General features: G+C 54.8%; 47 protein-coding genes and 1 riboswitch (1 of these 48 only partly in view). Of the genes, 15 read left to right on the top strand and 32 right to left on the bottom strand.

Annotated elements, in window-relative coordinates; genetic code table 11:
- Together A8990_RS10900 and A8990_RS10905 are read left to right on the top strand one after the other, a co-directional pair.
- Nucleotides 1-439, top strand: partial view of a hypothetical protein gene (locus A8990_RS10900; protein ID WP_147306797.1) — the 3' end only. Its footprint begins 689 nt before the window's first position; 439 of the gene's 1,128 nt are visible here — the last part of the coding sequence; the start codon falls outside the window, past its left edge; its stop codon occupies nt 437-439.
- A gap of 97 nt (nt 440-536) precedes the next feature.
- Nucleotides 537-782 carry a hypothetical protein gene (locus A8990_RS10905; RefSeq protein ID WP_116189053.1) on the top strand — a complete coding sequence of 82 codons (246 nt, stop codon included), beginning with the start codon at nt 537-539 and terminating at the stop codon, nt 780-782.
- A gap of 81 nt (nt 783-863) precedes the next feature.
- On the opposite strand, the gene A8990_RS32715 is transcribed toward A8990_RS10905, so the two are convergent.
- Nucleotides 864-1,412 (bottom strand): hypothetical protein, encoded by a 549-nt coding sequence (locus A8990_RS32715; protein WP_116189054.1) that lies wholly within the window; start codon nt 1,410-1,412, stop codon nt 864-866.
- A gap of 196 nt (nt 1,413-1,608) precedes the next feature.
- Here A8990_RS32715 and A8990_RS10915 point away from each other — a divergent pair, with 196 nt between their 5' ends.
- Genes A8990_RS10915 through A8990_RS10925 form a run of 3 tightly spaced genes read left to right on the top strand, consistent with a single transcriptional unit; the run spans nt 1,609 to nt 5,400 of the window.
- Nucleotides 1,609-2,661 carry a LacI family DNA-binding transcriptional regulator gene (locus A8990_RS10915; RefSeq protein ID WP_116189055.1) on the top strand — a complete coding sequence of 351 codons (1,053 nt, stop codon included), beginning with the start codon at nt 1,609-1,611 and terminating at the stop codon, nt 2,659-2,661.
- Between the two features lie 19 nt (nt 2,662-2,680).
- Nucleotides 2,681-5,056 (top strand): alpha-L-rhamnosidase-related protein, encoded by a 2,376-nt coding sequence (locus tag A8990_RS10920; RefSeq protein WP_181909509.1) that lies wholly within the window; start codon nt 2,681-2,683, stop codon nt 5,054-5,056.
- Nucleotides 5,057-5,079: 23 nt separating this feature from the next.
- Nucleotides 5,080-5,400, top strand: coding sequence for an MmcQ/YjbR family DNA-binding protein (locus A8990_RS10925; RefSeq protein WP_116189057.1), 321 nt, complete (start codon nt 5,080-5,082; stop codon nt 5,398-5,400).
- 66 nt (nt 5,401-5,466) lie between these two features.
- On the opposite strand, the gene A8990_RS10930 is transcribed toward A8990_RS10925, so the two are convergent.
- The 8 genes from A8990_RS10930 to A8990_RS10965 all read right to left on the bottom strand — a co-directional run bounded on the left by A8990_RS10930 (nt 5,467) and on the right by A8990_RS10965 (nt 21,806).
- A complete protein-coding gene (locus A8990_RS10930; RefSeq protein WP_116189058.1) occupies nt 5,467-6,633 on the bottom strand; it encodes an SGNH/GDSL hydrolase family protein in 1,167 nt (388 codons plus the stop codon).
- A 95-nt stretch (nt 6,634-6,728) separates the two neighbouring features.
- The gene (locus A8990_RS10935; protein WP_245995950.1) at nt 6,729-11,231 is read right to left on the bottom strand and encodes a X2-like carbohydrate binding domain-containing protein; all 4,503 of its coding nucleotides are present in this window, start codon (nt 11,229-11,231) and stop codon (nt 6,729-6,731) included.
- Between the two features lie 170 nt (nt 11,232-11,401).
- On the bottom strand, nt 11,402-13,114 hold the full coding sequence (locus tag A8990_RS10940; RefSeq protein WP_425463899.1) for a type 2 periplasmic-binding domain-containing protein: 1,713 nt from the start codon (nt 13,112-13,114) through the stop codon (nt 11,402-11,404).
- 139 nt (nt 13,115-13,253) lie between these two features.
- On the bottom strand, nt 13,254-14,159 hold the full coding sequence (locus A8990_RS10945) for a carbohydrate ABC transporter permease (protein WP_116189061.1): 906 nt from the start codon (nt 14,157-14,159) through the stop codon (nt 13,254-13,256).
- Between the two features lie 16 nt (nt 14,160-14,175).
- Nucleotides 14,176-15,105 carry an ABC transporter permease gene (locus A8990_RS10950; RefSeq protein ID WP_116189121.1) on the bottom strand — a complete coding sequence of 310 codons (930 nt, stop codon included), beginning with the start codon at nt 15,103-15,105 and terminating at the stop codon, nt 14,176-14,178.
- A 257-nt stretch (nt 15,106-15,362) separates the two neighbouring features.
- Entirely contained in the window at nt 15,363-17,000 is a 1,638-nt protein-coding gene (locus A8990_RS10955; protein WP_342772815.1) for an extracellular solute-binding protein, read from the bottom strand.
- 19 nt (nt 17,001-17,019) lie between these two features.
- Nucleotides 17,020-19,329 (bottom strand): helix-turn-helix domain-containing protein, encoded by a 2,310-nt coding sequence (locus tag A8990_RS10960; protein WP_116189062.1) that lies wholly within the window; start codon nt 19,327-19,329, stop codon nt 17,020-17,022.
- A gap of 122 nt (nt 19,330-19,451) precedes the next feature.
- On the bottom strand, nt 19,452-21,806 hold the full coding sequence (locus A8990_RS10965; RefSeq protein WP_245995951.1) for a glycoside hydrolase family 95 protein: 2,355 nt from the start codon (nt 21,804-21,806) through the stop codon (nt 19,452-19,454).
- Nucleotides 21,807-22,015: 209 nt separating this feature from the next.
- Here A8990_RS10965 and A8990_RS10970 point away from each other — a divergent pair, with 209 nt between their 5' ends.
- Nucleotides 22,016-22,900 carry a helix-turn-helix domain-containing protein gene (locus A8990_RS10970; RefSeq protein ID WP_245995952.1) on the top strand — a complete coding sequence of 295 codons (885 nt, stop codon included), beginning with the start codon at nt 22,016-22,018 and terminating at the stop codon, nt 22,898-22,900.
- A gap of 413 nt (nt 22,901-23,313) precedes the next feature.
- Here the strand turns inward: A8990_RS10970 and A8990_RS10975 are convergent, their stop codons facing one another.
- The 3 genes from A8990_RS10975 to A8990_RS10985 all read right to left on the bottom strand — a co-directional run bounded on the left by A8990_RS10975 (nt 23,314) and on the right by A8990_RS10985 (nt 26,372).
- A complete protein-coding gene (locus A8990_RS10975; protein ID WP_116189064.1) occupies nt 23,314-24,195 on the bottom strand; it encodes an ROK family protein in 882 nt (293 codons plus the stop codon).
- Nucleotides 24,196-24,280: 85 nt separating this feature from the next.
- Complete coding sequence (locus tag A8990_RS10980; RefSeq protein ID WP_116189065.1) at nt 24,281-25,072, bottom strand: hypothetical protein; 792 nt, start codon at nt 25,070-25,072, stop codon at nt 24,281-24,283.
- On the bottom strand, nt 25,065-26,372 hold the full coding sequence (locus A8990_RS10985; RefSeq protein WP_116189066.1) for a M48 family metallopeptidase: 1,308 nt from the start codon (nt 26,370-26,372) through the stop codon (nt 25,065-25,067). The genes A8990_RS10980 and A8990_RS10985 overlap by 8 nt, the downstream gene beginning before the upstream one ends.
- An 89-nt stretch (nt 26,373-26,461) precedes the next feature.
- On the opposite strand from A8990_RS10985, the gene A8990_RS31520 reads away from it, so the two are divergent.
- The gene (locus A8990_RS31520) at nt 26,462-26,623 is read left to right on the top strand and encodes a hypothetical protein (RefSeq protein WP_181909510.1); all 162 of its coding nucleotides are present in this window, start codon (nt 26,462-26,464) and stop codon (nt 26,621-26,623) included.
- 427 nt (nt 26,624-27,050) lie between these two features.
- Here the strand turns inward: A8990_RS31520 and A8990_RS10990 are convergent, their stop codons facing one another.
- The 8 genes from A8990_RS10990 to A8990_RS11025 all read right to left on the bottom strand — a co-directional run bounded on the left by A8990_RS10990 (nt 27,051) and on the right by A8990_RS11025 (nt 36,182).
- Nucleotides 27,051-28,136: a glycoside hydrolase family 172 protein gene (locus A8990_RS10990; RefSeq protein ID WP_116189067.1), complete on the bottom strand. Its 1,086-nt coding sequence runs from the start codon at nt 28,134-28,136 to the stop codon at nt 27,051-27,053.
- A gap of 185 nt (nt 28,137-28,321) precedes the next feature.
- Nucleotides 28,322-29,695: an ABC transporter substrate-binding protein gene (locus A8990_RS10995; protein WP_116189068.1), complete on the bottom strand. Its 1,374-nt coding sequence runs from the start codon at nt 29,693-29,695 to the stop codon at nt 28,322-28,324.
- A 6-nt stretch (nt 29,696-29,701) separates the two neighbouring features.
- Entirely contained in the window at nt 29,702-31,990 is a 2,289-nt protein-coding gene (locus A8990_RS11000) for a bifunctional diguanylate cyclase/phosphodiesterase (RefSeq protein WP_181909511.1), read from the bottom strand.
- Between the two features lie 412 nt (nt 31,991-32,402).
- Complete coding sequence (locus tag A8990_RS11005; RefSeq protein ID WP_116189070.1) at nt 32,403-32,711, bottom strand: thioredoxin family protein; 309 nt, start codon at nt 32,709-32,711, stop codon at nt 32,403-32,405.
- 34 nt (nt 32,712-32,745) lie between these two features.
- Entirely contained in the window at nt 32,746-33,411 is a 666-nt protein-coding gene (gene rnhA / locus A8990_RS11010) for a ribonuclease H (protein ID WP_116189071.1), read from the bottom strand.
- 16 nt (nt 33,412-33,427) lie between these two features.
- On the bottom strand, nt 33,428-33,931 hold the full coding sequence (locus tag A8990_RS11015) for a diguanylate cyclase (protein ID WP_116189072.1): 504 nt from the start codon (nt 33,929-33,931) through the stop codon (nt 33,428-33,430).
- A 345-nt stretch (nt 33,932-34,276) separates the two neighbouring features.
- A complete protein-coding gene (locus A8990_RS11020; RefSeq protein ID WP_116189073.1) occupies nt 34,277-34,744 on the bottom strand; it encodes a chemotaxis protein CheD in 468 nt (155 codons plus the stop codon).
- A gap of 139 nt (nt 34,745-34,883) precedes the next feature.
- The gene (locus A8990_RS11025; RefSeq protein ID WP_116189074.1) at nt 34,884-36,182 is read right to left on the bottom strand and encodes an NCS2 family permease; all 1,299 of its coding nucleotides are present in this window, start codon (nt 36,180-36,182) and stop codon (nt 34,884-34,886) included.
- An 85-nt stretch (nt 36,183-36,267) separates the two neighbouring features.
- Nucleotides 36,268-36,367: riboswitch (purine riboswitch) on the bottom strand.
- A 213-nt stretch (nt 36,368-36,580) separates the two neighbouring features.
- Here A8990_RS11025 and A8990_RS11030 point away from each other — a divergent pair.
- Nucleotides 36,581-38,209: an SWIM zinc finger family protein gene (locus A8990_RS11030; RefSeq protein WP_116189075.1), complete on the top strand. Its 1,629-nt coding sequence runs from the start codon at nt 36,581-36,583 to the stop codon at nt 38,207-38,209.
- Nucleotides 38,210-38,246: 37 nt separating this feature from the next.
- Nucleotides 38,247-41,330: a DEAD/DEAH box helicase gene (locus A8990_RS11035; protein WP_116189076.1), complete on the top strand. Its 3,084-nt coding sequence runs from the start codon at nt 38,247-38,249 to the stop codon at nt 41,328-41,330.
- Between the two features lie 290 nt (nt 41,331-41,620).
- Here A8990_RS11035 and A8990_RS11040 read toward each other — a convergent pair whose 3' ends face one another.
- The 5 genes from A8990_RS11040 to A8990_RS11060 form a co-directional block, all read right to left on the bottom strand.
- Entirely contained in the window at nt 41,621-42,106 is a 486-nt protein-coding gene (locus tag A8990_RS11040; RefSeq protein WP_116189077.1) for a hypothetical protein, read from the bottom strand.
- Between the two features lie 118 nt (nt 42,107-42,224).
- Nucleotides 42,225-42,647 carry a hypothetical protein gene (locus A8990_RS11045; protein WP_116189078.1) on the bottom strand — a complete coding sequence of 141 codons (423 nt, stop codon included), beginning with the start codon at nt 42,645-42,647 and terminating at the stop codon, nt 42,225-42,227.
- Between the two features lie 100 nt (nt 42,648-42,747).
- A complete protein-coding gene (locus A8990_RS11050) occupies nt 42,748-43,611 on the bottom strand; it encodes a metallophosphoesterase family protein (RefSeq protein WP_116189079.1) in 864 nt (287 codons plus the stop codon).
- Between the two features lie 5 nt (nt 43,612-43,616).
- Nucleotides 43,617-43,943: a DMT family transporter gene (locus tag A8990_RS11055; protein WP_116189080.1), complete on the bottom strand. Its 327-nt coding sequence runs from the start codon at nt 43,941-43,943 to the stop codon at nt 43,617-43,619.
- 7 nt (nt 43,944-43,950) lie between these two features.
- Entirely contained in the window at nt 43,951-44,739 is a 789-nt protein-coding gene (locus tag A8990_RS11060; RefSeq protein ID WP_116189081.1) for an HAD family hydrolase, read from the bottom strand.
- Between the two features lie 154 nt (nt 44,740-44,893).
- On the opposite strand from A8990_RS11060, the gene A8990_RS11065 reads away from it, so the two are divergent.
- Entirely contained in the window at nt 44,894-45,454 is a 561-nt protein-coding gene (locus tag A8990_RS11065) for a GbsR/MarR family transcriptional regulator (protein ID WP_116189082.1), read from the top strand.
- A gap of 43 nt (nt 45,455-45,497) precedes the next feature.
- Here the strand turns inward: A8990_RS11065 and A8990_RS11070 are convergent, their stop codons facing one another.
- Entirely contained in the window at nt 45,498-46,286 is a 789-nt protein-coding gene (locus A8990_RS11070; protein WP_116189083.1) for a polysaccharide deacetylase family protein, read from the bottom strand.
- 141 nt (nt 46,287-46,427) lie between these two features.
- On the opposite strand from A8990_RS11070, the gene modA reads away from it, so the two are divergent.
- A complete protein-coding gene (modA, locus tag A8990_RS11075; RefSeq protein ID WP_245995954.1) occupies nt 46,428-47,201 on the top strand; it encodes a molybdate ABC transporter substrate-binding protein in 774 nt (257 codons plus the stop codon).
- A 45-nt stretch (nt 47,202-47,246) separates the two neighbouring features.
- Complete coding sequence (gene modB / locus A8990_RS11080; RefSeq protein ID WP_116189084.1) at nt 47,247-47,909, top strand: molybdate ABC transporter permease subunit; 663 nt, start codon at nt 47,247-47,249, stop codon at nt 47,907-47,909.
- An 85-nt stretch (nt 47,910-47,994) separates the two neighbouring features.
- Here modB and A8990_RS11085 read toward each other — a convergent pair whose 3' ends face one another.
- Nucleotides 47,995-48,981, bottom strand: a complete 987-nt coding sequence (locus A8990_RS11085) for a helix-turn-helix transcriptional regulator (protein ID WP_116189085.1) — start codon at nt 48,979-48,981, stop codon at nt 47,995-47,997.
- A 235-nt stretch (nt 48,982-49,216) separates the two neighbouring features.
- Between A8990_RS11085 and A8990_RS11090 the strand changes: the two genes are divergently transcribed.
- The gene (locus A8990_RS11090; RefSeq protein WP_116189086.1) at nt 49,217-50,500 is read left to right on the top strand and encodes an MDR family MFS transporter; all 1,284 of its coding nucleotides are present in this window, start codon (nt 49,217-49,219) and stop codon (nt 50,498-50,500) included.
- Nucleotides 50,501-50,606: 106 nt separating this feature from the next.
- On the opposite strand, the gene A8990_RS11095 is transcribed toward A8990_RS11090, so the two are convergent.
- From A8990_RS11095 to A8990_RS11115, 5 genes are read right to left on the bottom strand one after another with little or no spacing between them, the layout of a single operon-like run.
- Nucleotides 50,607-51,272 carry a hypothetical protein gene (locus A8990_RS11095; protein WP_116189087.1) on the bottom strand — a complete coding sequence of 222 codons (666 nt, stop codon included), beginning with the start codon at nt 51,270-51,272 and terminating at the stop codon, nt 50,607-50,609.
- On the bottom strand, nt 51,269-53,257 hold the full coding sequence (locus A8990_RS11100) for a DUF8034 domain-containing protein (protein WP_116189088.1): 1,989 nt from the start codon (nt 53,255-53,257) through the stop codon (nt 51,269-51,271). The genes A8990_RS11095 and A8990_RS11100 overlap by 4 nt, the downstream gene beginning before the upstream one ends.
- A complete protein-coding gene (locus tag A8990_RS11105) occupies nt 53,250-53,999 on the bottom strand; it encodes an RraA family protein (RefSeq protein WP_116189089.1) in 750 nt (249 codons plus the stop codon). The genes A8990_RS11100 and A8990_RS11105 overlap by 8 nt, the downstream gene beginning before the upstream one ends.
- Nucleotides 54,000-54,041: 42 nt before the next feature.
- Nucleotides 54,042-54,947: an aldo/keto reductase gene (locus A8990_RS11110; protein ID WP_116189090.1), complete on the bottom strand. Its 906-nt coding sequence runs from the start codon at nt 54,945-54,947 to the stop codon at nt 54,042-54,044.
- A gap of 20 nt (nt 54,948-54,967) precedes the next feature.
- Nucleotides 54,968-55,900: a fumarylacetoacetate hydrolase family protein gene (locus A8990_RS11115; protein ID WP_181909512.1), complete on the bottom strand. Its 933-nt coding sequence runs from the start codon at nt 55,898-55,900 to the stop codon at nt 54,968-54,970.
- A gap of 132 nt (nt 55,901-56,032) precedes the next feature.
- On the opposite strand from A8990_RS11115, the gene A8990_RS11120 reads away from it, so the two are divergent.
- Nucleotides 56,033-56,875 carry a helix-turn-helix transcriptional regulator gene (locus A8990_RS11120; RefSeq protein ID WP_116189091.1) on the top strand — a complete coding sequence of 281 codons (843 nt, stop codon included), beginning with the start codon at nt 56,033-56,035 and terminating at the stop codon, nt 56,873-56,875.
- Between the two features lie 161 nt (nt 56,876-57,036).
- Nucleotides 57,037-57,579: a DKNYY domain-containing protein gene (locus A8990_RS11125; protein ID WP_181909513.1), complete on the top strand. Its 543-nt coding sequence runs from the start codon at nt 57,037-57,039 to the stop codon at nt 57,577-57,579.
- The last annotated feature ends 92 nt before the right edge of the window (nt 57,580-57,671 follow it).

The raw sequence follows: 57,671 nt of genomic DNA on the forward strand, positions 1-57,671 counted from the left end.
CCGCACTGTTCGGCTCGGCATGGAGATGGCGGACGTGGACAAGCTGCTAGGAAGCTATGATAGCTATACCATATCGCTTCCCGTCCATGAATATGACAGCATGACCGTCTATTATCGCGGAACGAAAGCAGCCGGCATCAGCCTGAAGGAAGAACCTGCTCATCTGTTCCGAACACTGCGAGGCATAACCATACAGAGCTCGGCTGCTGTACTGGAACGGCTGTATGGCAAACCGACAGCTGCCGAGCAATCGTACTGGACGTACTATTTTACGAAGAAGGCATCGGGCTTGGAGCTTTTATCTGAACTTCCAGCAACACCAGACTCCGGACTCGCCTCATACGATTACGGACTTAGCGTCATTCTTAGTGGCGGACCGACACCCATCATCACGTACCTGCTGATCGGCGATAAGATGTTCCTTCGCGAAATGCGGTAAGCCTATTTTAATACTCGGTTCATACTTTCCAAATCTCCCGTTAATACTTGGCTGCTATACTGGGCTTAAGTTGAAGGAAAAAGGAGGGAATGACGAGATGAACCACACACCTGCCATTGTATACGCCAATCGCCTGTGCGACAGCGACACGACGACGAACAAGCTGATTTACCAAATCAAGCAGGACAGGCTGTCCTCCAAAGAGCTGGATAAGCTGCAAGCCAGATGCAGCGCCGAGCTGAGCGAGCTTCGCAATGAGCTGAACGAGCTGCTGAAAGAGCTTCGCGCTATCGCAGAAGGCAGCAACCGTCCGGCTGCAGAGCCCCGCAAGCACGCGGCATAACAAAACCGACTTCCCCCTAACCATGAAGCACATGGCGGGCGAGTCGGTTTTTTATTTCTGCTATTAAAAGCTTATTCTCGCTTATGTAGATGTGGATGGAGAGGCAACTTCCCAGCGATTCCGGTACTGTGCTAGCCGTTTGTGCATGGTGCTCGGCTCCATCGGCAGCAGCAGTCGCAGCTTCACGATCCACTCCTCGAAGGAGTCGAACGAAGCGAATTGATTCGCCGTTTCAGGCGACATGTATATAAAATATGGCGAAGGATACGCTTCGGTCAGATGGCGCAGCGCCGTATCGATCGGCGTATACTTCTTCCGCTTGCCCTCGAAGCCTTCAATGACAATCGACGTTCCTCTGCCCTCGTAATCCTGTTTCCACTCGTTCAGCTGATCGAGCCGCTTGTAATAGGCGCGGACAGGCTCCTTGCTCATCCGCCTAACCGTCTCCTCATGCAGCGGATATAACACGAACCTTGCGAATGCCCGCTCACTAGCCAGCTGTGCGGCAAAATCCAGCTCCGCCTCCGATGTATGCTCGAACGTATCGTAATAGATGAGTGTCCCTTTGCTCGTTTCCTTCGGCTGCTCGTAGCCGTACGGAACGTTATAGGCGAGCGATTTTTCTTTGATGGCGAACCCTCCTATGAATGGTCATGAATTCCCTTAGAGTTCGAGTATACCCTGACAAGGGCAAAACGATAAGAGGCAGTCTGTATGCCATAAAAAACGTTTTTATTAAATTTCGCGTACTTGCTCCAGGCTAATTGACGGAAAATGGAAGTCATGCTACGTTTACGATATAAAACGTTTTTAGAGGGTGCGTGCGATGAACAAATCAGACCGCAGCGTCACGATTAAAGATATTGCGCGGGAAGCCGGCGTATCGATCTCGACCGTTTCATTCGCCTTCAACGGGACGGCTCCCGTCGCGCAAGAAACGAAAGACCGCATCTTCGAGGTTATTAAGAGGCTGAACTATCAGCCGAACTCTGCCGCCCGCGGGCTTGTCACCCGCAAAACGAACAATATCTGCTTATTCACCCCCCATCCTGCTTCAGACTTCTTCTCCTTCGGCGGCAACAGCGTCTTCTCCCATCTTCTGCAAGGCATCGGCGAGGTGCTTGACCAGAAGGACTACAACCTGCTTATTTCCTGGGACAACATCGGCCATAAGGCCAAAACACCGAAGCTCATCAAGCTTATGCGCGAGCGTGCCATGGACGGCGTGCTGATCTGTTTGCCGAATCAAGATTCGTCGGTAATTGAAGAGCTGTCCGAGCATCATTTTCCCGTCGTCATCATTGGCAGCAATGGGCTGAAGAATCAGGTTAACTCTGTTGACGTCGACAATTATGACATCGCTTTCCGAAATGCGCAGCATATGCTTCAGCTTGGGCATACTCGTATTGCCTTCATTAGTCCGGGGCCGCTCGAGTTTCTCGTGTGCGAGGATCGGCTGGAGGGTTATCGCGATGCGCTCGAGGAAGCAGGCATTCGCTTCCGCGAAGAGTATGTGTTCATCGGCGACGAGAAGGAGCGAAGCGGCTATAATGCTGCAGCTGCATTCATGGCGTTGAAGGAGCCTCCGACAGCAATCGTTAGCGGGCGCGATGTTCAAGGCGTCGGCGTTATTGAATATGGCCGCGAGCATGGGGTGTCCATTCCGGGCGATGTCGCGCTCATCAGCTTCGAGAACTCCGAGCTGGCGGAGAAATACGGTATTACGTCGGTGACGACCGATCTGTACGAGATTGGCAAGGAAGGCGCGAAGCTGCTGCATAAGCTGCTCACCCGCAAGAAGGACCGCGGCGCGCAAAATATCGTCATCCCGTCAGAGCTGATCATTCGGGCAAGCTGCGGCACGAAGCCGACTACATAGTTTGATGGAGGGATATGAGTTGAAGTTTGCAAAAGCACTGCCGATCTGGCCCGCCCGCCTGGAAACGGCGATGAATATAACCGGCGGCTTCCGCGCGCAGCTTATGGATGCGGAAGGCAATCTGCCTGAGAGCTGCACCGTGCGAGTTACCGCCTCCGCGCGATACCGCTTATTCGTCAACGGCGTCTTCGTCGGATGTGGGCCAGCCGTTTCCCCTCATGGTTATTATCGCGTCGATGAGTGGAACGTTCTTAATGACGAGTATGCGACCGGACGCCCGAGCATCGTCGCGATTGAAGCTGCCGGCTACAACGTGAACAGCTTCTATACGCTGGATCAGCCTTCGTTCGTGCAGGCGGAGGTCCTGGCGGATGGCGCGGTTATCGCGGCGACTGGCGTTACAGGAGCCGGTGGCTTCGAAGCTTTCGTGCTGCCGGATCGCGTGCAGAAAGTGCCGCGCTACAGCTTCCAGCGCCCATTCATGGAGGCGTATCGGCTGAAGCCGGATATGCACCGCTGGCGCTGCGATGCAGAGACGAAGCCCGCGGAAGCGGCGGAAGTAACTGTCGCTGAAGGGAAACGGCTGCTGCCTCGCGGCGTGAACAAGCCGGCCTTTGATGCGGCGTCGCCTGCAGCCGTCGTTGCGCGCGGTTCGGTATCACAGCGCGACGAAGCTTTAGAGCCTTGGCGTGACCGGGCTTTAACGGATATTGGGCCGAAGCTGAAGGGCTTCACGATCGACGAGCTGGAGCTGCTGCCAACCGACGAGCTTGGCAAGCTGCGGACAAGCTGGCAGGAGCATTGCGAGCCGAAGCTGTCAGGCGAGCTGCACCTGGAGCAGCATGGCGCCGCGATACTCGCATTGGATTGCAACCGTACCGGATTTATCGGAATCGCTTTCCGGTGCGAAGTGCCTTCACGTATTGCGCTAACCTTTGACGAGATTCTGACAGACGGCGATGTTAATCATCTGCGCATGGATTGCTCGAATGTTATTTATCTGGAATGCGAGCCAGGCGCGTATGATTTCGAAACGATCGAGCCGTACACGCTGAAGTATCTCAAGCTCATTGCGCTCGAAGGCAGCTGCACGATGACGATATGCACGTTCCGGGAATACGCCAATCCGGATACGGACCGTGCCGGATTCAGCTGCTCCGACGAGTCGCTTGGCGCCATCTTCGAAGCGGCGCGTGAATCGTTCCGGCAGAACGCCGTTGACAACTTCACGGACTGCCCTTCCCGTGAACGCGCGGGCTGGCTGTGCGACAGCTTCTTCACCGCTCGCGTCGAGGCCGATCTGACCGGCGACAATGTGCTTGAGCATAACTTCTTCGAAAACTTCCTGCTGCCGGAACGGTTCGAGCATCTGCCCGAGGGAATGCTGCCGATGTGCTATCCTGCGGATCACTATGACGGCACGTTCATTCCGAACTGGGCGCTCTGGTTCATTCTTCAGCTGGAGGAGTTTAGAGATCGCGGCGGCGATGAGCAGCTGATTGCTTCGCTTCAGCCGAGAGTCGAAGCGCTGTTGAGTTACTTTGAAGGCTTCCGCAACGAGTTCGGGCTGCTCGAGAATCTCGAGAGCTGGGTGTTTATCGAGTGGTCGAAGGCGAATGATTTCGTGAAAGGGATCAATTTCCCGAGCAATATGCTCTATGCCGGTGCGCTTGAAGCTGCCGCACGGCTGTACGGCATCGAGTCGTACTACGATGATGCGGCGATGGTGAAGCAGATGATCCGGGAGCTGTCTTACGACGGTTCGTTCTACGTGGATCAGGCGATGGAGGATGCGGACGGCGTGCTGGAGGTGACGGACAACCGCACCGAGGTGTGCCAATATTATGCCGCCTTCTTCGGCATTGCGGATCCGGAAGAGCAGCGCGATTGGTACATGAGCCTCGTGCATGATTTTAGCCCGATCCGGCATGCGGACGAGCCTCTGCTGGCTGACATTAGCGGCATTCATCCGGCGAATGCGTTCATCGGCTATTATCTGCGGATGGAACTGTTGTCGCAGCTTGGTCTTGCGAAGCAGCTAATCGCGGAGATTAAGGCGTTCTTCAGCGTCATGGCGGAGCGTACAGGCACGCTGTGGGAGCATAATCGGACGACGGCTAGCTGCAATCACGGCTTCGCTTCGCATGTGGTGCGCAGCCTCTATCGGGATGGGCTCGGCATTGCGTCGGTAGACCGCAAGCAGCAATCGGTCGCTATAGCCTTCATGGATACGGGATTGGAATGGTGCAGCGGCAAGCTGCCGACGCCGGAGGGCCCAATTGAACTGGACTGGCGCGTCGAAGGCGACGAGCTTCACTACCGGCTTAGTGCACCGCAAGGTTATGCGGTCACGATTGACAATTACAGCGGCAAGCAGCTCGTTACCGAGTCGTAAACTTATATAGGAGGCAGTTGCAGATGTCACAGCAGCAGCTTGAGCAGCAGTATCAAGAAATCGGCGACCACCTCGTGCTCACCGATGGTGTCGTGAAGGGCAGCATGTTCGGCGACCAATGTTTGAAGATCAATAAGAAGGCCTTCGCCATGTTCTACAAAGGCGACATGGTATTCAAGCTGCCGGAGGGCAACAATGCGGCTGCACTTGAGGGCGCAGCGACGTTCGAGCCGTCGCCCGGCAAGCAGATGAATGGCTGGCTGCGCGTGCCGAATGACCATGCGGAGCAATGGGAAGAGCTGTCCGGAGCGGCGCTGCAGTACGTGCGGTCGCTGACGGAGTAGCTCGTCCGCCAATAAAAGAAGCCTCCTCTCAGGTCCACTGAAAGGAGGCTTCTTCTCTATTAGGAATTAGGAGCTCATTAGCTTCAGCACCCGGATTCCAGTGCCTTTGCTCCGCTCGTCCTTCCGACCTGTGCAGCGAATCGTAACCTGCTGTAAGGCGCGGTCTGGCTGGTATGGGAACAACACGAGAATCGGACGATATGCAAGCAGGCACCATTCGTCGAACAGAGCAACCGTCGTGAAGCTCTCGCCGTTATCCAGCGAATATTCCATGATGCCGCTGTCCGGTCCATGCAGCAGCACAATCCCCGCACGATGCCCCTCCACGGCAAAAGATAGCTGCTCTCCTTCGTCCCCCTTCGCAGCAAGATGCCTAATGTCATAACGCCAGTTCATGTGCGGTTGATCTTCGCCAAGCACTTGCGTCGTGAATCCACTGGCAGCAATCGCAGCATCGTCGCAATCGAGCATCATGGCATACTCATAATTCCGATCGTCCAGTCGGTCTGGGAGCAGCTGCTCCGTATCCGATTTAGGCTCAGATTCAGATTCATGCTCAGATTCAGATTCATGCTCAGCCGTATCCGCTGTATCCGCCGTAACAGCACGAACCGCTTGCTCCAGAAATGTCTCCACATAGGAAGCATATAATGCATACCCTTCGTCATTCGGATGGACGCGGTCAGGAGCCAGCGCTTCCCATGTCACAACGCCGGCATTAATCCGATCCTGAACGCCCCCGGCAAAATTAACAGAGGGGATATTGTAATGCGCGGCTACCTCTTCATGTACGGCGATATTAAATGGCAGCGTGTCCGACAAGTTTTTGTCCGCTGCCGTATATACGAAACACAGCTCCGTCCAAGGAGACAGACGGCGGCACTGCCTTACGATCCCCTCCATCCCTCGGATGGACTCCTCCCGATCCTCGCCATCGTTGACACTGAACTCCACGAACAGCAGAGCAACCTTGCCCTGACTCAGCACATGGGCTTGCAGCCGATGAGCGCCAAAGGTGGAATCCGTCCCTCCAACTCCTGCGTTGATGAACGTAAACCGCGAATCGGCGTAACGATTGACTAAATACTGGCCGCTAAGCGCTCGCCAGCTCGTCTCATCTTGCCTGGAAGCACCTGCTCCTTCCGTAATTGAACCCCCTAAATAAGCTACCGTGAGCTCTTCTCCGCTCAGCAGTTTGTCTGCAAAACGCGGTATTCCTGATCGCATCGCCATATGCCTGGCATCCAGCACAAGTTTCACGTCCCTTCGTAGAATGAGCCCTTCCGAATGAAATCGGAAGGGCCTTTGATCTAACAACGGTAAGACAACTATCTTATGGCGTTAACGACCCCAAGCTGTTCGCCGCCATCGGTTCTTGCGGTGTAGGCATGGTCAAGCGATGCTTCAGCAATATCTGCATAAGCCCAATACGTGCTCGGTACATCCTTCCACGGCAGATTCGCTTCACCATAGAGAGGACCGCGGCCGAGTACACGATTAATTATAGCAGCCGCCTCGGCGCGAGTCAGTGCGAGATTCGGACGGAATGTGCCGTCCTCGAAGCCTTTAATAACGCCCGCGCCCTGTACGTTCAATATCGCCTGCTCCGCCCAGCTGCCCGCGATATCCTTGAAGCCTGCGCCTTTTTTCACGTCACCGGTCAGCAGTGCGGACACGAGGCTTGCCATTTCGGCACGCGTAACCGGCTTCTCTGGCTTGAATGTGCCGTCTGTGAAGCCGCGCATGAGTCCAAGCTTCGTCACTTTGGCAATCGCTCCTGCTGCCCAGTGTCCCGACTTCACATCCTGGAAGCGAATTTCACCCTCTGTTCCCTCGCGCGTAACGACGCGTGATAGAATCGCGGCCATTTCGGCACGTGTAATTTGGCTGCCAGGCTTGAACAGACCGCCGGCGAAGCCTTTCATATAAGCCGAATGATTGCTAGTGACGACCTCATGTTTAACGATCGCAAATGTGCTGAATTTGTCAGTCGTAAACCGTAAGCCTTTGCCGCCGTTCCACTCCACAATTACGGCTTGCTTATATTCCGTCGTGCCATCGCTATGCTCGATATACACGCCAAGCTGCCCCGGCTCGAGCCCGGCAATAAGCGCTGCATCAACAGGCAGTATGACATCGACAGCTCGACCTTGGAAATTCGTCTCGATCGCGACAGGCTTTCCAATCAACGCTACCTCGCTGCCGCCCACCGCAGCTGTAACGACTGCTGCCTTGTTCGCTCGATCCTCGATTTGCCCTTGCGCAGCCGTGTCCTTCACGGGAACGAACTTGAACGCCGCATCACCGTCATAGCCTTGCAAGGAAGCATTCGGAATCTCGATGCCTGCGCTCGCCGTATCGATGCCCAAATCGAGCCCGTCATCAGCCATCACCTGCTTCGACGCCTGCGGAATCGTGACATTCGTCTCCGATACTTCGCCCTTCTCATCCGGAATGACAATGGTAGCCGTATGAACGCCTGCAGCCTTAAGCTTCTCCGCAGCGCTCTTCGCCGCATCCTCTCCGAATGTCACCGTATCCTGCTTCGTACCGTTAGCTTGCGTCGTCCGCGTAATCGCAACCTGAATGCCGTCGCCCGATGCGCCAGTGTTCACATTGCCATTAATTATCTCCGTGCTGCCCGATCCTACAGGCGGCGTTGATGTGCCTGAAGTTGGCGGTTGCGCCGCGGAAGCTGTCGATACCGTATAATTCAACCGGTCAATAAGCAGCAGATCGCCCGATTTCTTAACGATCTTAACCGTATGCTGACTTCCCGCAAGCCCATCAATGCCGTATAAATGCTGCAGTAAGAGTCGTTCCTCGCTGTATGCATTTACCGTCGTCTTCAAGACGCCATCGACATAGATATCCATCTCGCCTTGAGCCGGACCCGTTGGTCCCAGCAGCTCGATGCCCGTGCCGATAAACGTATACGTAACGTAGTCGCCATTAATCGCTGTCGCATGAACATCCTGCTGATAATCACCGTCAAAGCTGAAGCTCAGCTTCACACTGCCAGCCGGGAGTGATGCCAGGTAGCTTTTCTTAATCGTGACTACGGTACCGCTAACCGTATAGTCCGTTCCCTTCACAAGCACTGCGGATCCGTTCGAAATAATGCTGAAATGACTTGCACGCTCAAGCAGATTCACGGTAAGATCCGTCTGCTCGGACGGATTGCGGTCGAATGCCGCCGTGGTTGGGTCAATCAAATCCGCAATCCGAACCTTCAGCATATCGAGCAGCATGTAGTCGCCGGACTTTTTAACGGCCTTAATCGTATGCTGGCTGTCCGTCAACCCATTAATTTCATAAACGATCTGTTTCGCGAGCCGCCCGCTGCTGTGTGTATCCACCGTCTGCTTGAACACGCCGTCGATGTAAATATCCACCTCGCCCTGAGAGCTATCCATCTCCGTAATGTACTGTACGCCTGTGCCACGGAACGTGTACTGGAACGAATCGCCGTTGTGCTGGCTGTACTGAACATCGTCCATGTAATCGCCCAGTCCTCGGCCAGAGTTTCGGGTCCAAGAGCCATCATACTGAATAGCCGGATCATCGTTATTGATGCTCGCATACCTTCCTTCTGGGGTAGGGTTCGACACCGGCACGCCGGTCACCGTAACCGCGAAGGTTTGACTATCTCCGCCTGCAAAATCAAACGTAAAGTCCGTTTGACCTTCCGACAGTTGAGCCAAATAAGCTTGTTTGATCGTAACCATATTGCCGGATACCGTGTAGTCGCTTCCTGCCTCGAGTGTCGCATCGCCATTGCGAATACCCTTCAGTGAATCCGCGCCAAAAGAAAGCGTCGTCGTCACGTCCGATGGGTTGCTATTATCGAATGCCTCTTCAGTCGAACCAAGAAGCGAATCGCTCGTTACCTTCAGCGCATCAACGAGCATAAAATCGCCGGAGGAGTTCGAATGTTTAACGGCCTTAAGGGTATGCTGACCGCTTGGAAGATCCGCGACGCTGTAAACCGTTTGACCAGCCCCCCGCGTACCAGAGCCGGAGGTGTTGACCGTCTTATCGAAGACATCATCGATGTAGAAGTCGATGCTGCCCTGCGAGCTATCCGTTTCCGTAATAAAATCGATGCCTGTTCCGTTGAACGTATACGTCAGCTGCGCACCATCCGCTTGCGCATAATGCACATCGCCTTGATAATCGCCAAAGTTGCGGCCTGTACTGGACTGCCAGCCATCCGAATATACAATGTCAGCATTATTGTCGTTCATGACGGCATAGTGACTGGTTGGCGCATCGAGCGTTGTTACTTGCTGCTCTTGCTGCTCCTGCACTTGCTGCTCGTTCACCGTTTGATTCGAAACGGAGGAATCGCTAATCGCAACCTCAAGGTCCTGCGAGCTTGGCGCGACTTCATAGCCGCCGTTTCGCTGCCACTCCCCTACATACTTCATGCCGGTATCATCATCGTTCACGCTTGAGATGCCGCCGCCGCTCGCTTTCACTTTGAACAGTCTGGAAGCATGCGGCTGCAGTTCTTGCGCTGTGTAACCTGAAGCGAAATTCCCCAAGTCCTTATGACTCCACAAGTCGCGAACCGATGCGCCGCCATTTAAGCCAATGTCGCTCCAGTTCACGGAAACATTCGACTCCCTGGAGCCGAGATTGAATAGCGCAACCGTATACGTGCCGTCGCCGTTATTGGCGTACCACACTTGGCTCTTTGTCGCCGTGGACACCGGATGAGCCGGATGCCCTGCCTGATTGACCGCAATCACCTCGTCATTGGTCAGCAGCGACAAGCCATAGTCATCCAGCTTCGTCATATCATCGCCCGTATACAATTGCGCGGAGGACATCGCCCACAGCGTCATTGCGCTCTGCCGCTCGTCCTTCGTCAAGCCGTCCATCGAGCCATTGCCGATGTCGAGCGAGTCGAAGTCATTCCAGCCGCCTGGGCCGGCATGGCGCCACCAAAGCGCTGCATCCGGGAACAGCCGGGCAATATTCACCCATTGCGTCATGCCGACATTGCTGTCGTACGACTCCACATCCCAATCGACTCGCCAGCCGTTCGCATGGGCTTTCCAGAAGTCGGCATAGTTAGGGTCGAGCGCCCAAGAAAGCTCGAACCAAATTTTATGATCCTGCCTCGCCAGCGCCTTGGACCACGCTTCAACATCGCCGCGGGCATCGATCTTCGTATCATTGTGGCCAGAGCCCGGCGTGACGCTATCGAACTTCACGAAGTCAATGCCCCATGAAGCAATGAGGTCCGCGATCGAGTCGATATACGCCTGCGCGCATCCTTTGGAGCTGTCAGATTCGAAGTCGATTTTGTAGCCGATTTCCCAATAGTCCGCTTGACGCAGCGGCTGTGCGGCAATATCCTTCATACTGCAGCCAGGCGCACCGTAGATCGGCAAGTCAGCATCATAAGCGGCCGGGGATAGACCCGGGATCATATAAATGCCGATTTTCTGTCCATTATGATGAACGTAATCAATGACATTCTTGAACCCATCCGGATACAGCGTTGTACTCGGAATAGGCCTGCCATACTCGTCCATGCCTCCATTCCAGCCAGCGTCGATATTTATGTATTCGTAGCCGTGCGACTGCAGCTTCTCGTGCATGGCGTCAGACTGCTGCTTGATCTTGGCCGCCGACGTCCAGTTACCTCCCGGACCGTCATACACCTGCAAGCTGTAGCTGCTCCAGCCCATGTAAGGCTTCGTCGCCAAACCGTTATCTGCAGCCTTGGCGACATCCTTCGCCGGGATCAATCCGAACTGGGCAACGACAAGCGAAGCTAGCAGCAGCACGAACCCGCTCTTTTTCAGCTTCAATTTCACACCAACATCTCCTTCACAAGCACCTTGTAGAGCGCTTTCATTTTTAATGAGGTTCATTGGCTAATGCAAGTCAACGACAATTACACTGATGGTTTCTACTCTGACAATTGCACGACTAGCAAGAAAAAGACGCTCTGGCTAGCCAGAGCGTCCAGCACTTCCACGAGAACTTATTTTTTGGAAGAATCGTACGCTTTTTGCAGAATTTCAAGGTAACGGTCCAGCTTCAGGTCTTTCAAGCCTTGTACATACGCATCCCAGTCCTTGTTCAGATCCTTGTTGCCTGTAATGAACTGAAGCGCGCTCTGCTCGATGTAGTTCTTGATGTTCGTTTGCAGCATGCTTGCTTCGTCTGTCTCCGACGGATCGATCCATACCGACCAAGCCGGGAACAGCTCTTGTGGCTCATGGCCTTGGTACAGCAGCGTTGCGTTATACAGACGGCGCTCATAGCCTGAAGGATCATAAATATCAGTCGCCTGTACGAAGCTGTCGCGGTAAGCCTTCGGCATATAGAAGTGGGCAACGCCGCTCCAGCCGGCATTGTGCGGTGCATCGCCTTCCTTCGCAGGAATCGGTTTGAACTCCGCTTTCACGCCTTCGCCAAGCGCTACGTCATTCGGGCCAGCCTTCTCCCAGTCAATGCCCTCCATACCCGATGCGCCGTTCGTTTGGCCTTCCGGCGTGAACATATAGTCAACGAGCTTAATAAGAGCAATTTGCGCTTCTTTGCTTGCTTTGTTCGTAATAACAAACTTCGCGCCTGGTGCTACGCCGCCGCCGTCATGCGTTGCAAATTGCGCATGCGGCCCTTGAAGCGGAGGTACTGGATTGTAATCAGCGGAGTACTTATTGCCTTTGTCGATGTTAACGAAGATCGCCGGGTGCATGCCTGCGCCTGCGCCGAGAATTTGCGTATCCGCATTTTCGCCGATTTTCTTGAACGCTTCGGCATTTTGCGTGAATGCGCCTGGATCAATGAGCTTCTCGTCATAGAGCGACTTGATGTATTGCAGGCCTTCTTTCCATTCCGGCTTGATGGCAGCCGATTCTACCTTGCCGCCAGTCAGGTTCAAGTAATTGCGGTCGTCGTCATAGACGAAGCCGTTCATCAGGTACGGAATGACGCGAACGCCGAAGTCCTCCGTCGAACCGCTCAGCGGCACTTCATCCGCTTTGCCGTTGCCGTTCGGATCTTTGGTTTTGAACGCTTCCAGCACCTTCTTGAAATCTTCCGTCGTCTTCGGCATTTGCAAGCCGAGCTTATCGAGCCACTTCGTGTTCAGCCACATCTTGTTCGGGTAGGAACAATGGAAGCATTGCGCATAAGCGACAAGGCCGTAGATATTGCCGTCCGGCGCCGTATTAAACGCTTTCAAATCCGCGTTCGATTCCATCGCTGCCTTGATGTTCGGCGCGTATTGATCAATCAGATCGTTCAGCGGCAGCAGCACGCCTTGTTTGCCGTACTTCAGCACGTCCGCCTGAGAGAACTGGTCAATATAGGCCGGCAGCATGTAAGCGTCCGGGTAATCGCCGCTCGCAAGCGAGATTTGGCGTTTCTCTTTCGCGCCATCCGACGGATTAAGCTCCCAGTCTATTTTCATCTTGAATTTGTCTTCTACGAAAGCGGTAAATTTATTGGTCGGCAGGTCAATGCCGGACTCTTGAATTGTAAAGACCTTTACCGGCACCGGATCGCTTGAAGCTTCGGAATTGCCAGCATTATTGGATGCTGCCGTCGTATTCGTCGTGTTCGACGCTGCTCCATTATTGGCGCCGCTATTCGACGTGTTGTTCGCTGCGTTGTTGCCTCCGCATGCAGCCAATATCATACTGAAGGTGACGAGTGTTGCCGCGATGCTTCCCATTCTCTTTTTCAACTGTGATCGCTCCCTTTTTTAGTGTATTAACAAGTGCCGAACGAACCCCCTACATTACATACCTATCTCCCCTTTCAAGATGAATCGGTTTACCAGATTCCGCTGCTCTGCCGGACTGCTGGCTAGCACACTTGCGGCACTAGCCTTTTACAGAACCGACGAGCATGCCTTGCACGAAGAACCGCTGCACGAATGGATAAATAATGAGCACCGGAAGCGTGGCTACGACGATTAGCGCATATTTGAGCAATTCAGCAAGCTGCTGACGTTCCACCTGTTTCATCGCGTCCATGACGCCGGAGCTGTTGTTCTGGATAATAATGCTGCGCAGGATGAGCTGCAGCGGGAACAGCTTCGCCGACTTGAGATAGATCAGCGCATCGAAGTACGCATTCCATTGGCCGACCGCATACATGAGCACGAGCACCGCCAGGATCGGCTTAGACAGCGGGATCACGACGCTGCGCATGAAGCGCAAATCGCTGCAGCCGTCAATTTCGCTCGCTTCAATCAGCTCTTCGGGAATGGATGACATGAAGAACGATCTGGCGATAATGACCTGCCATACCCAGATGGCATTCGGGATGAGCAGCGCCCAGCGCGTGTCTATGAGATGCAAGCCTCGGACGACCATATACGTCGGGATCAACCCGCCGCTGAAGATCATCGTGAACGTAATAATCATCATGATCGCGCTGCGTCCGAAGAACGTTTTGCGAGACAGCGGATAGGCAATCATGACGGTGAGCGCGACGCTAATGAGCGTGCCGGCTGCCGTGTAGAACAGCGAGTTGCCGTACCCCGTCACGATTTGCGGGGTATGAAAGAGCGTCTCGAAGCCTTTGAATGAAATGTCCACGGGCCACAGCCATACCTTGCCGGAAGTGACCGCTGACGGGCTGCTGATCGAGCTGCTCAAGATGTAGATAAGCGGATAAATGACGGCAATCAGCACAAGCGTCAATATCGTATACACGACGGCCATGAACAGCCGATCGCCAGCCGACTCCTTGATCCTTGTTCTCGTAGTTATCATTGAAGACATACGTTTCTAGCTCCTTCTACCACAGACTGTTATTCGAAAACCGTTTGGCCAAGCCATTGACCAGCACGAGCAGCACCAAATTGATCACCGAGTTGAATAAGCCGACCGCCGTTGCGAAGCTATAGTTGGCGTTCAGCAAGCCGATGCTGTACACGTAAGTCGAGATGATTTCCGAATTCACGAGATTAAGCGGATTTTGCAGCAAATAAACTTTCTCAAAGCCGATCGCCATCACGTTGCCCACATTCAGAATGAGCACGATGATGATCGTAGGAAGAATGCCAGGCAAATCTACATGCCATATCTTCTGAAAGCGAGACGCGCCGTCTACCTTCGCCGCCTCGTACAAGGTAGGGTCAATGCCTGCAAGCGCTGCCAAATAAATGACTGCGGAATAGCCTGCCGTCTGCCAAATATCGGACCATACATAGATCGATCGGAACATGCTCGGCATGCCGAGGAAGTTGATCGAGTCCAGGCCGAGATGATTCATCAGCACATTGATAAACCCGAGCCGCGGCGCCAGAAACAGCATGATGATCGATACCATGACGACGGTCGAGATGAAGTACGGCGCGAACGTTACGAGCTGCACGAACCGCTTGAACCTATTGCTGCGCACCTCATTTAGCATCAGCGCAAGCGCAATCGGTATCGGAAACCCGGCGAGCAGCAGGTAACCGCTCAGATAAATCGTGTTCTTAATGAGATTCCAGAAGATCGGATTATCGAAGAACAGCTTGAAGTTCTTCATGCCGACCCACGGGCTGCCCCAAATGCCTTTAATAACGTTGTAGTCCTTGAAAGCCAGAACCGCGTTCAGCATCGGATAATACTTGAAAATAATAAAGTACAGCAGCGGCGGTATGACGACCAAGTAGAGCTGCCAATGCTTCGCAAAGCTTCTCGCCGCTGCGCTGGACAGGCGTCCTCGTCTTCTCTTTATGGATGCCCCTGTCTGTTGTTCAACTGCGATTTCCACGTTCAATCCAATCCCTCCCAGATGCCTCTAAGCGCTGCATGATAACGCTTTCCACATGACCGATCATAGTGTCCCCGGCCGCTTCCGGCATAGGTACATTTGCGGTTTTCGGCGTACATTTGCCCCGTTTTCAGGCGGACAATTGCCCGCAGAACGGCCATTTTCCGCTATACATGCAAAAAAAAGAACCCCGGCCGCATCCAGCGGTCCGGGATTCTCGTTTATTTGGTGTGGTTGTCCAAGTATTCATCATAACCTTGCTGCATGATGGCTAAATAATCGGACAGCCCCATCTCGTTCAAGCCTTTCACGTAGGCGCCCCAATCGGTGTCCAAGCTCTGCGCGCCGGTAATAAATTCAAGTGTATTCTGATCGATGTAGTTCTTCAAATTCGTCTCCAGCACGCTCGCCCGCTGGGCATCAGCCTCATTCACCCAAATCATCCATGCCGGGAACAGCTCCTTCGGCTCCTTGCCCGCGTACAGCTCCGTCGCTTGCTGCAGCCGGCGCTCATAGCCGTTCGGCGCATAAATGTCGGTGTCTTGTACCCAGGTGTCCCGATACGAGCTCGGCATGTAGAAATGAGCCGTACCGATCCAGCCGGAATTGTTCGGCTTGTCTGGGTTGGATGGAATGCCGGCCTTCCTCGGAGCAACGCCTTTGCCAAGCGCTGTTTCACCCGGCAGAGGCTTGCGCCAACCGACGCCCTCGTCACCGGATTCCGCGTGGAGCTGTCCCTCTGGCGTATACATATAGTCTACCATTCGGATAAGGGCGATTTGCTCTTTCATTGTAGCTTTGTTCGTAATGACAAACTTTGCCCCAGGCGGAATACCGCCATCATCATGAACCGCATAAGCCGCATAAGGGCCCTTCAGCGGCGGCACGGGAGCGTAAATGCGCGAACGATCGCTCCCCGTCGAGTCTGATGCGAAGATGTCCGGATGCATGGCTGCGCCCGCTCCAAGAATGACGTCTCCTTCGTTATCGCCAAGCCGCTTGTAGGCTTCCGAATTCTGCGTGAAGGCACCGGGATCAATAAGCCCTTCATCATAGAGCGACTTGATATAAGAGAGCCCTTGCTTCCATTCCTGCTTATTCGCCACCGTATCGACCTTGCCGCCGGACAAAGCCAAATAATTACGGTCATCGTCATAAATGAACCCGTTCATCAGGAATGGAACAAGATGCACGCCGAAGTTCTCCGTCGAGCCGCTGAGCGGAATTTCGTCCGCCGCGCCGTTGCCGTTCGGATCCTTTGTCTTGAATGCTTCAAGCACCTTTTTAAAATCATCCAGCGTCTGCGGCATGGCCAAATGCAGCTTGTCCAGCCACACTTTGTTCAGCCACATCTTGTTCGGATAGGAACAATGGAAGCATTCGCTGTAGCTGACAAGCCCATAGATGTTGCCATCCGGCGCGGTGTTCAGCTCCCTGAGCGCAGCATTCTGCTTGAACGCCGCTTTAATATGGGGCGCATACTTGTCGATCAGATCGTTCAGCGGCAGGAATATCCCCTGCTTCCCGTATCGCAGCACCTCCGCCTTGGAGAATTGATCGATGTAGGCGGTCAGAATATACGTATCGGCATAGCTGCCGCTCGCGAGCGAGATTTGCCGCTTCTCCTTCGCGCCTTCATAGGGAATCGCCTCCCAGTTGAAGTGCACGCCATACGTCTGTTCGAGATAAGTCGTGAAAGAGCTTGTCTGCAGGTTCTGTCCGCTGTCCTGCTGTGCGAAAATCGTAATGTTCGTGCTTCCTTGATGCGGTCTCTGCAGCTTCGGAGCTTCCGAGGAGCATGCGCTAAACAGCATGCTGCTCATGAGCATCCATATGATCAGGCGAAGCTTCATCAGCATGCTCGCTCCCTTCTTGCCACTAGTCAAATGATTGCCGGTAAGCGCTCGGCGCTACGCCCATAACGCGCTTGAAGGCGCGGCGGAACGAATGCGAGCTGTTGTACCCGACTTGCAGCGCGATTTCGTCCACCGTGTACGACTTGTCCTGCAGCAGCTCTGCGGCCCTGTCCATTCTCACCTTCTCCAGATGATCGGACAAATTCGTGCCCGTCACCTCTTTGAACAGCTGCGAAATATATTTCTCCGGCCGTTCCGCCTGCTCCGCGATGCGGTAGAGCGTCAGCTCCGAGTCCCCATACTGCGCTGCGATAAATTGCTTAATCTGCTCGACCGTCTTAATATGCAGATCGTTCTTCTTGCTCGTGATCATGCCGCACATCGCTTCGATAATGCGGTCTAGCTCGCTTCGAACCGCTTCAATGGTGCCTGTCAGTTGAATCTCCAGCACGCGGTTCTTCACTTCCTCGAACTGCTCGGACTCGGCGAACGCCTTCTGATCGAGAAGCTTCAGCAGCGTCCCCTTCAGCTCGACGATGAGCTGGTTCGCCATCTCCGGCGACAGCTCGCGATCCTCCGTATTCTGCTGCATGACCGACCCCACAATGCGCTTCGCCTCGGTCTCTTCCCCGGCGCGAACGGTACTTATGAGTCGCAGCTCCATGTCGAGCGGGTAGTAATAGGTCGCGCTCTCCTGGCGAATATTCGCGTACCACAGGAAGCCCTTGCGCTGCATGTAATCGGCGTAGCCCATCGTTTCCTTCGCCTGTTCGTACGAGCGGCTCACTTCCATCTCTGAGGTGAACGGATCACCGAACGAGCCTGTCACTGTAATCTTATATTCGCTGAACATCATGGCCGCGAACGGCTCGAGCAGCTGCTCGATATCCGCCATGCTCAGCTGCTCATCCGTTTTCTCATGGGTAGCTGGAAAAATCGCAACAACGCGATCCGAACCCAAGTCAGTCATCAGAATTCGGCTATCGACGTCGCGCAGACTTTGCTTGAGCAACAGCCTCGCCGCGCTCAGCTCATTCAAAATCTCTACCGAATCGAGTCCCGCATACCCATGGATGTGCAGGATGCCGACGTAGCCCTCGCGCAGCGACAAGCCCACGCCCGCTTGCGAAGCGGCCGCGCCAATCTCTTCCTGCGTCTGAAACTCGCCTGCGACCAGCCGCTTCAGGAATGCATCGCGGATAAGCGGCAGCTGCCGGTTCAGCTCTTGCTCCAGTGCCCGGTTGCTCGTAATAATGGTCGAGATGTTCCCTTGCAGAAAGTCGTACTCGTTGCCGCTGCGCCCAATAGGCTCATCCTTGCCAAACTGCTCCCGCATGACGCCGAGCAGCCGATTGATCGGAGCGCTGTTGCGTAGTGACAGAAACCAGCCTACAACTAGACCAACAAGGATCGCGATGCCGGTAACGGACCACGAGATATACTTAATATAATTCGCATTCTCCATAAGCGCCGAACGTGGAATGCCCGCCCGGTAGATCCACCCGGTAGACGCCGAGCGAATGGTAATGACAAGATCATCCTTGTAGAACTGGCTCTGCTTCTCCTTATTGAACGCACTGTCCGCATTCATCGCCATCGTATCTTTCTCGTCGATACCGAGCATGCTGATCGCATCGCCCTGCGCATTGCTGACGTAAGTCCAGCCGCCATAGCGCTCCTTCACCCCGGAGAGGAGACTTGCAATCGTCTTCTGGTCGATGAGGACAACGACCGTTGCCGGGGCTTGTTCGCCGAAGCTGTCCAGTGGAAGCGATTGCATATATGAAATGACAGAGGTCGAAATGTTGTTCAAGGAGAAGGGCATGAGCGGCATCACTTCACGGCTGTGCGTCTTGTCCATAATCATGCTTTTCCATTGCTGCATACTCAGCTTCGTATAATGCGCGCTATCGTAATAGTGCTCCGGTCTGAAATACGCGGACCCCGGCGTCAGCACAACGTTATAGTTGCGCAGATAGATGTAATAGTTTTTCAGAAAATCATTCGTCTGGCTGAACACCATAACTTCCTTCATGATTTTCCAAATGCCGTATACGTTGCCTTCGTCGCCGCCGCTGCGCTGCTTCTCGTTCATCAGTACGTACAGGTCCTGATTGAGCGCAAGCTGCCTCGTGAAGCCTTCCACCTCAGCCATCCGGCGCTCCAGCATTTGCTGGCTCTTCTGAAGCTGTGTCACGCTATTCTCAATGGAGATCGATTGCGTCACGGCGATAGAGGTCCGGTAGGACATGTACCCGGCCAAGCTCGGAATAATGAGGATTACGATATATGAGATCAAGAAATTGCGAAAAATTCTGGAATGCCTGTTCACACGTCGTCCCCCCCGCTTTTTCCGTATCTCACTCATTATATCCTCTGCTTCGGCCGAATGTAATCCTCCAAAAAGGGAAAGACAACCGCAAGCATCCTTCGCTGCAGTTGCCTCCTATGGATCTATCGAAGCTGCTCCTCAGCCGCGAACGCGCTGCGCTCAAGCCGGCAGCTCTCGCCCGCCGCAAGCGTAATCGGCACGATGCCTTCTCCGTACCGCACCACGGTCTCTAGCTGTGCATGCGAATGAATCGTCGCTGTGATCAGCTCGCCGCCCTGCCATTCGATATCAACTTCAGCGTTCCCCCTGGCGCGAAGTCCGGTGATGCGGCCTGTATGCCACTGGAACGGCAGCGCTGGAAGCAAGTGGATTTCACCCGCGTGACTTTGCAGCAGCATCTCCGTGACCGCCGCCGCTGCGCCGAAGTTGCCGTCCGCCACGAATATATTCGTCTCCGCCCCGGCGATGCCCGCCTTCGAGTACGTGAGCAAATTGTCAAAGCACAATTCCGCAATCAAATACGATAACTGATCGTACGCGCGGTCCCCATCATGCAGCCGAGCAAAACTCGCCGCGAACAACGCGAGCGTAAACTCGACATCTTCCAGTCCTTCGTCGCGCATCCGCATCGTAAGCGTGCGCCTTGCCGCTTCACTCAGCTCAGGCGTGCCATGCGGCGTAATCTGACCGCCCGGATACAGCGCGTACAGATGCGACAGATGGCGATGGTCAGGCTGCGCCTCGCCGTAATCCTCCAGCCATTCCTGCAGCTGCCCGCTCTTGCCGATCTGAAGCGGCGGCAGCAGTTCAATCGCCTGCCGCAGCCGCTCGCGAAGCGGTTCGTCGACGCCCAGCTGCTCGCTTGCTTCCAGGCAGAACGCGAACAGATCGCGCACGAGCGACTGATCCATCGTCGGTCCCATCGAAAGTGTGTAGGAACGATCCCGAGAGCCGCCGACGTAGAAGCTGTTCTCCGGCGAGTTGGACGGACCGGTCACGAGCCAGCCGTACTTCGGATGGATCGTCATATAGTCCAGGAAGAATAATGCCGACTCCTTCAACACCGGATACGCCGACTCGCGCAGGAAGGATTCGCTTCTTCCGTACTCATAATGTTCGCGCAGCTGATTCGCAATCCATAGCCCGCCGGTCACATTGAGTCCCCACGAATAATGCCAGCCCGGCTCCGTGAATCCCCATGCGTTCGAGAATACATGAGCTGTCCAGCCTTCGCAGCCGTAGTAGCTTCGTGCGGTTTCCCGCCCCGCTTCCGCCAGCCGCTCAATGTAGCGCATAAGTGGCAGATGGCACTCGGCCAGGTTCGCCGCTTCGGCCCCATAATAGTTCATCTCGCTGTTCACATCGAGATGATAATCGCAGCTCCATGCCATCCGATTCGCTTCGCCATCGTTCCAGATGCCTTGCAGATGCATCGGAAGCGGCGAATCGTGACGCGATCCGGCAATCATCAAGTAGCGTCCGTATTGGAAGAACAGCGTGAACAGCTGCGGATCATCACCGCCGCCGCGAAGCAGCCGCACCCGCTCATCGATTGGCAGTGCCGAAGCGCCGGAATCGCCGAAGTCAGCTTCAACTCTTCCGTAGAGCTGCTTGAAATCGGCAATATGCGCCTCTCGCACCTGAGAGTAGCCCTGCTCGGCAGCCTGCTTCACCCGGCTCGCAGCCTCCTGCTCCCAAGCTTCGTCCTCCCGGCGGTAATCCGTTTCCACCGCAAAATAAATCCAAGCCTCGTCGGCGCCATCCACAACAATAGCAGCGTCTTGCAGCGTTACTGACCCGCCGGCTGCGACGACATGGACCGCCCCTCTGCTCTTCACACCGCAGGTACCATCGCTATGCATCGTCTCGGTTGCTTGGCTTTCGAACACGAGCATATCGTCGCCAGAAGCGCGGGCATCGAACCGATCTGTCCGTCCCTCGAGCCGAAGCGTGAAGGCTACGCCGCCGACTGTTATCCCTTCACGCCGCACATGAGAGGCAATGACGTTGTTCGGATGCGAAGCAATCGTTTCGCGGATGAGGCTCGAATCGTCAACTGCCATGTTCTTACTTGTGCTCGTTCTCGTGCTCGTGCTCACTGCACGATAAACGGCCTCCTCCAAGTTCAGCTCGCGCGTCATGCTCTCGCCTTGGTCGCCGCCTGCAAACGACAGCCGCACATCGCAAAGCGACAGGTTCGTGCCGAAGTTTCGCTTCTCCGCCTGCAGCAGCCGGCTTGCCATTTCTTCGCCTTCCACGTAGTTGCCCGCATAGAACAGCTCCCGCATTGCATCAATGTCGCTCTTCCCCTGCGACGCCGTCACCGCTGGCTCCGACTTGCCCGACCAGTAGGTCAATTCCGTGATACACCACGTCTCACTTGCGCCGTCGCCATACACGACTGCTCCAAGCCGGCCATTTCCGAGCGGCAGGCCTTGCTTCCAGCCCGGTGCCGGTCCATCGTATCGAAGCTTCATCGAGTCGATCTCCTCCTATCGAACCGCATTCGCTGCAGTTGCTTATTAATCCGCCAGTTCAGTTTTAGTTACCCTTGCGGATGCTGGTACAGTTCTTTAATTTTCATAGGATTTATCGTATCATGGACTTGTATTTCCGTATTTGTTAACCCATCCATAAATTTGACGATTCATCCGGTAAATTCGCTATGACTACGGAGGATTACGATATGACTACAGAGGATTACGATATGAGGACTTTAGCGGAGCTGACGCCCTTCGTCGGCGATTCGATGCCTTACTTGTACGACGGCAGCTCGAATGAAGGACTGCGTGTATGCAGCGTCTATGCCTTCCACCTCTTCACGGATGGCCCCGGGGAAATGGAAATCGACGGGGTACGGTATCCAATCGAGCGGCGAACGCTGATCTTCCTGCGTCCCGGTCAGCCGCATGCTTTCCACATCTCGCCGAAGCACCCGCTCGCCTCGCATAACTTGTACTGCGATATGTGGGATAACCGCGATCCGGTATCCCTTCACCGTACCTTTATCTATGCGCCGAATCCGTTCCGGCTGCATGAGCAATCGACCTCGGAGCCATGCGACGAGCTCGATACGCTGCCGGGCGTGTTCTCGCTGCAGCCGTACCCGCATCTGTACGATGCTTTCCTTCATATCGTGAAGCTGTATAACGAGCTGCTTCACTATCGGAGTGAGGCAGTCAACAGCTTACTGTACGCATGGATGCTCAGCTGGCATCATGCCTGCAGCACACGCCAGCCGCACGATTATCGAATCGTACGGTTGTTGGAGCAGCTCGAGATGAACCCGGAGCGGCGCGAGACGGTCGAGCAGTGGTGGACATTGTGCGGCTTGAAGCGAACCTACTTTCACGAGCTATTCCTGCGCGAGACCGGCATGACCCCGAAAGCTTACCAGCACCGGCTATGGATGAAGCGCGCCATGCATCTGCTCCAGGAGAGCGATCTCAGCGTGACCGCCATCGCTGATAAGCTGGGCTATCCGTCCATTCACCCCTTCACGCGCCATTTCACGGCGTATTATGGCGTCAGCCCGAAGCAGTACCGGCAGAATCCGCGCAAAAACCTGTAATGATGCACAGCAAAAAGCCGACCCCCGTAGGGTCGGCCTTGAAGGATTAAGAAGCCACGCTGCCCGTTTAGTTACACCTCATGCAGCCTACTTGCGATTGCTATGATGGATTTATCCACTCATTCCATCCCGAATTGGCGATTCTTCGGAGCTATAATGGATTAATCCATTCATTTCCGGCTGAAAAGTCGATAATAGCTTCAAACAGGTGGAAATGGGTGGATTTTTCCAACATGGACGGCAATTCCTCTATATTTCGCAATTCTATAATGGATATATCCAATACAGAGATACTCGTGCAGAGCTCCTGCTACTGCTACTGCTACTGCTGTGACAACCGTTATGGTTTTCTCTACAGACAAAGGACTCATGCATCAACGCATGAGCCCTTCGCTTCCATTCCAATCTTACTGCTATTTCGCCTCTTGCAGCGCACGCAAGCCTAGCGCGAGCGAGCCGCACAAGCCCGCGTTGTCGCCAAGACCTGGCGGCACGATGTAGCTGTCGATGCCGTCCAGCACCGCTTCAGCGCTGACGTAGCCGTTCAAGTTCTTGCGCACTTCCGCGCGGATGAGCGGGAACAGCTGTTCTTGGTGCATAACGCCGCCGCCAAGAATGATCTTCTTCGGCGACATGAGCAGAATCGCGCTCGATACCGCTTGTCCGATATAGAAGGCTTCCATCTCCCAAGCCGGGTGATCTGCGCCGAGCTCGCTGCCTTTCATTTTCCATCTGCGCTCGAGCGCAGGCCCTGCTGCCATACCCTCCAAGCAATCGCCGTGATACGGGCAGAAGCCTTCGAACGTATCTTCCGGATGACGGCGTGTCAGCACGTGACCGCCTTCTGGGTGAACGAGGCCGTGCACCATTTTGCCTTCTGCATAAACACCGACGCCGATGCCCGTGCCGACCGTATAGTACAAGCAGCTATCAAGTCCAGCCGCCGCACCCCATGTCGCTTCGCCGAGCGCGGCCGCGTTCACATCCGTATCCCAGCCGAATGGCACGTCGAACACGTTGCGCAGCTCCGGCAGCACCGGATAGTTGCCCCAACCCGGCTTCGGCGTCGTCGTCACATAGCCGTATTGCGGGCTTGTCGGATCAATATTAATCGGTCCGAATGAGCCGATACCGATTGCTTCAACCTTTTTATCACGGAAATAGTTAATGACATTAGCAATTGTCTTCTCCGGCTGCTCCGTCGGGAAGCTCACCCGATCCTGGATGACGCCGTCCTCGCCGCCAATCCCGCAAACAAACTTCGTTCCACCTGCTTCTACCGCTCCAATCAACATGCTCCCCATATCCTCCTACTCGGCTTCCCGATGATGGCTTTAACTACTACTATGCAAAATAGCAAAATTACCAGCCAGCGGCAAGTTATATTTTGCCGCGCAGCCATTCCCACACGGCGTGCAGGGTGAGCCACTTATTCGTGAGCCCCATCCCATTCACATAAGGCGCCTGCTCGCGAAAATAATCCGGATGCCAGCCAATAATCGGCACCCCGCAAGCGCCATCCGGGCCGTACTTGTTATGGTTCCAGCCCGGAAGGAAGCTTCGTCCCGCTTTCATAACAGATTCCCCGCTCCTGCCGATACCTCCGCCCCAGCCGCCGAAAGTGCCCAGCTTGCAGATGGCGTCCGTGATCTTGCCGCCGGACGCCGGTGCTCCCGCGTTCGTCGCATACACATACAACACCGATGGCCGCAGCTGCTCCGGTATACGGCAGCGCGGCGAGCCGATCATGACGACGATCGGGCTCAGCCCGCTGTCGTCATGCTCCAGCAGATGCATTGCAGCATGCACTGCTGCGACGCCGCCTCCGCTATGGCCGATGAATATCGTCCGGCCGCCGCCCGACGCAGCGTCATGGCCGCGGCGCAGCCGGCTCTCTCCGATTGCCGCGAGCGTTCGCCTGCCGCCGATCGAGCGCGCCGACCTGCGCGGACCCCGCTGCATGTCCCGCCCGATTTCCCAAATCTGCGGCAGGACGTTGCGTGACCAAGTGCCGTACGGGAACAGCAGCTCCGATGCCGTTACATCGTACCCTTCCCGCGCGAGCTGGCCATGAAGCGCCACGCGGAAGCCTTCCATAAACAGCGGCGCGGTCGCGAGTCCTGCGAGCAGATAGAGCGACACCTCGCCTTTCGCTGCGCCGCCGCTACTCACCGGCAGCTGCCCCTTTGTCCGCTGCCGGCTTCGGATGCTTCTTCGCGAATTCCATCGCCGCGACGATCCGCTCCATGTCGCTCGGATGCGTGTCGCGGAACCAGCGAACGAGCAGCGGCGGGTTCAAGTCGCTCAGCGTAACGAGCGCGGTCTTCTGCTGCATGGAGATGGAGCCGTCGGCCGTGCCGAGCGTATCCATCGCGTACGCATCCGCCGCCGACTCCGCCTGGCGAGACACATAATTGCTCACCGGAAGCGACGCGAACGACAGCAGCGACACGATGAGCAGCAGCAGCGGCAGCGCCGACATATCCGAGCGGCTGCGAATGCCAAGCCGGTCCCCGAAGCGGCGGATCGACCACGTGTAGATCCAGCCGCCAATGACAATCATGACGAGCGACGAGCCCACTGCACCAAGTGCGCTCCATTCGAGATGGTGCATCACATAATGCCCCATCTCATGCGCCATGATGAGCAGAATCTCCTGCTCGTTCAGCTGCTTCAGCGTCGTATCCCACAGCACGATGCGCAAGGATGAGCCGATGCCGGTGACGTAGGCGTTTATCGCGTTTGTTTTGGCGGACATGTCCACTTCATAGACGCGGCTCGCGGGGATGTCGGATTTGGCAGCAAGCGCGAGAATTTTCTGTTCCAGCACCGGGTCAGAGAGCCGCGTAAAGTTGTTGTATAGCGGATCAATGATAACCGGCTGCACGTACATCATAAACACCGTGAATGGCACCGAGATGAGCCACAGCTTCAACCACCACCTGCCTCGGCGCGACAGAATCCAGAACGCAACCGCCGTAACCGCCAGCAAGGTGACATAGCCGACGCCGAGGGCGACGATCTTATCCCGAAGCCAGCCGAGCCAAGGCTGCGTCGAGATGCCGTAAGACTTCGACAATGCAAAGCTAAGCGCGCGCAGCGGCAAATACAGCACGAACGACGCAGTATCCACGAGCAGCACGAACAGCGGAAACCGCACAATAAGCGGCAGTCTCCTCCGCTCCAGCGCATCCCGCCAGTAGCGAGCTAGCCCGCCGAACAGCAGAAATACATAGATGAGCCATTCCCAAGGCGCGCTAATGAAGAAGATCCAGTTGCGCATCGCATTCAGCCGCGCGCTGTCCGCCAGCTGCTTGCTCGAGAAGAACGCAGCCGGATCGGCTGGTGTTCCTGCATACGAAGAAGGCACATTGTTCGGCGACGTGTACCACACATAAGCGGTCACCAGCGCCGCGTAGACGATGAATAGTACGAACCATATGAGCCCTTTAGAACGACGACGTCGAGGCATCGAAACAACTCCTGCTTTTCCAAAGTTTAGGGTAAACTAATCATAGCATGTTTCGTCTAAGGAACGTAATTTAGCAAAGGAGTGTGTATATGAAGGGCGTAAAAATCTATGCAGCTATCATGATTGCCTTGGGGTTATTTTGTATCGTCGTTGCGCTTGTTCCTCCATACGTAAGCACCACGCGTATAGTCCTCTACTCCGCCGTTGGCCTATGGTCAATCTATAACGGCGTTAGACGGCTGCGCCGGTAATGAAGAAGGCCGACTCCTTTAAGAGTCGGCCAGATTTTCGAGAAAGAGGAGCTATGTTGGATAAATCCAATAAGAAGAACGATTTAGGCGGTAATTGACAGGCTATAGTGGAAAAATCCATTCATTTTAACTGAAAAGAAGAGAAATGACCCCATTCCGTGAATATGAGTGGATAAATCCAACATAACTTCAATTATAACCTAATATCTGGATATTAGAGTGGATAAATCCAAAATAGCACCAGTGTGCTTACCGAGTCACAGAAGTGAACAAATCCGTCGCCACTCGGCGCACCTGGGAGTTCTCGAGCATTGAGCCGACTCCCTTAAGAGTCGGCCTTTTTCCTGTCTTGCTCTATTTTTCCTGTCTCGCTCTGTTTTTCCTGTTTTGCTCCGTCTTTCACGTCCGGCTATGCTTGTCCAATCTCCTAAATCACTTCACGCTCATCGTTGCCCGGAAGCTCCGGGAACGGTGCATGCGGCTCCGCCTGGTACCAGAACGTCGTCGATGCGATGTCGCTCTGCTGCGGCAGATAGCGTCCGCCGGAGCGCCAGCCAAGGTCCTGAATCGTCACGCGCAGCTCCGAATCGAAGCGGATCGGATCCTGCACATGCCAGCGATACATGCCGAAGCGCTGCTGGCTGCGGTACAAGCCGTCCGGCTTAATAACCTGATGCATGCCGAGAAACGGCGTCGAGTACACGCCATACTGCCCTTGCGGATGCTCCCAGTTCCACGCCCCGCCAAAATAATCCTCCGTCCCCGTGCCGCAAATCGTCGGGAACTCCGCGTCGCCGTCCATGAAGAACTTGATCTCGCCTTCGCCCCACCAGCCCGTGTTGTTCACCTGCCAAGCGAGGTACGTGCCGACGTAGTGGCCTTTGCCCTTCACGCCGTCAATCAGGGTATGCACATCTTTATAAGGAACCGGATTGCTTCTTCTCCACTGCGCGTGGAAGTAGGCCATATCCTCCGGCACATCTGTAAGCGTGTAGTCGATCTGGTAGTACAGCACCGCTTTGTCCGTCTTCGACGTATTCTCCATTGTAACTCGAGCCGTTCCGCGGAAAGGCATCTGCCAGTAGCTGTTCATTCCGCCAGCCGGATTAACGGCTACCGGGAAGGAGTTCACATTGCAGCGCTCCTGCCAGCCGTTGCAGAAGAAATCGCCGACAGGCACTTCGACCGAAGGCGTCTCCTCATTGTCCCAATAGAAGCGAATAATCATATTGCGCCACGAGCCTGGGAAGCAGGTCAGCCAAATATGCTGAATCGCACCGGGACCTTCAATTTCAGCCATCGTTAGCGTCGCGCCAGGTTCAATTTCCACCGAGGGCGATACTTTCCAGCCTATGCCCAGATCACGCGCACAGTTTTTGCCGGTACCCTCAGTCGCCATAGCGCCTTTGCCCGGTTCCCCTGTGAAGTTCTCCGGACTGATCGATCTCGTCTTCGCGTTCGATAAACGTGCGAGGTTGCCAATCCCCATATCAAGGCCGTTAAAGTTATACACGTCGCTGCTCTCTCCCTATCACATTGGTATGTAAACGGTTACTGCAATGAACATGGCACCAATGCTACCTTGATTTGCCATAAAGTGTCAATCCCCAATTCTAACAATCCCTGATGTTATGACAAAAAAAGCAGCCGTTCCTTCCGGATCGGACTGCCCCTCTGCCCTGTTGCCCTGCTGCTAGTCTATTTGCCCTGCATTAACCGCTGCTGCTCCTTCCAGTACGCATCCCAGTTCGCAAGCGTCTGCTGCACCGTTGCTTTGCCAAGCAGCATCTCCTGCTCCAGTGCCGTGGATACTTTCGACCATTCATTATTTCCCGGGTATTTAATCGGCGTCTGATAGTATAAGTAGGTATCTGGATCATTGGTCATATCGATCAACGTTTTATACGGACCTATCGTGAAGAAAGGATCTGCAGCAGCCGTCGTATGAATGGGCACGAGCCCATACGCCTTGCCGAACTTAATATTGTTCTCCGGACTCGACAGGAACGCAATCAGCTTCCATGCCTCGGCCTTGTGATCGGACGCCGACGGAATGCCCCAGCCCGCTGCGCCGACCGTGATCAGCGACTTCCCGCTCGGTCCCTTCGGCATCGGCACTGTCGCCCATGTACCCGGCTTCATCGACGACTGCAGCGTTTGAATGACGTCGGAATCCTGCAGCAGCATGGCCGTCTGACCGGACGTGAAGGACTTCACATGTTCCTCGAATCCCCAGTACACCGATTCCTGCGGCGAGGCGTCCTTATACAGATTCTTATAGAGCGTTAGCGCTTCTTCAGCCTGCTGCGTTGAATAGATCGTAGCGCCGCTTGTTAGAAAAGCACCGTCCGTCAAGTTTATTTCTTGTCCGTTGTACGTTCGGATCATGGCATCAAAGGTACCGTTCGACCCCTTCGCTCCACGGAATGCGAAGCCGTACTGGTTATGAGCCGGATCGGTTAGCTTAACGGCGGCTTCGTAGAGCTCTTCCCATGTAGACGGCGGGGAAATATTCGCCTTCTCGAACCAATCCTTACGGTAGTAAAGCTGGCGTTCGTACAAGCCATTCGCCAGAAAATACAGCTTGCCATTCACGCTGCCAACGGTTAGCGGAATTTGCTGCACTGTCGCATAATCCTGCCAGCCCGCGGTATACGCATCGAGCGGTTCGACATAATGCTTGTTCACGTAATCCGCTACGTTTATCTCACGAATTTCAATCACATCAAGGTCCTGTTTCGTTGCCAGCATCGTTTCGATCGTAGCATCCGCCTGATCGAACGGCGGAGAGATCAGCTCCACATGAATCGCAGGATTCTCCTGCTCGAACTGCGCGATAAGCTGCTTCAAAATTCCCGTTCGCTGCGGGTTCGTCAAGCTTTCCATCATCCGCAGCCGCACGTTATCCTCTGCTGCACCGCTAGCCGCTTCTACGCCGCTGCCTGGCTTGTTATCTGCTGCCTGATTGCTCCTTGCCGATTGATTATCCTTCGCACTGCAGCCCACTGCTATAGCAGATATAAATAACAAACTAAGCAATAGCTGCATTCTTCCTCTTGCCATTGTTCCCATTAGCGCCTACCCCCTGCCTGCATAAATTGCATTCTCGGCTATTCGCTTGGCACAATCGTCTGGGAACAGCGGACGGCTGTAGTAATATCCTTGCGCGTCGTCGCAGTTCAGCTCGCGCAGCAATTGCACCTGCTCCACGTTCTCCACACCTTCTGCAGTCACTTTCAGACCAAGGCTATGCGACATCACAATAATGGACCCGACTATGGCGCGTTCCTTCGGGCTTTCAATCATATTGTCGAGGAAGGACTTGTCCACCTTCAGGCGTTCAATCGGGAAGTTCTTCAGATAGCTGAGCGAGGAATAACCGGTGCCAAAATCATCAATCGAAATCTTGACCCCTAAGTCCGATAGACCTTGCAGCGTTCGAATAACCTGCTCTACATCGTGCATAGCGATGGACTCGGTAATCTCGAGCTCCAGATACTGCGGTGCAAGCCCCGTCTCACGGAGGATGTATGCCACATTATCGACGATGCCAGGGCTCTGGAACTGATGAATCGACAGGTTCACCGAGACATGAACCGGAGGCAGACCGGCATCCTGCCACGATTTATTTTGCCTGCATGCGGTATACAGAATCCACTCGCCGATCGGGATTATGAGGCGTGTTTCTTCCGCAATCGGGATGAAATCAGCCGGAGAAATCATTCCTTGCTCATGATGCTTCCAGCGAACGAGCGCTTCAACGCCTACCACTTCGCCGGATTCGACATGAACCTGCGGCTGATAGACGAGCAGCAGCTGCTCCCTCTCCAGCGCCTTGCGCAAATCCCGCTCCAGCTCAAACTTGCCGTACGACTTCTTGTCCATCTCTGCATCGTAGAAACGGTGATTGCTTCGGCCGCTCTCCTTCACGCTGTACATCGCCATATCCGCGTTCTTGATCAGCGCCGGTCCGCTATCGCCATCCTGCGGATACATGCTGACGCCGATGCTGGCAGAGACGAACAGCTCTTTGTCCTGATAATAAATCGGCTGCTGGATGAGTGCGGCAAGCTCATGAATCACCACTTCAATCTCGAAATCGTCTTTGACGTTCGGCATCAGGACCAGAAACTCATCGCCTCCAAACCTCGCTGTCGTATACGACTTCGGCAGGTGCTGCTTCAGCTTCGCCCCAATATCGACAAGCAGCTTATCGCCTGCGCCATGCCCGAACGTATCGTTAATGAGCTTCAGCCTGTCGAGGTCGATAAACAATACGGCAAAACGCAAGCCTTGCTGCTTCGAAAGGACAACTTCCCGGTCCAGCAGCTCGTTGAACAGCTTGCGGTTCGCCAGGTCGGTCAAATGATCGTGGTAGGCCATGTACCGAATCGCTGCGTTGCTTAGTCTGCGCTGGTAGAAGAAGTTGATCAGAAATGTCGCGATGCCAATGAGAACGATGCTGATTAACATAGTGTTGCGAAGCTTCGCTGTATCCTGGATGAGCTCGTTGACCGGAAAAACCGCCTCTACCGTCCAGCCAGTCGAGGCGAGCTTGCTCGTTACGACCAGGTGTTCCTTGCCATCAACTTGAACAAAAGCTTTGCGCATCAAGTACTTCGTCTCATCCCGATTCGTCTTATCCGGTGCAAGCAGTGGAATCCGGTACTTGTCGCCTATAATGCCTTGATGCGACTGGCTAAGCAGCAGACTCGCATCGTTCAGCAGCACGAGCTCTCCTGTTTTGCCAAGCTGGGTCTCGGCAAGCTCGTCGTTAACCTCCTGCGAGGAGATTTCAATGAACAGAATAAATTTAATACCGGACGTCAGTTTCAGAATGCGGCTAATGGCAAAAGAAGGCGATTCAACTCCAAGAAAGCCGTTACGTCTCGTCTCAAGCCACACATTGCGCCCGTCCCCGGCAATCGCCTGCTTGTACCAATCGCTGTTCACATAGGCGAGTCTTGATTCCGAAGGACCGACAGTTGAAATTTCTTTGGCGGAGGTGTCTAGCGGGAATAAATGAACGTCCTTAATGTCTGCCTTATTGAAGAAGCGCACGGAGAGGATTGACTTGATTTGGTTAGCGGCGTTGTAGCGGTCCAGCTCGTCGCTCTGCATGTCGCCGTAGGTTTGAAGGCTGCTAAGTATTCCGGCGTCTGTGATGACGTTGTAGGTGAGGTCCTCGTAGCTGCGCAGCATCAAGTTAAGCTCATCGACCGTTTGCATGACGGTCTGTTGGGTTGCAAGCGTCATTCTTTCTTTCAAAATCACTTTGGACTGCGAGTAGGAATAGAAGCTGATGCCAGCTACAAGCACAGTCGATATGATAAGTATAAATAGAAAAGGTTTAAAGCTTGGCGTCAACGTCAATTTGCCTCCATTCGTACCAGATCCGCGGCTTGCGCTATAGGACTGGAGGATCATTCCATTACCAATTTACCATATAGCCGTTAGTAAAGTTATTTATAAGTGTTAGATTTATATATGGTCCGCACAAAAATAAAGCGTCCTTTCGAGCAGAAGGGCGGCAGGAGCGGCACTGACCATCGTCAAGCTTTCGTAGAAGAAAACTCCAGAGCTCATCTTGAATAACTGGATATATCCAGTTATTTCGGTCGTTTCTGCTTACAAGACATCGATTAACCCGAAATGATAGTTCCAGTTATTTCGGGCTACCGGAGCGAAATCACTTCAAATAAATGGATATTCCCATCTATTCATTCACAAAGAAAAAGACCGCCATTCCCCTGGCAGCCTTCCTCTTCCTTCAACCAACCTATTTAAGCAGCTGATACAACGTATCGACCGACTGCATCGCATATTCCCGCTGCACCGGTTCTCCGCCTTCAACGAGGACGAGGCACGGTACACTTGCAACCCGCCACTTCTCCCGAAGAACAGGCGCGTAGTTGATATTAATTAAAGACACCGGCACCGAAGCGCCCGCAGCTTCCGCAATTTCAAGCATGCGCAGTCCGATCTTGCACGTACCGCACAGCGGCGTGAAGAAGAACACCGCTTCCTTCTCCTTTGCAGCCGCTTCCCGTTGCAGCCATTGCTGTTCCGTTACCTCTTGCATCGCCATAGCGGCATCCACCTCACTAGCCACTCACTACAGACTACTTTCGCCCGTAATCCGCCTTAATCTCGCCCCATACCTTCGTCTGCCACTTCAATACTTTATTCGAGTACGTATTCGTTTGCAGCCAGCGAACCGCGCGGTCGACCATGAGCCAGATCTCGGCTGTAGAGTCATCGCGGACGAGCGTTGACGAGACCGCCTTCTCTCGCACCCACTTGAGCGCATTGACCGAGTCGCTATAGACGGTTTTGTTGCTGCCAAGCTTCTTCAGATAAGCAAGACCGTGCACAATCGCGAGAAACTCGCCGAGATTGTTCGTTCCCTTCGCGATCGGCCCAACTGCAAAAATCACTTCGCCCGTCTTCGTATCCACGCCTTTATACTCAACGGGACCCGGGTTTCCGTTCGTGCCAACATCGACGGAAATGCTATCATAATCGATCTCCCCGACCTCAGCGGCAGAGACCGGCTTGCGCTTATACGGCGAGCCCTTGCTCCCCCCGCCGCTGCTGCCAGCGGAGCTGCCTTGTCCCCAATTTTTCTTCCAACCGCCCTGATACGCTTCCTCCGCCTCCGCACGGCTTTCGTACGACTTGAACTTCGCATCGTCAAACCCGTTCGTCTGCAGCTGACATTCCGCCCAGCTTGCATATACGCCTGGTTTTCGACCGACCCAGACAACATAAAATTTCTGCTTCGCCATTAGACACCTTCTTTGACTAAAGATACACACCGTACAATTGCATTCGGTTCCGGCCCGACTGCTTGGCTTGATGGAGCGCTGAATCCGCCATCCCAATGAGCTCGGCCATCCCATCGCGGCCAGACGGCTTATGTGACGCAACACCACCGCTGATCGCAACCACCAAGCTGACCTTGGAAGCGCGATGCGGAATCTCGAACTCCGCGACCTCTTCACAGAGCCTAGCTCCAATCGCTGCCGCAGCTGCTTCTTCTGCCTCCGGGAGCAATATAATAAATTCTTCACCACCGTAACGGGCAGCGAAACCGCCAAGCGGCTGGACGAGCCTCTCGAGCACAGCAGCCGTTAGCTTCAAGCATTTGTCGCCTTCTTGGTGACCGTACGTATCATTATACGCTTTAAAATAATCGATGTCGCACAGGATGATCGAAAGCGGCAGCCCCCCTTGCACAGCGAGCCCCCATTCGCTCTCTATCGTCTCGCCAAAATATCCACGGTTCGCAGCTGGCGATAGCGAGATTTACTCTCATGAATCGCCGTTCAAGCCGGACTCATACTGGACAACCTCTCCCGCCCATGCGCGGTCGTAGATGGTCCTCATATCATTTTGCCGTTCGGGCGGAATCAAGTCCCTCAGCAAACTGTTGTGTTCCTGTTGAACAGAGCGAAGTGTTCGATGAACGTGATAAAAGCGGCTCCACATGAGAGCCGCTGTAAGTAAGCTTATGAAAGTGATTCCTATCAAAATCCAGATCAACATGAAGCGGCACCTGCTTGGCATATTCGAATTCATCGTTCTATTCGACGAAAGCCTCGTAAAATCCTCTAGGTGCCTGTTCGTTGTTGGCGATTATACGATAAATAATTAGGAGCTGAGCGGAAGCGTGGACAGCCGAACTTCGCCTGTCTCTACGCTCATATGAAGCGTGCGACTCACATGGCCGCCGGTTTCGGACTTCACTGCTCTTATTTGGAGTCGATCGAGAATCGACTGAACTTGCTTAATGTTTCTGCTGCCGATCCGGTAATAATCGCGGCGCTTAGGCTCCGCTCCACCGAACAGTTGAATAACGAGATCGTTCTTGCGGCATCCGTATTTCTCCACCATCATCTGGATGAGAAGCGGTACGCCTGTCGTTGCAAAATGCCCCGGACGACTCTGTTCGTCCCGATTCGATAACGGCTCGGGAAGTACTATATGCACGAGACCTGCTGCTTTCTTAATTGGACAGTAGGCTGTAACCGCCACGCAGGTGGATAAGGCGAATGTGGTTATGATGTCGATCTTGTTGTTTGAACTTTTCCATTCGCCTAATCCAACGACTTTGTTCATGCTGACTGACTCCTATCCTTTGCGGCGGTTACTTTTCTAAGCTGCAACGTCAGTATAGCAAGCAATTGTTAGATTTTTTCTGGGGTGAGCAGAACGATTAGAAGCAATTTACTCACACTTTATTTACATTTTTCGATGATTAATGACTGAAGAACACAATTTGGATGAAGAACAGAACGGCAAACAAGTAGAAGATCGGGTGAACGTCCTTCGCTTTGCCGCGAACGAGCTTGAGAACCGGATATACGATGAAGCCGATGCCGATCCCTGTTGCGATACTGTAAGTCAGCGGCATAAGGACAACGATCAGGAACGCCGGAAATGCCTCTTCGAGATCACTCCAGTCGATCTTCCGCAGGACGTTCAGCATCAGGAATCCGACAATAATAAGCGCTGGAGCGGTAATCGCAGGAATGCTCGCGAGAACGGAAATAATCGGCGAGAAGAACAGCGTGATCGCAAGCAGAATGCTGACTACGACAGCCGTAAGTCCCGTACGTCCGCCCACCGCGACGCCTGCGCTCGATTCGATGTAAGCCGATGTCGGGCTTGTGCCAAGCAGCGCGCCAACCGAAGTACCAACAGCATCAGCGAGCAAAGCGCCTTGGGAGCGCGGGAATTTATTGTCCTTCAGCAGCCCGGCCTGCTCCGCCACGCCGAGCATTGTACCTGTTGTATCGAACAGAGTAATGAGCAGGAAAGTAAAGATAACCGAGTATAACCCTTGAGTAAACACACTGCCAATATCAAGCTGGAACGCCGTTGCATTCAGACCGCTAGGCAAGGATACGATCGAATCCGGCATATGCAGCTGGCCAGTGAAATACGCGATAATCCCGGTGATGAGCATCCCGATGAACAGGAAGCCTTTGACCCGGTAAGCCATAAGAATAAGAGATATGATAAGACCAACGACAGTCAGCAGCGTCATAGGCTGCGTCAGATCGCCCAGTGTAAGCAGCGTGGCTGGCGAATCCACGATAATTTTTGCATTTTGCAAGCCGATGAATGTGATGAATAGACCAATCCCCGCCGTAATCGCATGCTTCAGGCTGGATGGAATGGCATCGAGGAGCATGTAACGGAATGGAGTGAGCGACAACAGGACGAATAGAACGCCGCCTATGAACACCGCTCCAAGCGCAACCTGCCACGAGAATCCGCTTCCACCAACGACCGTGTAGGCAAAATAAGCGTTCAATCCCATACCCGGCGCAAGCACGATCGGATAGTTCGAGAACAGCCCCATAATAAGTGTAGCGGTTACACTAGCAAGCACAGTCGCTATGAATACGCCGTGAAAATCCATGCCAGCCTCGCTCAAAATACCAGGGTTAACGATGACGATGTACACCATCGTCAGGAACGTCGTGATGCCGGCAATCACTTCCGTGCCAACCGTCGTTCCTCTTTCTTTCAGCTTAAACAGCTTGTCCATGAAGTAAAGCGCCTCCTGTTTCCTATTCAACGTGTATAGCATCCCCCAAATAAAAAAACCTAACCTCGGGCACAGGGGTGCACGCATAGACGTGTCCTGTGCTCGTAGTTAGGATTCTTTGGCTCCTTGTAGAAACCCTCAAACCATATTATTGAGGATATACGATCAGTAATGGCAGATTTAATTAGTTAGGCAAAACCTTTACTAGATTAATGGTTAACGGGAGAAAAGTCAATGCTTTTTGATTCATTTTGACGAGAATTCCCGAACTATGAGAGTTCTCATATAATAAATGTTCGGAATTTAGCGAATAGCGAACATTAGTTCCATATATCCATCACAAACCTGATATAATAGTGAGAAGCTATAATTATCGCTCTTGGGAGATACGACGAACGATGATGACGAACCTTGAATACGCGATCGACGATGCGCAGTGGCAGGAGTTGCTGACGCAAGTGGCCCGGTATTTTGACGCTCTGACGATAACGCGGGGATTTCAATATTATAAGCAAGGCGCTGTTCTTGGCGTAACGATGCCGAAGGCGAATCAGCTGAAGGCTGTTGTCGAAGGCAGCGAGAATTATTCGGTGTCGCTGGAGCTGCCGAGTCTGGAGCAGCGTTCCTGCACCTGTCCGGCCAGCAAAGACTGCAAGCATATGGTTGCAGCGCTCCTTCAATATGCCTCGCTGCAGGAGCGGTCGGTGCATGCGATTGTGAATGCGGCTACGGCGGCGCGAGCTGGCGCTGGAGGTTCGGCTGCCGGGAAAGCCGGTGTTGGCGGGAAACCGGCGGCCGTGGCGAAACCGACTGTTTCGGCGGACGAACTGGAAAAGATGGCGGTGCCCGCGTGGCATCAGCTGTTCACGCGTGCGCTTGGTCCGACCAACCAACATGCGAGATCGATGCATGAGGCGAGGGAGATTTTGGCCGTTATCCTTAGCTTGAAGCCTCCCCTATCGCTGCTCATGGATCAGCTGTATGAGCTGCATGCGCATTTGTTCGCGCTCGAGAAGCTGGTCAAGCCCGCGCAAGAGGATTGGCGCCATTCGGGGCTGTTCATGGGTTACCATACACAGCTGGCGATGGATGAGATGCTCGACGTGACAATGCGCGGATTCGCTCAGAAGCTGCCGATCTCGGAGGAGTCGGAGCTGTGGCCGCGCGTAACGGAAACACTCGTTTATTTGCGCGAGCAGATGCTGAAGGAAGATAAAAGCCTGAACTGCTTCTCCAAGCTGTATCATGCCTGCTGGCGGTACTGGATGAAGTCGAATCTTACAGGTCCGCGGCGCGGACTGGTTGAGGAAGAGCTGCGGCACCTGAAGGACGCCGCGGCGGAATTGGGCAGCTCACTGTCCAAGCTGCCTTGGACATTCGCGCAATGCTTGATGTACTTATATACCGAGCAGGACGAGGCTGCGTGGGAATTGCTTCGTGGCGCAGGCGTCTTGCTGCCGGGGCAAGCCTCGCTGTTATTCGAAGCGCTTCAGCAAGAGGAAGCATGGACTAGACTCGCCGATTGGCTCGTCGAGATCGGCCCGCAGCTCGGCAGCTTCCGCACGGATGAGCTCGCTACTTACGGCGATTATTGGGCTGCCGCGCTGGCGCATGTACCGGAGGCGGAACCGCGCATGTGGACGACGCTCGCAGCGATGCTGCCCTATTCGCGGACGCTCTACGAGGATGCGCTTATTGCGCACAGCAAGTGGCGCGAGTGGATGGACTATCATATGAGCTGCGGCCGCGAGCCGCTAGACTTCCGCGCTACGCAGCTGAAGCCGATTGAGAAGGATGCGCCGGAGCTGCTGCTTCCCTTCTATCATCAAGCGGTGGAACGCTACGTGCTGCTGAAGAACCGAGACAGCTACAAAGCTGCGGTGAAGCTGCTGAAGAGGCTGCTTAAGCTGTACCGCAAGCTCAAGCGGGAGGAGCGCTGGGAGCAGTTTATGGATGCTTTCGCCGCTCGTCACAGCCGGCTTCGGGCATTGCAAGAGGAGCTGCGGAGAGGAGATCTGCTGCCGTGAAAGAGCTTAGGGATGCGGCAACAAGAGGTGATCAATCGTGAGCACATATACGGATACTTTAATTATACAAGTGAGTTTAACCGAGCATGGCGATGCGCTGATCTATGGCGCAAGCCCAACCGGCGGGTATGCGGCGGGGTTGACGGTGAAGCAGCGGCTGTTCGCTTGGCATGAGCCTTCTTTCTACGGCACGGAGCTCGAAACCCAGAAGGTGCAGGAGCTGGAGCTCGTCGTCCTCCCTTCCGAGCAAGTCATTCCGTTCTTCGCCGAGCGGCATCTGCTCACGCATATCGAGTGGGTCTGGGAAGGCGATGCCGCGAAGCTCGCGGAGCTGGCGCCGCTCGTCGCCGCGAGCCTTGAAGCGCGCTCCATCGTCCCGAGCTTTGCCGCTTACCGCAAGGGGAAGCTGGCGTGGCTATGGGACGAAGCCGCTCTTGAAACCGCAGCAGTGACGAAGCTGCGGAAGGTGTTGGACGCACGCGGCAGCGGAGAGGCTGGCGATAGCGACGAGGACGGCGGAAGCTTCGCAGACGGCTTCCGCGCGGCGTTCTCCGCCGCCGCGTTCGCCCGCCGCTTCGGTAGCGAGGAAGCGGCCGCGGATTTGCGCCGCGATTATCCGCTGCTGTTCGCGCGGGAACGCGGCGGCATCGCAGCGGCCGGCATGGACGCGCGCGCGTGGCTCGTCGCCATCGGCTGGAAGGCCGACACGGCGCCGTTCCGGCCGCTGCTGCAGCTGCTGGAGCCGATAATCAGCTCCGAAGGAGACGAACATGGCGACGGCAGCGAAGCATGGCGGCTGCAGCTCGTGCTGCAGGATCGGCACGAGCCGTCGATGCTGGCGCCGGCGCGGTTAACGCGCGCCGGCGAAGCGCTTGGATCGTGGCCGGCGGCCTGGTCGGCGCACGTGCATGAGCGATCCGCCGCGTGGCTGTCGCAGCTTCAGGCGAACCTGCCTGAAGCGCGTCTTGCCGGCGGCGGCAGCGATCTCTTGAACGGCCCGCTCAGCGATGCGGAGGCGTGGCAGTTCTTGACCGAGGACAGCCAGCGGCTGCTATCGGCTGGCTGGCAGGTGCTGCTTCCAGGCTGGTGGGAAGCAGCGAGCAAGCGCAAACCGCGCCTGCGGGCGAAGGTCGGCTCGGACGCGGGAGATCCCAAGGGCAAAGCCGCCGCTGGCGGCAAATCGCTGTTCGGCCTCGATTCGCTCATTGATTTCGACTGGCGCATCGCCATTGGCGACAGCGACCTCACCGAGTCGGAGTTCGCGGAGCTCGTCGCCCGCGGCGAACGGCTCGTCCGGTTCCGCGGCGAGTGGGTATCGCTGGATCCGGCGCTCATCGCCCAAATCCGCAGCGCGATGGCGCGGGTCGGCAAGAATAGAGGCCTCACGTTCCAAGAAGTGCTGCAGCTGCATTTGATCAAGGAGAATGCGGCCCAGTGGGCTCAGCGGGCAAAGGATGAGAAAGCCGCAGCCGCTTCAGACAATACTGGTGAGGACGAACGAGACGAAGAGCAAGTCCAGCTCGAAGTACAACTGGAGGTCGAGCTGAACGAGCATCTGAAGCATCTTATGGGCCAGCTGACACAGCAGTCGGAATGGCCTGAAGTTCCGATCCCTGCCGGCCTGCAAGCGGAGCTCCGGAGTTATCAGAAGGACGGCTTTGCTTGGCTTGCTTTTCTGCGCCGTTTCGGGCTTGGTGCTTGCCTTGCCGATGACATGGGTCTCGGCAAGACCGTTCAGTTCATCACGTACCTGCTCCATGTGAAGGAGCAAGCCGAGCGCGGCGGTGCGCGAGGCCCTGCCCTGCTCATCTGCCCGACTTCCGTTCTCGGCAACTGGCAGAAGGAAGTTCGCAAGTTCGCGCCGTCGCTGCGCATTATGCTGCATTACGGCAGCAAGCGGCTCACTGGCGATCCGTTCTGCGAAGCCGCGCTGGAGGCGGACATCGTGCTCACCTCCTTCGCGACGGCCGCGCTGGATCAAGAGACGATAAGTACCTTCCATTGGTCGGCGATCTGTCTCGATGAGGCGCAGAACATCAAGAATGCCGGCACGAAGCAGTCCGTCGCCGTGCGCAGCTTCCACGCGAAGCATCGCATTGCGCTGACAGGCACGCCGATCGAGAACAGGCTGTCGGAGCTGTGGTCGATCTATGATTTTATCAATCCCGGGTATCTGGGCAATGCGCGCAGCTTCAATGAACAGTTCGTGCAAGCCATCGAGCGGGAGCGCGACGAGGAGAAGACGCAGGAGCTGCAGAAGCTCGTGAAGCCGTTCATGCTCCGGCGTAAGAAGAAAGACCCTAACATTCAGCTCGACCTGCCGGATAAGAATGAGATGAAGACGTATATTCATCTGACGGCTGAGCAAGGGGCGCTCTACGATCAGACCGTTAATGAGCTGATGACACAGGTGCCGAAGCTTGAAGGCATTCAGCGCAAAGGAGCGATTCTGTCCGCTCTGACGCAGCTGAAGCAGCTTTGCGATCATCCGATTCTGCTGACGAAGGAGCCTATTCCCGAGATTAGCGAGAGCGGCGAATTCGAAGAGAGCGAATCGCTCATTATCCGCTCCGCCAAGCTGGAGAGACTGCTTGCGATGGTTCGGGAGCTGCGGGAGGAAGGCGAGCGGTGCTTGATTTTCACGCAATATATCGGCATGGGGCAAATGCTCCAGCGGGTGCTCGCGCATGAGCTGCAGGAGCCGGTGCTCTACTTGCACGGAGGCACGTCGAAGACGGGCCGCGACCGGATGATCGAGCAGTTCCAATCGCAGACGCTGCCGGCGGAGGAACAGCCGAATGTGTTCATTCTGTCCATCAAGGCAGGCGGTGTCGGGCTGAATCTGACGGCGGCGAACCATGTGTTCCACTTCGACCGGTGGTGGAATCCCGCTGTCGAGAACCAAGCAACCGACCGCGCGTATCGGATGGGGCAAACCCGCGATGTGCAAGTGCATAAGTTCATCTCGCTCGGCACGCTCGAGGAGCGTATCGATGAGATGCTGGTCAGCAAGCAGCAGCTGAGCGACAACGTCATTACAAGCTCGGAAGGCTGGATTACGGAGCTGTCGACCGATGCGTTGAAGGATTTGTTCACGCTGCGGCGTGACTTAATGGAATAGAGTAAGGCGGTCCTCAGCAGGACCGCCTTTTTTATAATTCGCGAGTGATTGTCCCGTCACCCAGCTATGTGGGATAAATCCAACAAAAAAGTGCTGTTTATGCGAGAAATGCAACCTATGTTGGATAAATCCATTCATTCCTGCTCGAAATCACCCATTTCAGCCCTTCCGGCCGAAAATGAGTGGAAAAATCCAATATAGGTAAAGAAACCAGCCGAATCTGGTCAAAATCGTTGGATTTATCCATTATAGCTGATGCCCCGATGCCCCGCTCCGTTAACTCCCCGCCGCTACTTCACCTCAACCGCAAAATAATACTCCGCCTGCCCCTGATCCAGAAACCATTCGCAGTGGATGCTGTATTGGTAAATGCCTTTGACCTTCGGGACGTAGTACGAGTCGCCCGTGAACCCAGCGCTCATATTCTTCAGCGTCAGCTCCTTGATCCGCTCCGGCGCTTTAATCTCGATCTGTGCTCCGCCCTTCACTACAACTGGCTCCATCTGCGCGATCGAGGCATCTACGCTCTGGCAGCTTGAGGTGTCGTCGCCTGCCGGGCACCACGTGTAGCCGCTGAGCTTCACCTTCATCTGCACCCCATCTACGGAAACGTTCGGTACTGGCGGGGTATCTTCATTGACCCACTGCGACTCGACCGTCCGAGCCTGATTCTCTGTCAGCCTCTCATCGCTGCGATTGCCAACAAGATAACCGCCATAGAATGCACAGCCGAGCATGATTAGAATAATAAACGCCATTAGCCCTCTCTCACGCATCGCCATTCCCCCTTATCAACCAAGACGGGGACTGCGGTGGGAAGGTTGCACAGGGCCGAACACGGCAAAAAGGCCGCTATGCGACCTTTCCGCACCCTTATGTATAGCTGCGGCACGCCTACACCTTCTGCACCTTGAACACAAACTTCCACTTCGCCGTGTTGCCCGAGTAGCGACCGCGGTTTTCGACGATAGTAACGTTAAGCGCTTTCGTGGCGCCTTTACCAATGGAAGCTACTTTCACCGAAGCGGCAGCTTCGCCGTCATCCGGGTATTTATCTTGCTCTTGCGCCTCAGCCTTCAGACTCACCGTCCCGGATGCACTCACGTTCAGAACGATGGATCCGCCTTCGTCGAGCTCCTGGCCATTGACGTAACCGCCATACCACCACTCATTGCCGACGTGGTTGTTCGAGACCATCTGCGCACTGACTAACGTTACTTTAACTTTGACCGTCTTCCCCGCAGCAGATAGCGACGGTGCCGACACGACAAGCACCAGCACGAAGCAAAACAAACTTTGCAGCAATTTCCGATACACTTATCTCATCCTCCCCAGGATTAACAATAACTTCCTAAATATACCATGAGCGGGATGATTAGTGCATTGGTAAAGCTTCTTCCGCGAGCCGATACGAAAACTACAGTCTCACTTCAAACTCCGCGCCTTCCACCCATTCACTGCGCTCAAAATCTCTCCCTCTCACGAGCACCCGATCCGCATACACATCGACATAAAAGCCCTGGCTGCCATCCTTATGCTCATCCTCATCGGTCCATAAGTACGCCGCCGATGCCGCATTGAACATCGCCGGAAGTGTGCCGCCCCCATCGAAATAGGTATGCGGCGCGCCAAGCTCCCAGTGGGTATGACCCGTAAAAAGGATCGCTTGCCGATGCTTCTTCAGCACGGCCTTCAACTCTTCGTCCTGCGTAACGCCGTACCAGTTCTGCGCTTCCAATGAACCGGCCACCGTATCTTTGAGCGGCTGATGCAAAAAGATGAACACCGGCTTATCCGTTGCTGCTTCCTCCCCAAGCTTCGCGTCCAGCCATGTCAGCTGCTCATCCGACAGCGTACAGAATAAGCCGATTCCCTCTTCGGTCCCGAGAAATATAAAATGATATCCGCCGATCCAATGGTCATGATACATGCCCGTCATCCCCGTCTGCGAGAGGAAGAGCGGTATGCAGCGCTGCCAATCATCACAGATATCGTGGTTGCCGCTCGTCGCATATAACGGCGGAAGCCCCGCCTTATTGCGATCCCATATCTGCTTGAACGTCTCGTACTCCTCAAGCTCGCCGTTATCCGTCACATCACCGGCATGCATAATGCCGCAGCTTTCAGGCGCATGAGCCGCTATATCCTTCAAAGCGCGGTCCAAATTGCGATTATGCTCGTGCTCCATGTCGGTCACAATATGCGTATCCGTAATGACTTGGAACGAGAGCAACGACTTCTCAGCTCTATTCTCCACTCTATTACCCACTCTATTCTCCATTCTACTTAGTCCCCTCCGCCGCTTGAAACCTTCAGCCCGATAACGCCGACCAGAATGACGCCGATCCACAGAATCGAAGAAACCGGCAGCCGCTCATGAAAGATAAAATAGCCCGCCAGCGTAATCATCACGATGCCGACACCTGACCATACCGCGTACACGACGCTGACCTGCAAATAGCCGAGCGCGAAGTTGATCAGCGTGAAGCTCGCCGCATAGCAGACGAACATGAGCACCGATGGAACTAATTTCGTGAAGCTTGCCGACAGCTTCATGGAGATCGTTCCGGACAGCTCAAGCGCAATAGCGATCGCTAACAGTATCCAGCCCATCGTCGCCTCACTCCTCTGTATCGTCATGCGCGAACCCTAGCTCTTCATAAGAGAGAATGATGACATCCGCGTCCGGCAGCTTGGATGCCGCAGCTGCCCCGCTCTCTGGAGCGATGCCGATCGCAACCGCCGCCCCGGCGAAACGCGCCATGCGCATATCGCCATTCGTATCGCCGATGATTGCCGCGTCTGTTGGCTGAATGTCCAGCTCACTGCAAGCGAGCAGAGCCATATCCGGGAAAGGCTTGCCCTGGCTGACGAGGTCAGTCCCGATAATCGCGTCGAAATAAGAGGTCAGTCCGAGCCACTCCAGCTGCTTCACTGCAGCGGCTGTCTCATCGGCAGTCACAACGGCAAGCTTAAGCCCTTGCTCGCGGCAGCGCGCCAGATAAGAGACGACGCCAGGGAGCGCCTTCGCTGCCCGTGCCGCGTCCAGCTGTCGATCCGCATGCTGTCTGCAATGCAGCACAGCGATCTTCGCCTCCGCCCATGACATGCCGGAGAGATAGCCCTGCCATGCCAGGACGGCGGTCAGGTCTTCAATCGTACCCATCGCCAGCGGCCCGTTGCGGTCATAATCGACAATCTCGCCGCCCTGATGGCGCGTGCCCCACAGCGACGCGATATCCGCGCTTATCGGCGGCAGCCCCCGCTCCGTTAGCTGGTTCGCAAACTCGGCAAGCATATGCTCCGTCCACTTGCCCCATGTATAGATGAAATCGATGAGCGTGCCGTCCTTATCGAACAGAATCGCCTTAATCGGATAGCTCACGCCTGCTGCTGTTAAATTCGCCACACATACCCTCCTCTTTTTCCCTAACTATAAGCGAAGGAGCGCTGAACGTTCAATATATTTTTAATGAAACGGGATTATTGCACTAAATTATGCTAATATCAATATATATTCAATAATTATTGAACGATATGAAGGATTGCGAGGAAAGAACGCGATGAAAAAATCAATATCGGGCAAAATGAAGGAGCCCTCCTCCGCGCGCGAGGAAATCCGCGTGAAGGTCATCGATGCCATCGCTCAGACGATGGACTTATATGGCGTTAATTATTCATTCGGTCAATTATATGGCATCCTCTTCTTCGAGGACCGGCCGATGACGCTGGAAGAAATGCAAACGAGCATGAACATGAGCAAGAGCAACATGAGCTATGCCGTTCGCTCGCTGACCGATTCCAAGATGGTCTCCAAACTCGATGAGAAAGCGGGCCGCCAAGACTTGTATGCGGCGGAGACCGACTTCTTCAAAGCATTCCAGCTGTTCTTCGCCTCCAAGCTGCAGCGGGAGATTGATGTAATGACAGCCGCGATAAAGCCGGTCATTGAGCCGCTGTCCGAGACGATCCTCGCGCTGGAAACGAGCGAAGAGGAACGGAAGCTGTGCTTGCAGGACTTGCATAAGCTTCGTCATGCGGTCCGTTATTACGAGTGGCTGCAGCAGTTCGTGGATAAGCTGGAGGACGGGCAGTTTTTTGAAGGACAACAAATAGGGGACTAACTGTACGAAACGTACGTTAGTCCCCGCTTTTTGCCGCCGTATATTAGTAGCCCATTTTCCGCTCAAAAGCCTGCGCATCCATCTCGCCTTTGATGAAGAGTCGCTTCAGAAGATACGGATTCTGCGAAGATGTCGTCATGCCGTCATCGAACGTGAATGCATACGTATAGCCGCTTTCAGCCACAATATTGACTGTCTCTGCACTGCGCAGTCCGTACGGATACGCGATTACATTGGCAGGCACCGGCAGATGCTTCTCCAGATCCTGCTTGGAGCCGGCAATTTCTTCACGCTGTTCCTTCGTCCCATGAAGCGGCAGATAAGGATGTGTCCGCGTATGCGACATGATATCCCACCCCGCACGGTACAGCTCCCCCGCTTCGCTCCAGTTCATGTAACTGCTCCCGCCAACCCAGCTTGTAACGAGGAACTCCGTTGCCGTAAATCCATATTCGCTAAGGATCGGATATGCATTCGTGTAGTTGTCGCGATAGCCGTCATCGAACGTGATGAGCACCATCCGGCCGTCATTTTGCAGCTTGCCCTTCATGAGTTCGTCGAATTGCTCCAAGCTGATGCTTCGATAGCCATGATCATGAAGCGACTTCATCTGTGCCTTGAACTCACTCGTGCCGACGATGTACTCGCCCTTCTTCGCATCCGAGATCGAATGGTAGCACAGCACCGGAATTTGCACCTCGCTCGTGGGGCTTGACGCAGCAACGGCAACCGCCTTCTTGAAGGCGAGCAGCTGATCGACGGTTATCGTAAGCGAAGCCACCATAAACAGCCCGATTGCGATTATGAAGTAAAGTTTGGTTCTACGTATCATGCCCTATTCCCCTCAATCACCATACGAAATCATATTAAACATAACAAAACCATACTATTTATAAAACAAACCATTCAAAATGATAGTCGTCTATGTTACGATAACATAGTTTACTAGAATCGAATGGAGTGAACTTTTTTAATGAAAAGCCCCGCTCTTGTTATCCTTGTTCCTGCCGTCGTTTGTTTCCTCATGGCGCTATCTGCGTGCCAGCTCTCTGCCTCTTCCAAGAAAGTCCAGCTTACCATCTCCGCTGCCGCCAGCTTGAAAGATAGTCTTACTGCGATTAAAAGCAGCTATGAAATAAGCCATCCGAACATTGACTTGAGGTTCAACTTCGGCGCATCCGGTACGCTGCAGAAGCAGCTTGAGCAAGGCGCGCCTGCCGATCTGTTCATCTCCGCAGGCAGCAAACAGATGGATGCTCTCGTGGATGAGAAATTAATAAGCAAGCATGCAACTCTGCTGTATAATGATCTCGTCATGGTTGTCCCAACTGCTTCGGGAAGCACATTGACGTCTATCGATCAGTTATCCAGTTCAGCGGTTAAAGCGATCGCAATCGGCGAGCCGGAGTCTGTCCCAGCCGGCCAATACGCGAAAGATACGCTTAGCGCGTTGAACCTATGGGATGCGGTTAGCTCCAAGTTGGTCTATGCCAAAGATGTGCGACAGGTGCTCACCTATGTGGAAACCGGCAATACCGAAGCTGGCTTTGTGTACAAGACGGACGCCCTCACTTCGATGAACGCGAAAATCACCATCACGGTAAGCCCGGATTTGCATAAGCCAATCGTCTATCCGGCAGGCATCGTAGCAGAAACGAAGCACTCGAAGGAAGCTGCTGATTTCTACTCGTACCTGCAGTCCAGCGCTGCAGATGCTGTTTTCACCAAATACGGCTTTAAACTGTAATTGCAACTTTAGCTGCAAGAAGTCTATCTCCTAGGATGATGATTCATGGACTGGCCTACATTTCTTGAACCGATCAAGCTATCGATTCAAATTTCGCTCATTGCGAGTATAATCATGCTGCTCCTCGCCTCCATCATTGCATGGCGGATGGCGAAAGCCCGGTTCATCGGCAGGAGCGTTCTCGATGCGCTGTTCATGCTCCCGCTTGTGCTGCCGCCAACGGTTATCGGCTTCTTGCTGCTCGTTGCGCTTGGGCGCAGAAGCTGGCTCGGGAAGCTGTATGAAGCGCTGTTCGGCGGACCGATTATTTTCACATGGGAGTCCGCTGTTGTCGCAGCAGTCGTCGTCGCTTTCCCGCTTGCTTATCGTACAATGAAAGCCGGCTTCGAGGGAATAGACCCATCGCTGGAAAATGCGGCAAGAGTTTACGGCGCTTCGGAGTGGCAGGTGTTCCGGCACATTACGTTCCCGCTCGCCTTCCGCTCGGTCACGACGGGCTACATTCTCGGCTTTGCCCGGGGGCTCGGCGAATTCGGCGCTACGCTGATGATTGCGGGCAACATCCCCGGCCGGACGCAGACGATTCCGACGGCGATCTATGTCGCGATGGATGGCGGAAGCATGAAGCTCGCATGGGCTTGGGCCGGTTCCATGATGGCGCTGTCGTTCATCATGATGCTTATCGTGAATCGTATGGCCAAAGATTGAATGGATATGATTCGATATGCAAAATGCCCTTCGTGCGGCGCGTTCATGAGCGCTGATTGCGAAGGGCATTTCTGTTATAGGTGAGTTACGTGTCCAGCAATATGCTGCCTGTGTCGGACAGGTCGTAGCCTTGAATCGTCCGCAGCTCGTTCTTGAAGGCGTCCGACTGGATAATGTGCAGCACCGTCTCGATCCACTTCATATTGTCCGGTCGCTTCAGCATGACGAGATCGTAACGCTCCGCGATGAGCGGAATGAAGTCGATGCCGCCGACGATGTTCGCCGCCTTCTGGAAGCCGATGCCGACATCGGCTTCGCCCGCGGCGATCCGGCCAGCGACGGCGAGATGGCTGTGCTCGACATCGACGTAGCCGAGCAGGCTGCCGGCCGTAATGCCGTGCAGGCGCAGCTGCTCATCGAGCAATACACGTGCGCCCGAGCCTTGCTCGCGGTTCACCAGCTTCAGCCCCGGCTGGCGCAGATCGTCCCAGCCATGCAGCTGCTTCGGGTTGCCCTGCCGCACATAGAAGCCGGCGGACCGCGTCAGCAGATGGACGACGGCGATCGGCAGGCCGACCAGCAGCCGCTTGATGTACGGCAGGTTGTACGTATTCGAATCGCCGTCGAGCAGATGCGTGCTGACGATATCGGATTCGCCCTTGTACATGGAGATCAGGCTGTCCATGCTGCCGACGAACGAACGGAGCGGGCGCACGCCCGGCTGCTGCTTCTCGATATGCTTGCTCAGGATGTCGAGGCTGATATCGTGGCCGGTGATGACGAGCGGGCGCTCTGTTGATACAGCCCCGGCTCCGGCTCCGTGCAGATGCTGGAGCATCGGAGTGGCCGCTGCCCGCTCCTGCTGCAGTTGCTGCTGTTGCATTGGCGACGTTGCTTGAATGCCTCGCGCGCGCAGCTTATAGGCTTCAATATCCGATGCGTCGACGCGGATTTGTTTGCCGACACGGTACGAGGGCAGCTCGCCCTTTTTGATGAGATCGTATACAGTAAGCTTGGATATTTTCAATAACTTCGCTATTTCTTCGGTCGTATAAGACGTATCGCTAGTCATGGACACCTCTCGCGTCAGTTCTAAGTAAGTTGCTTGTTCCCTCCATTATAGCAGAGCGAATTTGATTAAAGCACGGCTTGCCCTTTTGTTTTCCAAAATGATACGCTCCGTTCCTCCTTGTCTCCTCGCACGCAATGATAGTATGATGGTACAGCACTTACAGGCACTATAGGCACTATAGGCACTTACGGGCATTTGGCTCTTGAGCATCATCAACCAGAAGGATAGGGCACCTATGAAAATCAAAGATTGGGATTTAAATTTGAAAATCCGCCTCGGCGGCGAAGCGGCGTTCAACGTCATCTTCTGGACGTTCTTTCCGTTTTTATCGATCTACTTCTCCGAGCAATTCGGCAAAGGCTGGACCGGCACGCTGCTCGTGCTGTCGCAGCTATTGAGCGTATGCGCGAACCTGCTTGGCGGCTACTGCGCCGATAAGTTCGGCCGCAAGCGGATGATGGTTCTCGCCGCATTCGGACAAGCATTAGGCTACGGCCTCTTCTCGCTCGCGGCATCGCCGCTCTTGTCGATGCCGGCGCTCGGCTTCATCGGCTTCTCGGCGGCAAGCTTCTGCGGCGCGATCTATTGGCCGTCCAGCCAGGCAATGGTCTCCGACGTCGTTGATGAGAAGCATCAAGCGAGCGTCTTCGCGATCTTCTACACCGCGGCCAACGTCGCGGTTGTTATCGGGCCGCTGATCGGCTCGCTCACGTATACGGAGAATCCGTATCCCGTACTGGCAGCGGCGGCGGTTATCTGCGCAACCCTCGCGCTCGTCATGAACGCGAGATTACAGGAGACGCGCCCTGCGAAAGTGGCTGAGCGCATGCGGGCGAAGGATGGCCAGCCGTGGTACCGCGCGATTGGCGCGCAGCTGGGCGATTACCGCGTCATCGCGACGGACCGCGTCTTCCTGCTCTTCACCATCGCAGGCATCCTGCTGTCGCAAACGTTCATGCAGCTCGACCTGCTGTTCCCGGTCTTCCTGAAAGAAACGGTGCAGCTGTCGACGTTCTTCTCCTTCGGCGACTGGGATCTGCAAGTAACCGGCCAGCAGCTATTCGGCATCATCGTCTCGGAGAACGGCCTGTTCGTCGCCCTGTTTACGGTTGTGATCACGAAATGGATGACAAGCTTCCGCGACCGCTACGTCTTCATTGGCGGCGCAGTGTTGTACGCAGTCGGCATCTACATGTTCGGCCTCATGTCCTCGATCTGGGGCTTCACGCTGGCGATTGCCGTCTTCACCGTTGCCGAGCTGATGTCCGCCGGTCCGCAGCAAGCATTCGTCTCGCGGATGGCGCCAGAGCATATGCGCGGGCAATATTTTGCCGCTGCGAGCCTTCGCTACACGGTCGGCCGCACCATTGCGCCGCTGACCATCCCGCTCACCACCTGGATCGGCTTCCCCTGGACGTTCGGCCTGCTGGCTTTGCTCGCGATCGCATCCGCATTCATTTACAACGTCATGTTCAATCGCTTCGACCGGCAAGCTGCGCCGATTAATGAGGCCGCTTAGGCAACCAGCAATAATCGAGGCTGCAACACAAAAACCCCACAACCAAGGTTGTGGGGTTTTTGCATCCTCCTATATGACCGAGATTTCGCTCATTCACTCGGCAAGCTCAAAGTGAAAAGAACTCCTCCATCACGCACCACAACCGCTCCGCTTCTACCATCTCGGTCCACGGCTCGAAATGCGGCTCCATCGCCTCGCCCCAATCCGGGGGCGAATTGGTAGTCGTAAGCTGCCCGACGCGGGGCTGCTCAACGATCGACGGAAGCTCGTTATACGAGAAAATATATTGGTCGAAGCTGCCGATCATGTAATACTTGCTGAACAGCCGCGGCTTCTCCTCTTGCAGCTGGTAGTGCAGGAAGACGTAGCTGCTGTACATCTCCGGTTTCAGCCGCGCCAAGCTGCCGATGCGTTGCTCCGCTCTGTACCCCGAGTGCCGCCAAGGCACCTCATCTACATTCGGCCAATCGTCGTGGAAGATATCATTCATGCGCAGCTCATACGTCCCCGCTTCGCCATCAAGAGAAGGCCAAGCCTGCAGCAGCGGAGTCAGCATCTCTGCGTCCGTCCAGATACTGTCGATCTGCTTCGCTGATTCCAAATACGTGAACAGATAGTTGCCTTCACGGAACACGCTGCACACAATCGCGCCCCGCTCCCTCAGATTGCTCTGCAGCTGCTCCTGCTGCGCCGCCAATTGCTCCACGAACGCCTCTTCCATACCTGGCTTTATTGCAGATACCCACATGAACCGCTCGATAGCTTCCCTCATTTTTTCAGCGCCTCCCAAGGCTCTTGATAGGATGGTTCATTGACATAACGCTTCGTGCCGAGTTCAAGCGTCGTGTGGCAGCCCGGCTCCAGCTCCACCAGCAGCCATTTGTCATTCACGACCGCCGACTCCTGGCTCGCTTTCGAATTATATAGGCCATCCGGCAGCTTCTCCAGCGTAGTAGCAGCACCGAGTTGACTGCCATCATCCGCAGTAGCGCCGAACACCGTGTATGCGACATCGGTGAATTGATGCTCGCCGAACGCTCCGGCTTGAACAACCAAGCTGCGCCGCTGCGTCGGGTGCAGATTGACGAGCTTCACGACTGTCCGGTCCGCTTCCACCTTCTCCACAAGTGCCGCCACATCAGCCGGCAAGCCCGGACGCCGCGCGTCAGCATCGAAATAACGAAGCCGCGCCATCAATAGACCGCCGTTGTAAAGCGGAGACGGAGCTCCAAGCGTCAGCTGCAGCAGTCCCTCGAGTGTAACGGTGTTGCGGATTTGGAAGTAGTCATCTTTATATCTGGCAGGGTCCTCTGCGTCCGTCCGCATGAAATTAATCCGGTGGTACACTTGCGCCATATTGTAGTTCAGAATTTGCTCCGGATAGTCCTCGAACTCCCCGGCTAAGTAAGAAGTCCAGGCGTAATCATGACCTGCCTGATCCTTGTTGCGGTAGTATTCGATATGATTCCAGTCCGGCTTCGCGTAGTTGCGCAGCGACTTCAGCAGCTCATGGTCCGTCTCCTCCATCGACATGTACCACAGATGCGTCGGGTAGACCGGCTCGATCGGCATGAACTCGAACGCCCCGTCTTTCCATAGCACCGTCTTGCCGTCGTCCTCAAGAAGCACGCTCTTCGTGTGATAGCCATACCAGCCGGGCTCGCCGAACTTATAAGGCACATACCGCGTACCGTCTTGGACGATCGCCTTCTCGTTCATGATCGTCAGCTGCGAACGGAGAAACTCCGCGTACGCCGGATCGCGTTCCAGGAGCAGCGCATTTTGTGCAGCGACGCCGACGCCTTGACCGACGCTCAGCCAGCCATGCGGCCACGTCCAGCCGTACCAGCCGCCGTACCATTTTCCACCGTTATGCTCGCCAATCTCGCCGTTTAAGCCTACGTTGTCCGGAATGAGACCGCCATTGCGCTGCGTGCGCTCGATCCAAGCGTCGACATAGCTTTTGACCCACTTCTTGTACTTGGTGTCACCCGTATGCAGATAGGCGTTCGTCACCATGCTGGTCGCCAGCAGATTGAGCGGAATGTCGCCTTGGGAGCAGCGTTCCACAATCGCCTGGCCCATCGCCATAGCGCCCGCTTCATGCTTCAGATCCTCGAACGAGCCGACACCAGGCACATCCTGAAAATGCAGCCCGTAGTTCCGCATCCAATCTGCATAATGCCAGCCGCTGAAATGCACCTTGAAATTGCGGTCCGTCGCCCCCATACTGCCGGAATGCGGATACGGAATCATATGATGCTCTTCATCATAATTGATGACTTCCGGGTCTTCGTTCAGGAACAGCCCGGCATACTTCATCGCCCGCTCCCGAATGGTCGCATCGCTCGGGTCCATCAGCCCCATATGATAGAACATCGTGTAGCCTTCGCCTTGATGGAACCAGTCGTAGCCCTGCTCGTACTCTTTCTCGACCATTTTGTGGCCGGTACCGGAGTCATAGCGCGCGAATTGTACGGTAATGGCGTCGAATTCCTTCTTGGACAGCTCCTTGAACTTCTCATGACCGCCAAGCACATAATATAACGGCCAGTTGAAAAAGCTCTCGTACATATCGTCCAGCGCATCGATGCCCGTATGATTGTCCGTCGTGGGCCAAAGCATCGTGCCGTCCGGACGTATATACCGCTCGATCAGCGGCTCCACAGCTTCGTTCATTAGCGTGATTAATTGCCGTTCCAACAGCGCCCACTTCGGCGGTTCGTAGAACGCCAGATTCGCTCGCAGCTTAAGCATACCCGTTCTCCTTCTTCCACTGCTCGAACTCGATCCGAGCTTCGGCATTCGGCGGATAGTGCGTATGCAGCGACGCCCCTTCGTCCAGCTTCATCTTGATCCATCGTTCCTCCAGCTCGTCATGCGCTCTTGCGCTCTTCACGATCTCCTCCACGCATTGCGGCGGAATCGCTACCGCGCCGTCGCGGTCCACGAGAATGATATCGCCCGGAATGACGGACACGCCTCCGCAGCGAATCGGCTCATTGAAGCCGACGGACATGAGCGAACGCGGAATCGCGCCGCCGTGCACGCCTTTGGCGAGCACAGGGAAATTCACCTGTTTCACTCGCTGCAGGTCGCGGATACAGCCATCGACGACGATTGCTTGACCGCCTAGATAACGCAGACGACGGGTGAAAATATCTCCAATAACGCCGGTTTCCATATGGCTGCCGGTATCGATCACGAGCACATCGTTCTGCTTGATCGACTCCAACGCCGTCCGGTGCGGCGACTCTGTCAGCTCCGTATACTGCTGCTTCACGAGGTCCTCGCGCAGCGGGATGAACCGCAGCGTAACCGCGCGGCCGACCGCGCTTTGCTGGTCCTCCGGGAAGCTAAGCGGCATCACACCTTGCATATATTGGTTGCGGTAGCCCATTTCGACGAGGGAATGGGATGCGGTGCTGACGCTGACAAGCTTCAATTCTTCGAGCAGTTCGTCGCTGACAGTATGCGTATTGTGTACGATAAAGGCCATAGTAGAAGCGCTCCTTCTTAGTTAGGTTAACCGTAAATGAAATTAAGCAAATAAGGACGGCGTATCTGCAAAAAGAGACAGGACCCGTTCGTGATCCTCCGGCGCGAGACCCACGCCATCGCAATACGAAGCGTTCGCGCGCAGCGAGCGGCTGGATGCCGTACCCGTCAGCGTCACATGGATGTCCGGGTGCTGCAGGCTGAAGCGCATCCCCGGCTCGATCAGCCCTTTCGGCTCGGAGCGGCGCAGGAAAGCCAGCTTCTCCATGCGCTGCGCAGCCTCGGCGCGAATCTCCTCGCCGAGGAATTTGGCCGGCGACTCGGCAATGAGGCCCATGCCGAGCACGCTGCCGTTAATGACGGCGATGTTCTTCTCCCTCGCCAGCGGAATGATCTCATTCGCCGCGGAATAGTCGAGCAGCATGTACCGGGCATAGAACTGAATCGCATCGAAGGCGTTCGTCTCCATGTATCGCTTAAGCAGCGGCAGATCGCGGGTCGTTACGCCGAGGAAGCGGATCTTGCCCTGCTCCTTCAGCTTGAGCAGCGCCGGAATGGTCTCGTTAATAATGAGCTCGTACGGCTGCTTCTCCACGTCATGCAGCTGCATCAGATCGACGTAATCGGTCTGTAACCGCTTTAGACTTTCTTCAGCCGAACGGAGCACGTTGTCGCAGGTGTACTCGAAGTCATACCGGACCGCTTTTGTCGCAAGCACCACCTTGTCCCGGCGTCCGCCAGCGAGCGCCCGTCCGATGCGTTCCTCCGACTTCCCCATTCCATACAGCGGTGCCGTATCAATAAAGTTAATGCCCAGCTCGAGCGACTCATGCACGACTTGTTCGATTTCTGACTCATCGATGTCGCGGAAGTCGCCGCCGATCGGCGCGCCTCCAAGGCCAAGCTTTGATACGCGAAGTCCTGTTCTGCCAAATGTCGTATATTCCATTGCTAACGCTTCTTCCTTTCTTATTTAACGAAGTTAACGAGCTTGCCAATGCGATCGATATGAATATCGATTCGGTCGCCGCTTTGCAGGGTGAACGGCTCGGGCGGAACAATGCAGGTGCCCGTGAACAAACAGACGCCATCTTCGAAAATATTATCCCGGAACAGGTACGCCGCCAGATCGGTGATACTGCGCTTGAGCTGCCCTACGGAGGCCGAGGCTTGCCATAATTCCTGCTCATCTCTGGCGATAGAGCATGTGATGGTCCAGTCGTACGGGTTCTCTGCTGGGTCTGCGAGACGGATGGCCGGCCCTATGGAGCAGGAGCCGTTCCATATCTTCGCTTGCGGGATGTAGAGCGGATTCGCCTTCTCGATGTCCCGCGCGCTGAGGTCGTTGCCCGCCGTGAAGCCTGCGATTTCTCCGTCATACGTCAGCACAAGGACGAGCTCCGGCTCCGGCACTTGCGAGAGGGAGTCCGTTCTTAAGCGGACGTGCCCGCCTGGGGCGCCAAGCCGTGATGCTGTCGACTTGAAGAACAGCTCCGGACGGTCTGCCTCGTACACTTTGTCATAGATCGTCGGCTCTGATTTCGCAGCGATGTTGCCTTCGCCTTCGCACTTGCACTCGCACTCGCCTTTACCTTTGCTTTTGCTGACAACTTCCGATTTGGCGGCACGCGTGCGCTCATACGTCACGCCTGCAGCCCAGACCTCAGCCGGCTCATGCGGCAGGAGCACCGCTTCGGTCTCTGCACGCCAAGGTCGGACCGCCTCCGGATTGTCCGCCAGCCAGCTGCTTACCCATGCCTTCGGCGCGGCTCGTTCCGCTCTCGCCGCCTCCAGCAGTGCTGGAAACGAAGACACCGGCAGCTTATACGCGATGTCTTCATCCGTCAGGGCAAGCAGCTCGATCGCCTGCGTTGATTCGTTCATGACACGTACAATTCGCATGCCATCACCTACTGAATATATCGATTTTGTTATTTCTCTTATCCACAAACTCAATATATACTATTAATAAAAGGAAGAGGATACCTCGATTTTGCGAACGATATCAATATTTTGCGATAAGGAGATTCAGCCATGTATGACGCGCTATTTACTGCCCGGCCGGATTTCGACCGGTTCCCCGGCTTCCCGCTGGCCATCGGACATATTTACGACGAGCCGGAGCATTCGATTAATGGCACGACTTATCAGCCGACCTTTTATAATCTACATTTTGTCGTGAAAGGCACGGGATGGCTGCGGACCGAGCACGGTAATGTCGAGCTGAAGCCGGGCATGGGCTTTCTGTACGGCGACCATCCGCAATACTTCGGCACGAGCGGCGATGATCCGTGGGAGGTGTGGTGGATTTATGTTGCTGGGGAAGGCATGAACAGTCTGCTCGGGGACAAAGCGATGCGGGATGTATGGGCATTCTCGTACGTGGACAATGAACGCGTGATGGCGATCGTGTATGAGCTATGGGCAATTGCGAAGCTGAACGATGCGAGACAGGTGCCGAAGCAAGCGGCCCTTCTGTATGAGCTCGTGCTGGAGCTGCTGCTCCACGCGTCCGATCTCAATGCCTCCGGCCAGCGGAGCTTATCGCACACGATCCGGCGCGCTGCCGAATATATGCGCATGAACTGCGCCCGCAACCTGCCCCTGCAGAAGCTTGCGGACCTATGCGAAATAAGCCCGGCATACTTCAGCCGGACTTTCCATGAAGAGATGGGCGTTCCGCCGCTCACCTACTTGAATCATCAGCGCATCGAGCTGTCGAAGCAGATGCTCATGGCGACTTCGAAGCCGGTCAAGGCCATCGCGCTCGAGGTCGGCTTCTCGCAGCCGAGCTATTTCATCGAGCGGTTCCGGCTGGCCGAGGGGGTTACGCCGACGGCTTTTCGCGAGGGAGATTCAAGGGAGGGACGGAAGTAATGAAGAAGACTTTAGCCATCGTCGGTGTTGCTGCTTGCGGACTCGTCCTACTAAGCTTTTTCTAGTATCACTCATTCAAACCAGGATACGTTTATAAAAATGGAACATGGAATTATGTATCCTATGATGAGGCCTTCGGCAGAAGGGTATCTCCGATCGATGTGAGGAAGGAAGAATTCAAAACTTTAAAGTACAAGGATTTTGCAAGAGACAACACCCGTGTTTACTTTAAAAGCGGAAGAATAGAAGGGTCTGATCCAGCCACATTCCAGATCATCAGCGACAACGGTAGATTTCGTTATGCAAAAGATAAGAACCATGTATATGTTTATGCGAGAGACGACTGGACCATATATAAAGTCATACATGCAGATCCGACTAGCTTTGAAGTCATCGGATTCCCGTATTCCAAAGACAAGACCGATGCCTATTGTGGCAGCTTACCACTCTTTGTAGATGACGTAACAACATTTCAAGTAACAGAAAGTACAGGCTCTGCTATAGAGTCTTCCGCTGATGTTTTCTTGGGCGGTAACAATGATCTGATAGATACATCTTCCGAATATGAACGGAACAAGCTTGCTTATAATCGCAAAAAGTATGCGTTCATTACCGAAGGCGTGATTTATTCGGAAGATGGCGCAGCAAGAACAGATACGCTTACTTATGCAGGCTATAGATTAGAACCAGATGCCGGATTCTAAGGAACCGTACAGCGCTTATTCGGCGCAAATCCGACGCTAAAGCACGCTAAGGAACTCCAGCCACCTTATTGCGGTCATATCGAGCGGGAATG

Source organism: Paenibacillus taihuensis (assembly GCF_003386535.1).
In the GTDB taxonomy this organism is placed as follows: domain Bacteria; phylum Bacillota; class Bacilli; order Paenibacillales; family Paenibacillaceae; genus Paenibacillus_Z; species Paenibacillus_Z taihuensis.

Bases quoted from the DNA above. Each gene is read 5' to 3' on its own strand.
- A8990_RS10945 (WP_116189061.1), bottom strand. From the start codon at position 14,159: ATGTCTTCAATGATAACTACGAGAACAAGGATCAAGGAGTCGGCTGGC.
- modB (WP_116189084.1), top strand. From the start codon at position 47,247: ATGGACTGGCCTACATTTCTTGAACCGATCAAGCTATCGATTCAAATT.
- A8990_RS10905 (WP_116189053.1), top strand. From the start codon at position 537: ATGAACCACACACCTGCCATTGTATACGCCAATCGCCTGTGCGACAGC.
- A8990_RS11105 (WP_116189089.1), bottom strand. From the start codon at position 53,999: ATGGCCTTTATCGTACACAATACGCATACTGTCAGCGACGAACTGCTC.
- A8990_RS10965 (WP_245995951.1), bottom strand. From the start codon at position 21,806: ATGAAGCTTCGATACGATGGACCGGCACCGGGCTGGAAGCAAGGCCTG.
- A8990_RS11115 (WP_181909512.1), bottom strand. From the start codon at position 55,900: ATGCGAATTGTACGTGTCATGAACGAATCAACGCAGGCGATCGAGCTG.
- A8990_RS10975 (WP_116189064.1), bottom strand. From the start codon at position 24,195: ATGTTGATTGGAGCGGTAGAAGCAGGTGGAACGAAGTTTGTTTGCGGG.
- A8990_RS11050 (WP_116189079.1), bottom strand. From the start codon at position 43,611: ATGGAGAATAGAGTGGGTAATAGAGTGGAGAATAGAGCTGAGAAGTCG.
- A8990_RS11110 (WP_116189090.1), bottom strand. From the start codon at position 54,947: ATGGAATATACGACATTTGGCAGAACAGGACTTCGCGTATCAAAGCTT.
- A8990_RS11095 (WP_116189087.1), bottom strand. From the start codon at position 51,272: ATGAGGGAAGCTATCGAGCGGTTCATGTGGGTATCTGCAATAAAGCCA.
- rnhA (WP_116189071.1), bottom strand. From the start codon at position 33,411: ATGGCGAAGCAGAAATTTTATGTTGTCTGGGTCGGTCGAAAACCAGGC.
- A8990_RS11100 (WP_116189088.1), bottom strand. From the start codon at position 53,257: ATGCTTAAGCTGCGAGCGAATCTGGCGTTCTACGAACCGCCGAAGTGG.
- A8990_RS11085 (WP_116189085.1), bottom strand. From the start codon at position 48,981: ATGACTAGCGATACGTCTTATACGACCGAAGAAATAGCGAAGTTATTG.
- A8990_RS11040 (WP_116189077.1), bottom strand. From the start codon at position 42,106: ATGCGTGAGAGAGGGCTAATGGCGTTTATTATTCTAATCATGCTCGGC.
- A8990_RS31520 (WP_181909510.1), top strand. From the start codon at position 26,462: ATGAAGGGCGTAAAAATCTATGCAGCTATCATGATTGCCTTGGGGTTA.
- A8990_RS11055 (WP_116189080.1), bottom strand. From the start codon at position 43,943: ATGGGCTGGATACTGTTAGCGATCGCTATTGCGCTTGAGCTGTCCGGA.
- A8990_RS10915 (WP_116189055.1), top strand. From the start codon at position 1,609: ATGAACAAATCAGACCGCAGCGTCACGATTAAAGATATTGCGCGGGAA.
- A8990_RS11070 (WP_116189083.1), bottom strand. From the start codon at position 46,286: ATGATACGTAGAACCAAACTTTACTTCATAATCGCAATCGGGCTGTTT.
- A8990_RS10985 (WP_116189066.1), bottom strand. From the start codon at position 26,372: ATGCCTCGACGTCGTCGTTCTAAAGGGCTCATATGGTTCGTACTATTC.
- A8990_RS10995 (WP_116189068.1), bottom strand. From the start codon at position 29,695: ATGGGAACAATGGCAAGAGGAAGAATGCAGCTATTGCTTAGTTTGTTA.
- A8990_RS11020 (WP_116189073.1), bottom strand. From the start codon at position 34,744: ATGAACAAAGTCGTTGGATTAGGCGAATGGAAAAGTTCAAACAACAAG.
- A8990_RS11005 (WP_116189070.1), bottom strand. From the start codon at position 32,711: ATGGCGATGCAAGAGGTAACGGAACAGCAATGGCTGCAACGGGAAGCG.
- A8990_RS11120 (WP_116189091.1), top strand. From the start codon at position 56,033: ATGTATGACGCGCTATTTACTGCCCGGCCGGATTTCGACCGGTTCCCC.
- modA (WP_245995954.1), top strand. From the start codon at position 46,428: ATGAAAAGCCCCGCTCTTGTTATCCTTGTTCCTGCCGTCGTTTGTTTC.
- A8990_RS10955 (WP_342772815.1), bottom strand. From the start codon at position 17,000: ATGCTGATGAAGCTTCGCCTGATCATATGGATGCTCATGAGCAGCATG.
- A8990_RS10930 (WP_116189058.1), bottom strand. From the start codon at position 6,633: ATGGCGATGCGATCAGGAATACCGCGTTTTGCAGACAAACTGCTGAGC.
- A8990_RS11065 (WP_116189082.1), top strand. From the start codon at position 44,894: ATGAAAAAATCAATATCGGGCAAAATGAAGGAGCCCTCCTCCGCGCGC.
- A8990_RS11025 (WP_116189074.1), bottom strand. From the start codon at position 36,182: ATGGACAAGCTGTTTAAGCTGAAAGAAAGAGGAACGACGGTTGGCACG.
- A8990_RS10925 (WP_116189057.1), top strand. From the start codon at position 5,080: ATGTCACAGCAGCAGCTTGAGCAGCAGTATCAAGAAATCGGCGACCAC.
- A8990_RS10970 (WP_245995952.1), top strand. From the start codon at position 22,016: ATGACTACAGAGGATTACGATATGAGGACTTTAGCGGAGCTGACGCCC.
- A8990_RS11090 (WP_116189086.1), top strand. From the start codon at position 49,217: ATGAAAATCAAAGATTGGGATTTAAATTTGAAAATCCGCCTCGGCGGC.
- A8990_RS11030 (WP_116189075.1), top strand. From the start codon at position 36,581: ATGATGACGAACCTTGAATACGCGATCGACGATGCGCAGTGGCAGGAG.